Source organism: Micromonospora yasonensis (assembly GCF_026013475.1).
GTDB classification, from domain to species: Bacteria; Actinomycetota; Actinomycetes; order Mycobacteriales; family Micromonosporaceae; genus Micromonospora; species Micromonospora yasonensis.
In genome coordinates this window covers 1-56,609 of the sequence record NZ_JAPDPH010000020.1, presented here as the reverse complement: position 1 = coordinate 56,609, position 56,609 = coordinate 1, and the positions used below count along the sequence as shown (strand labels likewise).

Genomic DNA, 56,609 nt, shown 5'->3' with positions numbered 1-56,609 from the left:
CCGCCGGCGGCTCAACGCCTGCTCGACGCCGACGGCCAGCGGCCAGATCAGAAAGGTCCGCGTGGACGTGGACGACAGCGACATTCTCACGGGGGGCCTCCAGATGGAGAGCGGACGGGGGACCGCACGCGGACGGCGGCGGCGCTGGCGGCGATGAGGCCACCGGCCAACCCCATCGCGACGGTGAGTGGGATGACCGCGACCGCGGCGGCGACGGCCAGCGGCGCGGCGAACAACGCGGCCGCCCGAAACGTTCCGGCCACCGCGATCGCATCACCGCGCTCCTCGGCGTGCACCGAGTCTGCGGCGATGGCAGGGCCGATGGTCTGTAGTACGCCCGCTCCGAGCCCGGACACCGCGAGCAGCGCGCCGGCGGCCCACGGGTTGCCGGCAGCCAGGGCCACCAGCCCGGTGGCGCCTCCGGTGGCGAGCGTGCCGAGCACGAAGGAGCGCGTCACCCGGTCGCCGCTCACCCGCGCGACGAGAATCGAGCCGACGACCGAGGCGCCGTTGGCGACCGATACGAGCACGCCGATGGTGGAGCCGGACTGCCGGGCGAGATCCAGCGCCACCGGCACGTAGCTGGAGAGCAGGGCCCGCCACGCGCCCGCGCTCACCCCGGCCCAGCACCCCACGTCCACACCGGAGCGGCGCCAGATCCGACCCGGGGGGCGGTCGGCCGGCGGGCGGAACGGCGGTAGCCGGTCAAGACCCAGCGCTGGGACGACGGCGACGGCGGCGATGATCGAGCCCACCCCGAGCGCGGTCTGCGGCGAACGCTCCACCAACAGCCCGGCCACGACCGGTCCGGCGAGCAGTCCGAGGCTGGACACAAAGTTGATCATCGCGAGCCCGCCCACGGCAGGTGCGTCACCGCGCACGACGTGCGTCTGACTACCGGTCCAGAAACACGCCCGCGCGATGCCCTGGAGCAGTTCGGCGAGCGCGAACGGAAGGAGTGCGGTCGACCCGACGAGCAGGCCGTTGGAGAGGCAGAGGGTAGCTGCGGCGGCGAGGACGAGGACCCAGTCGCCGACCAGGCGCATCGCGGCGCCCAGCAGGAGCCGGGTCGCCATCTGGGCGACCGCCGAGATGGCCGTGAGCACCCCGACCTCGACCGGCGAGTAGCCGGAGCGCAGCGCCAACAGCGGCAGCGCCACGGTGGCGATGCCGAGTGAGCAGGAGAAGACCGCGGCGCCCCCCGCCGACGCGATGCTGTCGCGCGAGGGGCGCCGGCGCGCGATGCGCCGTGCGGCCGGCACCGACCACACGGGTCGCGGTCAGACCGAGGCGCTGGTCAGTTGGCCGGCGTCCGGCTCCCGCTCGGAGGCCGGCTCGAAGTAGTGCACGGTGTCGTACCCGAGGTGCTTGAAGACCCGGTTCTGCGCGTTGAACAGCCGCATCGGCGTTCCGTCGGCGGCGAAGATCTGGCACACGTGGTTCTGCGGGACGTACAGGGTGTCGCCCTGCTTGATCTCGTGGCGGGTGGGTTCGACCGCGATCCGGGCGTAGTACCGCTCCGCGATCTCCGCCTCGACCTCCCACTGCAGGGCGTAGCCCTCGCCGTCGAGGACGTAGTACACCTCGTCGGCCATCTTCCAGTACTTGCCGCTGTGCCCACCGGCGGGAATGTCGAGTTCGAAGGCGTCCACGCTGAAGATCCGGGCGTCAGTCCGCTCCGGCGACGACATGACCCGGACCCGTCCGAGCGGCGTGTCCTCCCAGTTCGTGTCCGACGGAGAGATCACCTTCTTCCGCTCGAGCACGCCCGGCGTCCAGATCCGCGACCAGTCCTCGCGCGGTCCGAACCGCTCCTCGTTCTCGACCGGACCCGACCGGCCCTGCTGGATGAGCCCCATGAACATCCAGGTGCACTTCGCCTTGACGACGAGCGCCACGGCGCGCTCGGAGTAGGGGTTGAAGTGGCGGTGCACCGAGTCGGTGTGCACGAAGACCAGATCGTCCTTGTTCCAGTCGTAGCGCTGGTCATCGTGGATCTCGTACCCGCGGCCCTCGAGGATGTAGAAGGCGGCCTCGTTCTGGTGGCCGTGCCCGTGGTTCGACGACTCCGCGGGCAGCTCGACGAAGTGCACCTGGATCGTCTGGGTGAGGAAGTCCTCGTCGCCCGGGCCGATCCGCCACCACGTACGGCTTTGCGCGCTGTCGCCGGAGTGGGCGACCTTCGCGTCGTCCACGACGACGCTGTCGTCGCGCACGCGCTCGACCGCCAGCTGCTGGCGCCGGAACTGGCCGAGGCCGTACGTTTCCGATGTCAACCCGCGTACGAAGACGCGGCCCTTCTTGCCCATGGGGTCCTCCGGTTCTCGGTGTAGTTCTCTCCAGCGCCTCCGTGGACGCCCAGACCGCTCCGAGACGTAGCACCGGCGCGGCGCGGGCGGGCTCGCGAGCGCTGGCGTCCCGACGCGGTTACGGGTGCAGGTGTTGCCTTCGAGCTGCGGGCTGGCAGAATGGTATAACCTTTAGCGGTTGAGGGCAACGCGGCAGACCCCGGCCAGGGCGCGACGCGGCGACGGTCCAAAGCGGGGTACGACGCTTCGGTGCCGTGCCGTTCTGGGTTTGACGTCAGGTCCGAGCGGAGAGCCGGTGCGGATCGGCCCGCCGGGGGTATGCGACCAGGCGTGGAGGGTTGCTGCGGGCGACCCGCAGGTGATCAGCGCGGGGAGGGAAAGGGCCGGTGAGGGCTCCACCGCCGCCGAGGGTGAGCCGACCGGTGATGTATCACCGGTGGAGTTGGATAACGTTCATCCATTGGCGCTATCCGCCCTCGGCACTGCAGTCGATGCTGCCGCCTGGGCTCGCGGTGGAGACCTTTGACGGATCAGCCTGGGTCGGGCTGACGCCGTTCCTCATGCAGGGGCTCCGGGCGCCGGCGCTGCCGGCCGTACCGTGGTTGTCGGAGTTTCCCGAAACCAACGTTCGCACGTACGTCCGTGACCGGCGAGGCCGCAGTGGGATCTGGTTCCTGTCGTTGGACGCGGCGCGGCTGCCTGCGGTCCTGGCCGCCCGGTCGGGCTATCGGTTGCCCTACTTCTGGTCGGACATGGCGGTACGGCTCACCGACAAGCAGGTCGCCTATCGCTGTCGGCGCCGCTGGCCCAGCCCGCGACGGCTGCGGTGCGACGCCGATGTCAGGCCGGGCCCGCCCCTCGATGAGGCGGAGCGCGACGACTTGGCCCACTTCCTCACCGCCCGGTACCGCCTGTTCACGGTTATCGCCGGCCAACTCGCCACCGCCGAGGTGGAACACCCGGAGTGGCCGCTGCGCCGGACCGAGCTACTGCGGTTGGAGCAGGACCTGGTTACGGGGGCGGGACTGGTGGCGCCCGTCGGCGATCCCGTCCTGCACGCGTCTCCTGGCGTGCCGGTACGGGTGGGGATGTGGCATCGGCTGGACGGGCTGTGAGTCGGGGGCAACTGAGACTCCGCGCCGGGTGGCCGCATCCGGCCACAATCTTGTGACGCAGGTCACTGACCGTTAGCATCCCCGCTGTAACGTTTCAATAGAGGGGACGCAGATGTTCCTGACGCACGCCTCCCGCCCGCGCCTGGCCACTCGGGCACTGAGCCTCGCGCTGACCGTCGCGCTCGCCGTCGTCAGCGCGGTGCCCATCGCGCAGCGGAGCGACGCCGCGCCCGGCAACGCTTTTCCGTCGGCGCTCACGGTCGAGCAGCGTTCCGAGCCGGCGGACGTCGACGACGTCGATGCGCCGCTCCTCGGCTGGCACGTTCCAGCGGCGCAACAGACCGCCTACCGGGTACAGGTGGCCGAAACCTTCTCCGGCCTGCAGTCCGGCAAAGACCTCGTGTGGGACTCCGGGAAGGTGGCGTCCCCGAAGAGCACGAACGTGGCGTACGCCGGGCCGGTCCTCGACCGCGGCGAGCGCTACCAATGGCGGGTACGGACCTGGGACGGCGCGGGGAAGGTGTCCCCGTGGTCGCAGCCGGCCGGCTTCGGCACGTCCCTCGGCGGTGACTGGGGACAGAGCAGCCCGATCTGGCTCGCCGATCCCGCACCGCTGCGGTGGAGCGACTACACGATCGAGACGACGTTCTCGATCACCACGCAGAACGCGACCATCGTGTTCAACGCGCAGGACCCCAGTAACTACCTCATGTGGCAGCTCAGGGGGGACGGCGTCAACCGACTCGCGCCGCACCAGCGGGTCAACGGCACCTTCCAGGAGCTGAAGACGGTTCCGCTGGGCGTCGCGCTCCAGCGCAACACCGACTACCGGCTCCGGATCGAGGTCGCGGGCTCCACGGTCCGCACCTGGCTCGACGGCCGGCTCATCGACACCACGGAGAACGTGCGGTTCACCCGCGGCAGCATCGGGTTCCGCACTGGCGGCAGCGAGCGCAACAGCTGGGACAACCTGACGGTCACCACGCCCGACGGGCGCCGGCTCTACGCCAACGACTTCGAGTCCGCCAGCTCGGACTTCCCCTGCGGCACGGTGGCCGGCGGGAGGCTGACCGTCGGCACCGGCCAGAACTGCGTCTACGGGCTCGGCAGCACGGACTGGGCTTTCCTCCGCGGCGAGTTCGACACCGCCGACAAGGAGGTCGCCTGGGCGACCGTCTTCGCGACCGGCTCGTCGCCCGAGCCCGGCCGTCAGTACGTCTACAAGCTGTGGCTCAACGGCGAGTTCGTCGGTCTGGGCCCCACGCGGTCCATCGCCGGTGAGACGCGGTACGACGGCTTCGACGTGACCGAGTTGGTCCGGCAGGGTGGCGCCAACGTACTCGGCGCGCTCGCGTGGACCGCCAGCGACCGGCGGTTCCAGGCGCAGCTGGTCGTGGAGTACGTCGACGGCACGCGGCAGGCGTTCGGCACCGGAACGGACTGGACCACGCTCAACGGCTCCGCCGTCTACCCGTCGGCCGGCTCGATCGGCACGGGCTACTACACCGCCCCGAAGGAGAACGTCCAGGTGGCGGCGTACCCGACCGGCTTCGACGAGCCCGGCTTCGACGACTCCGGGTGGCGGCCGGCGGCGGCGAAAGCACCGTACGCACAGCTGGTCGCCACCCCCACGGACAAGGTCCGGCAGCGGCTGGAGTACCCGGTCGAGGTCGTCGAGCAGGAGCCGGGCCACTACTTCGTGGACTACGGCCGGACCTGGCTCGGCGGTGTGAGCCTCGACCTGGACGGCAACGCCGGCAGGGTCCTCGAGCTGCGCTTCGGCGAGGAGCTCTCCGCGCCGCAGGCCGTCCGCTACACCATGCGCACCGGCAACCAGTACCAGGACCGCTGGACGCTCGTCGACGGGCCGCAGCACGTCGAGACCTGGGGCATGCGGGTGTTTCGCTACCTCGAGGTGATCGGCGCGCCGACCGGTCTGGGAGCCAAGGACTTCCCGGCCCTCGCGCAGGTCTACCCGTTCGACGTCGACGCTGCCGTCTTCGACTCCTCCGACGACGCCCTCGACAAGGTCTGGCGCCTGTCGCGGAACACCGTCGAGGCGACCAACCACAACCTGTACGTCGACTCCTGGACCCGGGAGCGCGAGCCGTACGAGGCCGACAGCTACCTGCAGATGATGGCCAACTTCTTCACCTCCTCGGACCCGTCCCTGGGCAACTACTCCATCGACTACCTGCTCACCCGGCGCACCTGGCCCACCGAGTGGCCGATGTACATGATCCTGGCGATGCACGACAGCTATCAACAGACCGGCGATGTCGCGCAACTGGAGCGCGGCTACGACCAGCTGCGGGACAAGCTGCCCGTCCAGTGGATCGAGGACAGCACCGGCCTGATCCGCAAGAACACCGGATCCGATGGCTGCGGCAGCCGGACCGACTGCGACATCGTCGACTGGCCGGCGTCCGAGCGGGACGGCTTCGTCTTCCGGCCCTACAACACCGTCATCAACGCCATCGGCTACCGCAGCTTCATGGACATGGCAGATATCGCGAAGGCGCTGGGCCGCGACGACGACGCTGCTTCCTTCACCGCCACGGGGGAGCGGATCCGCTCCGCGATGAACGAGCTGATGTGGGACGACGAGAAGGGCGCCTACCGGGACGGCCTGAACGCCGACCGCACTCCGGTCGAGCACTGGGCGGTTCACGCCAGCGTCTTCGCCAGCGCGTTCGGCGTCCCCGACACCGACCAGGCGGCCCGCGCCGCCGACTACATCGGATCGCGCGGCATGCAGTGCAGCGTGTACTGCGCCGCCTTCCTCATCGAGTCGCTCTACCACGGCGACCGCTCCGACCTGGCCTACCAGTTGCTCGCCGGCAGCGGCCGGCGCAGCTGGCTCAACATGATCGCCAACGGAGCGGGGGCCACGGCAGAGGCCTGGGACGCCTCCCTGAAGTCGAACATGACCTACTCCCACCCGTGGGCCGCCTCGCCGGCGTACAACATCCCGCAGGGCATGTTCGGCCTCCGGCCGACCACACCCGGCTACGCCACGTTCGATCTGCGTCCCCAGCCGCAGTCGGTCACCTGGGCGAGCGCCACACTGCCGACGCTGAAGGGCCGGATCGGCGCAGCGTTCCACACCCATGACGACCGTACGGACGTCGGCGCGTACGTTCCGGGCAACACAGTCGCGTCGGTCTTCGTCCCGGCCGGGGACGCCACCGCGGACGTCGTGTACGTCGACGGCCGCGCGCGGCCCGCGGTACGCGAGCGCGGGTACCTGCGCGTCGACGGCGTCGCGAGCGGCTGCCACGTCTTCAGCACGGCCCCGGGTGGTGAGCCGAAGGACGACGAGCGCCTCACGTCCGTCTGCCACTGAGCATCCGGCCTCGGGTCAGGTGGCGAGGAACTTCAGCAACTCCGGAACGATGCGCTCGTGGGCGTCCTCCTGGAGGTAGTGGCCAGCGTCCGCCAGCCGCACGACCTTGGCCTGGGGAAAGGTCTTGAGCCACTTGTCGAGCAGATCTGCGGTGAAGGCGGGGTCCTTCATCGCCCAGACGATCTGTACGGGATGGTTCCGGAAGGTGCGTTCGAGTCCGATCTCCACCTGAGTCGTGAAACCGGCCACGTGGCTGTCCGGGCCGACCGGTATCTCCCGTGGAAATACCAGGACGCCCGTCCGGCTGCCCCAGGTGACATGCGGCGCGAGATAGGCGTGCTTGACATTCGGCGTCAGCCGTTCCCGATGGACAACCCCGATGCGGAACAGAAAAAGCCGGTGGAAGAGACCAAGCCCCTTCACCATGAGCTCGCCGACCCCGGGCAGACGAAAGAGTCTGAGGGCAAAAGGAATCTCGAAATGATCGGGGTTGTGCATTGTGGTGTTGAGGATGAACAGCTTGCTCACCCGGTCAGGATTGGCGACGGCCCACGCCAACGCCAGCCCACCCCAGTCCTGCGGCACGAGGACGGAACCATGCAAATCGAGCGAGTCGAGCAGGCCACTCAACCGGCGGACGTGCGCCAGTGTTCGGTAGTTCTCTGGGTCAGTTGGCTTGTCGGACCGCCCGAAGCCGAGAAAATCCGGGGCGATGACGCGGTGGCCGGCCGCGACCAGCGGATCCACAAAATTGCGATACAAGAATCCCCACGTTGGATTCCCGTGCAGTAACACCACCGGCTGGCCGTCCCGAGGGCCTTCGTCGATGTAGTGTATGCGCCCCTCCGGGGTCGAGTGCCACCTCGGCTCATATGGCCACAGGCCGCCGAAACTCCAGTCAACGCTCATTTGCTCTCCCGTCGTGCAGGGAAAGGGTTACCAGTGGATCAACATGGGAGTCCCCGTCGTCGGTGGTGGTGACGGCGACTCGGGCCGGTCGGCCGCGACCGTAGGAGAATGTTGGCCGTCGGCCCCGCCGGCGTGGGAACGACTTCGGCGCTGCGGCGCGACCACCCGTCGAGCCCCCAGCGAACGCACGCGCTGCGTTCGATCCAGGTGTCGGTGGTGGCGCTCTGGCCGTCAGCGCGGGAGGTAGCGGGCCGTTGACTTGGTCGGGCCCCGACAGCGTGAGGCCGCAGATCGGACATCGAGCTCACCTATCGACATGTATCCAATCGACATGCAACAGTATTCAGTGCGTCGCCGTTTGTATAGCCCCTGATGCCGCGAGCTTGCTGTGCCAGCCGCTACCGCATGGAGGATCTGGGATGCGACTGTCTGTCGATGCAGCCGAGCTGATCGACGAGTGTCAACAACGCCTGGGCGGCGTCAAGGGATCCAGGGGGATCACCTACCGCCGGCTGTTGGGCGGACCGCGAGCACCGCGTCTGGCGGTCGCTGGATCGAAGGGACGAGGAGATCGAGATGGACTTCTATGACTTCGTGATCATCGGTGGGGGCAGCGCAGGTTGTGTCCTCGCCGAGCGGCTGTCCGAGTACCCCGAGGTCACCGTGCTGCTGATCGAGGCCGGCGGCGACGAGCAGCGTGCCGAAATCACCGATCCCCGCCGCTGGTTCGAGACCATCGGCAGTGACGTCGACTGGTCGTACCAGACCGTGCCGCAACCACACGCGGGGAACCGGTCGATTCCCTGGCCACGCGGAAGGGTGCTCGGCGGATCGAGTTCGTTGAACCTCATGGTCCACATGCGCGGGCTTCCGAGCGATTACGATGCCTGGGCGTCGTGGGGTTGTGCCGGGTGGGATTACCGCAGTTTGCTGCCGGTGTTCCAGGCGCTGGAGGACCGTCCCGACGGCGACGAGCGGTACCGGGGAGTCGGCGGGCCGCTCAAGATCAGGATTCCCGGTCATCATAATCCGCACTCGGTGGCCACCATGGCGGCGGCACTTGAGCTCGGGTATGCGTTGAACGAAGATTTCAACGGCGCGGACATGAACGGCGTGGGTTGGAACCAGCTCGCGATGTGGGAAGGTCGCCGCCAGAGCGCGAGCGTGGCATTTCTTCGGCCAGCCGTCGGTCGGCCCAACCTCACCGTCAAGACGTTCGCGCAGGTGCATCGCATCGTCCTCGACTCGACGGGTCGTGCCACCGCAGTCGAGTTCGAGCAGAACGGTCAGCTGCACTCGGTCGGCGTGTCGGTCGAGGCCGTGCTCACCGCCGGTGCCGTCGAGTCTCCGAAGCTCCTCATGCTGTCCGGCGTCGGGCCGGCGGATGAGCTTCGCGGCCTGGGCATCGATGTCAGATCCGACCTGCCGGGCGTGGGGCGGAATCTGCACGACCACCCGGGCCTCCCGCTGACGTGGCGTTCCCGTCAGCCGATTCCTCCAGCCCAGAACCAGGGCAGCGAGCTGGGCCTGTTCTGCCGTACCGATTCGGGACTGACGGAGCCTGACCTGCAGTTCGGGGTGCTCAACCTGCCGCTGGTCTTCGACGGGTCGATCGAGCCGCACATGGGCTTTTCGTTCTACCCCGGGCTGCTCAAACCGGAGAGCCGGGGTGAGCTGCGGCTGCGCTCTGTCGACCCGACCGTCCCGCCGTTGATCGACCCCAACTATCTGGCGGAGGACGTGGACGTCCAGCGGTTGGTGTGCGCGGCGGAGATTTCCCGGGAACTGGCGTCGGCGAACGCGCTGAAGGATTGGACCGGGGAAGAAGTCGCCCCCGGGGCATCCGTTTCAAGCCGGAGCGACCTGCGTGAGTACGTCAGACAGAACGTCAATACGTGGTTCCATCCGGTCGGTACCTGTCGGATGGGGGTCGGTCCTGAATCCGTCGTGGATCCGGAACTGCGGGTGCGCGGCACGGAGAACGTCAGAGTGGCGGATGCCTCGGTAATCCCCGAGGTCACCTCAGGAAACACGAACGCCCCAACACTCATGATCGCCTGGCGAGCTGCGGATCTCATCCGCGGCGCGACGTCCCGGTGAGCGGATCGGCTTTGATCCTTTCCCGTCCGTGGTAGATAGGGCCAGGTGTACGGCCAGGCCGGCGAGCGCGCCGAGGACCAGCAGCCAAGCCGCCGTGGTCGGCGGCGTCGACGGCGAGGCGACACTCCAGATTCGAGGTAGCACTGATCCGCGAATAGGGTGGAGCGGCATACGCTGCGGAAATCCGCTATATCTCCCCGGGCCCAAGGAGAAGCGATGCGCTCTCGCACTGTCGTCGGGCTGGTCCTGGCCGGACTGTTCGGTCTCGTCGGCCTCGGTGTGCCTGTCGTGACGTATCGCCAGGCAGCGGGAACGCTTGACGATGAGGAGTACGTTCGGCAGGGGACGGTGCCCTCACCCCGGGATCGGATGACGAGGACCAGTGACAGGTGACTCCGATGAAAGGCGTTGGCGCCAAGACCACCGACACGGGTGGTCCTGACCGGCTTGACGTTCTCGGTCCGGTCGAGGCGGCCGTACACGACGGGCGTTACGACGAGGCCCTGCGCCACCTCGCCGCCGTGCCGGCGGACGCGCCGTTGCCGGCGGCGCTGGCCTGGCGCCTCGGCGTACTGCTGCACCAACGAGGGCGGTTCGACGCGGCCGAAGCCTGCTACCAACGCGCGGCACTGGACGCTGCGGACCACCATCGGCCGTTCGCGCTGGCGGACCGCGCCCAGGTGCTCGCCGGCCTGGCCTCGGCCCGCTGGGCGCGGGGCGACCAGACGCAGACCCGGCAACTCGCCGAGGAGGCCGTCCGCGTCGCGGAGCAGAGCGGGGACGATTCCGCGGTGGCGGCGGCGTACGTGGCGCAGGCGCTGGTCGCGTTCAGCGACGGCAACCGGGCCGACAACGAGTACGCGTACGCCCGGGCGCTCGCGGCGGCCGAACGGGCCGGCGACTTCGGCCAGCAACTCCGGATCCGGTGCAACGTCGGCTCACGGCTGGTGGAGGAGGGCCGCTACCGGTCGGCCGTCGAGGAACTCCGGGAGGCGGTCCGGCTCGGCGAGTTGCTCGGGCACCAGACACTGCTCGCGTTGGCGTTGTACAACCGGGCGGAGGCCTGGTTGGGGCTGGGCGAGTTGCGTCGTGCGCGGAGCGACGCGGACGAGGCCCTGGCCCGGTGGCAGCGGGCCGGGTCGCCGCTGGCGGCCTTCGGGTTGACGCTGACCGCCCGGGTGCACCGGGTCCGTGGCGCTGCCCGCCAGGCGATGGTCGCCTACCAGGCGGCGCTGGCGATGGGCGAGCCGGACGGGAACGCCCAGGTGCTGGTCGAGGCGTGCGCGGGGCTCGCGCGGATCAGCTACGCGGACGATCCGGTGGCGGCCGAGCGGTACGCCGGGCGCGCCCTGACCATGCCCAGCGCCGCCGGGCCCACCATCGCCGAACTGGCCGCGGGCTGGGTCGCCCTCTGCTCCGGCGATCCGCAGACCGCACTCCGTTACGGCGAACAGGTCCGAACAGAGGCCGGCCGCCGTCGTGACGCCGCCGGCCTGGCCGAGGCGATGGAGCTCGCCGCGCTCGCCTCCCACCGGGCCACCCCCGAGGCGGCGTCCGCCCGGGGGGTCCGCCGCCTCCTCGCCAGCCTGGTCGAAGCAGCGGCCATCTGGGCCGAACTCGGCAACGAGTTCGCCCTCGCCACCAACGCCCTACTGCAGGCACGCCTGTCCGGCGACCAACTGGCGGAGGAGATGGCATACGAACGGCTGACGCAGATCGGCGTGCAGGAAGGCGCCTGGCAGGTCGCCGGCCCGTTGGCGTCGATCGGCCCGGCGCCCGTCCCCGAGGTTGAGGTGCAAACCCTGGGTCAGTTCACCGTACGGCTGGCCGGGGTGCCCGTGCCGGCGGGTAGCTGGCAGTCCCGCAAGGCGCGGGACCTGCTCAAGATGGTGGTCGGGCAGTTGGGGAAGCCGATTGCCCGCGAGGCCCTGGCGACCGCGCTGTGGCCGGAGGCCCGGACGGACGTGGCGTTGCGCCGCCTGTCCGTCCTGATCTCGACCGTCCGGGGCGTACTCGATCCGGACCGGCAGCATCCGGCTGACCGCTACCTCGCCACCGACCCTGCCACCGTACGGATCGACCCGGCGCACGTCGCGGTGGACGCGCTGCGCTTCTACGAAGCGGCCCGCGCGGCCATCGCGGCGGACGGCGCGAGCACGACGAAGGCCCGGCCGAGCGGCAGGCCGGATCCGGAAGAGGCCGCGGGCACCGATGGCGATGTGCGGCTGCTGAGCCGCCTCGAGGCGGTGGTGGCCAGGTACACCGGCGATCTCTGCGACGACGGCGAGGTCGTTGGAGACTGGGTGCAGCGGCCCCGTGCCGTCCTGGCCGACCTGCATCGCGAAGTGATCCACAGGCTGGCGAGGCGGTGCCGGCAACTGGACCGCACCGAGGCGGCGATCGGTTGGTACCTGCGGCTCACCGTCGAGGACGGCTACGACGAGCCGGCCCACCTGGGGCTGATCGGCGCGTTGTCGGCCGCTGGGCGGCACGGCGAGGCGAGCCGCCGCTACCAGGAGTACGGCGCGCGGATGCGTGAGATGGACGTCGAGCCGGTGGCTTTTCCCCTCCCGGAGCGAGTGCGTCCGTCCGCCTGAACAATTCCTGAACGACTCCCGAAGCCGGCCGATCAGACTGATCAAGTGGACGGCCGGCGCGTGCCGCAGGCCGTCCAGCGAGGTTGGACGTATGCGAGGCGGTCAGCTCGCTCTCGTCGGAGGGGGATCGATGACACGGATTCGGGGGAGTGTTGCCGCACTGGCGGTCGGGCTCCTGTTGGCGGGCTGCGGGCCCGACGACGCGGCACCGGCGGCGGGCGGTGCCAACGCGGCTGGCACCGCTGGTGCGACCGCTCAGGCCGACGACGGGAAGGCGACAGCCCAGGCCGATGGCGGGGACGCGACAGGCCAGGACAAGCCGGGTGGCGGCAGCCGCTGGTGCGAGGCGGTGAAGGCCCTCACCGCCTCCATCGATCCGCTGTTCGCGCAGGGCGCGATCGACCGGAAGGCCGAGGTGGACCGGGCGCACGCCCGGGTGAAGGATCTGCAGCCAGCGGCACCGGCCGAGATCAAGACCCAGGTCGCGGCGCTCAGCGAGTTCTACGACGCGGTCATCGACACCACGGGCAAGAGCATGGCCCAGGACCCTGCGGCCTACGCACGCCTCAACCCGACCATGGCGAAGGTCAAAACAGCGCTGCCGCCGGTGTCGGACTACACCATGAAGCACTGCCCGGGGCTCGAGAAGTCGCTGGAACAGGTGGGCGCGTCATGACCGGGCCGGCGGGTGTCGGTCGATGGCTGCTCGTGGCGCCGGCCACCGTGCTGCTGCTCACGGTGACCGGGTGCGGACGATCGGAGGAGCCGTCCCGGCCGGCGAGCGCCGACGGCCAACCGTCGGCGACCACGTCCGCGGCTCCCGCGGAGGATGCCGCGTCGTCCGCCCCGGCCGGCAAGCCGGAACCGGAGGCGTGCGACCTGGTGACCGATCAGGAGGCGGCCGCGCTGGCCCGGCTCAAGCTCGACCCGCACCGAGCCGGCCAACAGAGCTGCACCTGGACGGCACCGGTCACCGGCCCGACCGGCCAGGTGGAGGTCTACGTGGGCGACGGCGCGAAGAAGATGCTCGACATCGAGCGCCAATTGGGACACGAACTGGAGACGCTGTCCGGCATCGGCGACGAGGCGTACCTGGACACGCAGGCGAATGAGGTCTTCGTCCAGAAGGCGGACACGTGGGTTGCGATCCGCCTGGTGCTGCTCAACGACCCGAAGGAGAACCACAAGCCCCTGAAGGACCTGATCCAGGTGGTGGCCGGGCGGCTGTGAGCGGAGCGGGAGCGAACATGCGGAGACGCGGACGGATGGCGGCCGGGCTGGTCGTCATCCTCCTGGCCGCCGGTTGCGGCAAGGTCGATCTCGGCGGATCCGATACGACCGACGTCCGGTACGGGTACGGCCCGAAGCCGGACAAGTCCGTGGTCTACCAGCCCGATGTGGTGCTCGTGGCGGGCGGCAGCGGGGTCGTCCGGTCGGTGAGCAGGGACGGGTTCACCTACGTGATCGACGGCAACGCCCGGGGTGTCAAGGACGTGGCGCCCGGTAAGATCATGTTCGCCACGAGCGAGGCGGTCGGCCGGGTGGTGAAGGTCGAGCGGTCCGGCGACGACAAGGCCGTCACCCTGGCCCCGGTGCGGCTGACCGATGTGGTGCGGGACGGCCACTTCACGTTCGATCGACCGCTCGACGCTGAGGCGCAGACCTTCGGCCCGCTTCCTGACCTGCTCGGCGAGGTCGTCGACGGGGGTCCGGCCGGGGTGGTCGTCCCGGACGCCGCACAGGGAACCGGGCTGGGGGTGAACGCGATCGGCGTGGGCGATGTCCGGCTCGCCGTGCCGCCGATCGTCTTCGCCCCGGCGCCCGAGCCGGGCGCGCGTGGGGCCAAGACCATCAAGCGGAACGTCGGCGACTGGGACATCGAGGCGTACAAGGACCAGTCGAAGATGGGGCTGACCGCCTCGCACTCGACCGCCGTGCAGCGGCTCAAGGTCGACTTCGACATCCAACTGCTGATACGGAACCTCAGGGCGTGGGGGGACATCCGGGTGACCAACGGCGTGATCCCCCACCCGCAGTTCCGGATCGACGGAGTCGAGGGGCTCGCCATCACCATCGCCGCCGGCGCCGAGGGTGGGTTGGAGGACAACAAGAAGGTCAAGATCGAGCTGCCCATCGAGGTGAAGCAGCCCATCATCATCGGCGGATTCCCGGCGACCCTCAAGCAGACGTTCAAGTTTCTCGTCAGCACCGGGTTCTCGGCGAAGAACGGCAACATCAAGGCCACCGGCAAGTGGGGCCTCGACGGACCTATCGGTTACGTCCAGTCGAGCGTTCTGACGCCGGCCTTCTCCGTGCAGGAGAGCATCGTGAAATCCATCCGTGGCGTTTCGATCGGTGTCGAGGGCATCGTGGTGGCCGCGGAGTTCCGCTTCGGGTTCATGCTCGGCCTGCCGGTCGCGGGCGCCGGGCCGTTTGTCGGCATCGTGGCCTCGGTCGGGGTGACCAACGGATCGGCGGCCGGCCGGGTCGGCTTGCCGCTACCCGTCGGGCCGGGGGTGAAATGCCGAGGATCCACGCTCGTGCTGACCGTACGGGCCGGCGAGGGCATCAGCCTGTCGGAGCCGCTGGTCAAGGCGATCGAGCAGGTGTTGGGGGTCAGCATTCCCCAGGAGGCCGACTTCATCAAGAAGGACATCGTCAACCGGACCGTCGTGGAGCCGGACGTGCCGCTGTGCCGGGACTGATCGGGCCCGGGGTTCGGCTTCCGGGCCTTGCCGGTCGGCCGCTGTGTCACTCGGTGAAGGCGTTTTGCGCGTGGGTTTCCGTTTCCTGTGAGGCGGCCCAGGAGCCGAGCAGGCGTAGCGCGTCCTCGGACGGGGAGCCGGGCTCGGCGGTGTAGATGGTGAGGGTGAGGCCGGGTTCGGCGACCATTTCCAGCCCTTCGTAGGCGAGGGTCACCTCACCGACGACGTGGTGGCGGAAATGCTTCGCACCGGTGCCGTGGTGCCGGACGTTGTGGGCTCCCCAGCGTTTCCGGAACTCGTCGCTACGGGTGGAGAGCTCACCCACGAGGTCGTGGAGATCCTTGTCGTGGGGATCGCGGCCGGCTTCCGTACGCAGAATGGCGACGCAGATGTCGGCGGTGATGTCCCATTCCGGGTAGAAGCGGTGCGCTGTCTCGTCCAGGAACGTGTGCCGTGCGATGTTGGCGGGGCGCTGCGGCTGGGCGTACACCTCGGCGTAGAACGCGCGGGCGAGCCGGTTCGCGGCGAGCAGGTCCATTCGGCCGTTGCGTACGAACGCGGGACCTTGGGTGACGGCGTCGAGGGCCCATTGCAGGCTGGGGCGCACCGACCACTGCCGCACGGTGCGCCGCCGGGGCCGCATGAGGGCGCTGTTGCCGTCCGCGGCTCGGGCGAGGTCGAACAGGTGGGCCCGCTCCGCGTCGTCGAGCTGGAGCGCCCGCGCGATGGCGTTCAGCACGCCAGGCGATACGCCGGCGAGGGAGCCCCGTTCGAGTTTCGAGTAGTACTCGATGCTCACGCCGGCCAGCGACGCGACTTCGCTGCGGCGCAGCCCCGGGACCCGCCGGTTGGGCCCGGCGGGCAGGCCTGCCTGCTCCGGGCTGATCCTGGCTCGCCGCGAGACGAGGAACTCGCGGACCTCGGTGCGGTTGTCCACGTCTCGACCGTACGTGTCACCGCCGGCCCGTGGGGTGCCCTGTCAGTACACCTTCCAGGAGAAACTCCCTGAGCGGGTGCTGCCGGGGTTTCACTGGGTGGCGATGAACCCAGCCACCGGCCGCTGTGACAAGGGGGACTGTCGTCGCCCCAGGCGGGTAGCACCCCCGGATGGCGCCATCAGCACAGCGGCTCGGGTAGGCCGGGAAGCCAACCGACCGGATCGCGGCCAGTACTTCGGAAAGGGAAGAACCTATGCGTGGTGTTGTCATGCATGCCCCCGGCGACATCCGGGTGGAAAAGCGGGAGGACCCCCGGATCCAGCTCCCGACCGACGCGATCATCCGCCTGTCCGCGAGCTGCATCTGCGGCTCGGACCTGTGGCCGTACCGGGGCGTCGAAGCGGTCAAGGGGCCGTCCCCGATGGGCCACGAGTACGTCGGCGTCGTCCAGGAGGTCGGCAGCGAGGTCAAGAACATCAAGCCGGGCCAGTTCGTGATCGGCTCGTTCTTCGCCTCGGACAACACCTGCGTCATCTGCCGGGCTGGCTACCAGTCTTCGTGCATCCACCGGGAACTCGTCGGCGGGCTCGGCGCCCAGGCCGAGTACCTGCGCGTCCCATTGGCCGACGGCACCCTGGTCACCACGCCCGACACTCCGTCGGACGACCTGATCCCGAGCTTCCTCGCCGCCTCCGACGTGCTGGGCACCGGCTGGTTCGGCGCCGTCGCCGCCGAAGTCGGACCGGGCAAGACCGTCGCGGTCGTCGGTGACGGTGCGGTCGGGCTGCTCGCCGTGCTGGCCGCCAAGCAGCTCGGTGCGGAACGCATCATCGCGATGAGCCGGCATGAGCCCCGCCAGAAACTGGCGGCCCACTACGGCGCGACCCACATCGTCACAGAGCGGGGCGATGAGGGCGTCGCGCGCATCAAGGAGCTCACGGACGGTCTCGGGGCGCATTCGGTCATCGAGGCGGTCGGCACCCAGGAGTCGATGATGCAGTCCATCCGCTCCACCCGTCCCGGCGGCCATGTCGGCTACGTCGGAGTCGCCCACGACGTGCGGCTCCCCGGCGAGGAGCTGTTCTTCTCCCACGTCCACCTGCACGGCGGCCCGGCGCCGGTGCGCCGCTTCCTGCCCGAGCTGATCGCCCTGATCTGGAACCGGCAGATCGATCCCGGCAAGGTCTTCGACCTCACCCTCCCGCTCGACCAGGCCGCCGAGGGGTACCAGGCCATGGACGAGCGCCGGGCCATCAAGGTCCTCCTCAATCCCTGACGACCTGCGCCTCGTGGGGGCTGGCCGCCCTGGCTGCGCTCACGGGGGCTGAATAGGCGGCAACGCGGAGCCTGGTCGTCGACGGGGGCCAGACCACCTGACTGGCGTCGTCGACCCACACAGGAGGACACCTTGGAGATTCTGAGTACGCAGCCGTCGGTCAAGGGACCGGCCGACTGGTTCACCGGCGACGTCTGGTTCGACCAGATCGTTCCCATGGCCGGGCCGTCCATCGGCCGGTGCAACGCGGTGCACTTCGCCCCCGGCGCCCGCACTGCCTGGCACCGGCACGCCAACGGGCAACTGTTGCACGTCACCGAGGGCATCGGGCTGACCCAGTCGCGCGGAGGCGAGGTCGTCGTCATTCGCCCGGGCGACACCGTCTGGTGCCCGCCCGGTGAGTGGCACTGGCACGGCGCCGCCCCCGACCACTTCATGACCCACCTGGCCATCTGGGACGGCCTCGCCCCAGGACAGGACGGGCCGGAAACGCAGTGGGGCGAGCACGTGACCGACGACGAGTACGGCCGGCCGCCCGCGTGACCACGTGCCGTCGGCCGCGTCGTCCCGCGGCCGGCGGCCCGCCAATCGACCAGCAGGAGGAGGACGGGGATGTCCGAAACCGCTCAGCAGAGCGCCGCCCAGAAGATGCTCGGAACCTTCGCGCCCAAGCTCGTCTCCCTCACCGACGACGTGCTCTTCGCCGACGTCTGGGAACGCGCCGACCTCGCGCCGCGCGACCGCAGCCTGATCACCATCGCGGCCCTGGTCGCTGGTAGCAACAGCGAACAGTTGCCGTTCCACCTCAACCTCGGCAAGCAGAACGGCCTCACCCAGGCCGAGATCGTCGAGGCGATCACCCACCTGGCGTTCTACACCGGATGGCCCCGGGCCATGTCCGCCGTAGCGGCGGCCAAGCAGACCTTCGAGGGCTGACCGTGGCACCAGCCGGATCAGGTTGTGGGAGACCCGGCAGCCGATATCCATTGTCGGCAAAGGGCCTGACCCATGGCGAGATCGCCGCGCGGCTGGCCGAGGTGACGGCACCGAGGTGTCCAGGCAGACCACCTCACCGTCGCGGGCCGCGAGCGGGATGGCTGGTGGCAGAGCCGGCCCTCGACCGGGGTCGGGTCACCGACACACAGGCAACTGGCGGCACGCGGCGCACCGCCATAGAGTGACGACGTCGGTCTATGCGTGCCTACGAACACAACGGCGGGGGCGATGGCGGGGCGGAGAGCACTCATGGTCGTGCTGGCGGTACTCGCCACGGTGCCCGTCGTATCGGGGCTGGCGGGGCTCCTCATCGGGCCGGCCTTCATACCCGGCGGCGCGTCGACCCCGGTCAGCGTCGACAACAACTACCGCTTCATCGACGCCTACTGGCTGGCGGCCGGCGTCGGGCTCTGGTGGTCACTGTTCCGGCTCGAGGAGCGGGCGATCGTCACCCGGGCGATCCTCGTGATCGCGGTTGTCGGCGGGTTCGGCCGGCTGATGTCGGTCCTGGCCGTGGGCTGGCCGAATCCAGTGTTCGGGACCGCGTTGGTGTTGGAACTCGTCGCGCTGCCGCTCGTCGTCTGGTGGCACGCCCGGGTCGTCCGCGCCGGCGAGAGGCAGCACGAGCCGGCTAAGGAAGCACAACTGGTGGAGTGAGCGCCAGTCACCGATGCCAGCGAAGAGCCGTGGTGGGATGACCGCTGTCCAACACATGCCTCCAGTTCGGACGAACGAGGGTTCACTCAGCAATCGGTGTGCCTTGACTGTGTATACACACGAGGGCAATATGTCGGCACCGTTCTCGTAGCGGGATTCACAAGCTGAGGCGAAGGGCGAGGCATCTGATGTACGTCGCTCAATCCCTGCACCGCGCGGTCCAGCAGAGCCCGGACCGCCTGCTCACGATCTTCGGTGACCGGACCCGCACCGTGGCCGAGTCCGCCGGCCGCGTGGCGCGCTTCGCCGGCGCGCTGCGGGCGCTGGGGGTGCAGCGCGGAGACCGAGTCGGCATCCTGGCGCTGAACAGCGACCGCTACCACGAGTTCCTGCTCGCCGTGCCGTGGGCGGATGCGGTGGTGAACCTGGTGAACATCCGGTGGAGCCGGAGCGAGGTGGCCTATTCGCTGGTCGACTGCGGGACCAACGTTTTGTTGGTCGACGACATGTTTGCCGCCGCGGTGCCGGCGCTGCGCGAAAAGGCTCCCAACCTGGCGACGGTGATCTTCTGCGGCGACGGCGAGACGCCCGATGGGATGCTGAACTCCGAAGACCTGATCGCCGCCCACGAGCCGGTCGAGGACGCCCGCCGCGGCGGCGACGATCTCTACGGCGTCTTCTACACCGGCGGCACCACCGGCCACCCCAAGGGTGTCATGCTCAGCCACCGCAGCATGCTCACCTCGGCCATGGGAACGCTGGCCACTCTCGATGCGATCTCCCGCGGCGGCAACCTGCTCCACGCGGCCCCGATGTTCCACGTGGCCGACGTCGCCGTCTGGATCATGGGGATGCTGACCGGGTCGACCCATGTCATCGTGCCGGCCTTCACCCCCGCCGGCGTGGTCAACGCGATCCTCCGGCACCGCGTCACCGACGCCCTGCTGGTGCCGACGATGATCCAGTTGCTGGCCGACTCGCCCGAGGCGGCCGAGGCGGACCTGACCACCGTCCGGCGGCTCATCTACGGCGCCTCCCCGATCTCCGAAGCGGTGCTGCAGCGGGCCCGCAGGAAGCTGGCGAACACCGCGTTCACCCAGGCCTACGGGATGACCGAGGTCGCTCCGGTCGCCACTTTGTTGACTCCGGCCGACCACGACGACCCGGTCCTGGCCCGCTCCGGTGGCCGCGCCGCGGCCCACTCGGAGGTGCGCATCGTCGACGCCGAGGACAACGAGGTGCCGCGCGGCGTGGTCGGCGAGATCATCGTGCGCGGTGACCACGTCATGCAGGGCTACTGGAACAGACCCGAGGAGACCGCCGCCGCGCTCCGTGGCGGGTGGATGCACACCGGCGACGGCGGCTACATGGACGAGCGGGGCTATGTGTTCGTCGTCGACCGGATCAAGGACATGATCATCACGGGCGGGGAGAACGTCTACTCCGCCGAGGTCGAGAACGCCCTCGCCAATCATCCGGTGGTCCAGCAGTGCGCCGTGATCGGCGTACCGGATGACAACTGGGGCGAACGCGTCCACGCTGTGGTCGTGCTGATACCGGGCGCCACCGTCAGCCCGGAGGAACTGCGGGACTTCTGCCGCGACCGCATCGCCAACTACAAGCTGCCCCGAAGCGTCAGCTTCGTGGAGGCCCTGCCGGTCTCCGGCGCCGGCAAGATCCTCAAGCGCGAACTGCGCAAGCAGCACTGGGCCGACACCGACCGAGCCGTCCACTGAGCAGGAAGATCAGTGCCCCTACTCGGACAGCGGTAGAGAGAGCGGTCGCGGAGGGTGCCTGCCAGCGTCGAGTCGCGTGACGGGTTCGCCTCGGGCGACGCCTCGCCGCAGGCCTATTCCGGGTGGTTGGCGGTGCCGTGCCCCGTCTGGAACGGCGTGGTGATGCCCGCGTAGCCCAGGTGCAGGATCATGCCGTTGGCGGCGTGTTCGAGGTTGTGACAGTGGTCCATCCAGATCCCCGGGTTGTCCGCCCGGAACGCCACCCGGTAGGTCTCGCCTGGCCCGACGTCGAGGGTGTCGACCCACCACGGGCTCCCGCTCGTGGGCCGGCCGTCCCGGCTCAGCACCAGCATGTGGTGGCCGTGCAGGTGCATGGGGTGGTGCTGGCCGCTTCGGTTGACGTAGGTGACCTCGACCAGGTCACCGGGGGCGACCATGAGCATCGGCACGTCCGGGAACGACCGGTTGTTGAGTGTGTACCGCACTGCCGGGCGGCCGTCGTAGAAGCCCAGCCGCTCGTCGACGCGTAGCGTGAAGCGCCGGTCGACGTGGCTGGCCGCCCCGAACGGGGTGGCGGCGGGGGTGCCGTAGCGGGCGGGGTCCAGCAACGCCGGCGCCGGGCTTTCGCGGCCTGGACCGGCGTTCCCGTCGGGGCTGTAGACGATCGTCGGGCCGTCCGCGCGGAGAACAACCGGCTGGTCGGGCATGGTGAATGCCAGGTCGTAGCGGGACCCACCGCCGACCAGGATCCGCACGCCGTGGAGCACGTTCGGTTCGTGCACGTCGGTGCCGTCGATCGCGACGACCCGCAGCGGGGCGCCGGTCAGGGTGAAGGTGGCGGGGTTTCCGTCGGTGTTGACCAGCCGTAGCCGTACCTGCCGGCCGGCCGGCACCTGTCGCCGCTGCGCGCCGGTCGTCACGCCGAGGGACGCGACGCCGTCCTCGTCGATCCAGGTGTGCCGCAGCACCGTCTCATCGACGGCGTCGCTCTGCTCGGGCGCGTCGGCGGGCAGGACCACGAGCGCCCCGAACAGGCCCCGACGGACCTGGACCGAGGACATCTCGTGGGAGTGGTACCAGTATGTGCCGACCTGCGTGGCCCGAAACCGGTACACGAAACGGCCGCCCGGCGGGACCGCGTCCTGGGTCACCCCGGCCACGCCGTCCATCGCGTTGGGCACGTCCACGCCGTGCCAGTGCAGGGTCACCCCGACGCCGGGCAGCTGGTTGACCAGGGTCACCTCCACCAGGTCCCCTTGCCGGACCCGCAGCTGCGGGCCAGGAGTGACGCCGTTGAACGTCCACGCCTCCACCCGCTGGCCCGAGTCCAGCTCGACCGTGGCGGCCTGCGCGGTCAGGGTGAACCGGCGTGCCGGTACGCCCGCCGTGTCGGTGCCGGTCAACGTGGTCACACTGATACCGCCGTGGTGGGCATGGCCGATCGTGCTGCCGCCGGTGTCGACGGGGCTCCCGGTCATGCTGCTGCGCGCCGGTAACTGGCTGGCCGTGGACCATCCCACCAACACCGCAGCGGCCAGCGCGGCGCCGAGAGCGCCCTTCGCCGCCGTACGCCACCACCGGCCGGCCGACCGCCGACACCACCGGGCCCGCCGCCACACCGATCCCACCGCGGCAATGCCGAGCACACCGACACCGGTCACCGCGGCGCCGCCCGTGCCGACCAACTGCGCCGCGCTGGCCACCAGCACCACACCGGCCGCGACCATCGCCGCCCAGTAGTCGCCCGGCCAGGCGGCTACTCGCCCCTCACCAGCTGGCGATCGCAGCATCGGGCGCACCCACACCCCGTACCCCGCCGCGATCACCACCAGCGCCGGCACGACGAACACCAACCTCGGCCCGGCGAAGTCCCACCCGTCGCGCAGCAGAAGCAGCGCGGCAACCACCCGCAGCGCAGCCCCGCCGAGCAACAGCCCGAACAGCAGACGCCACATCCGCGAAGGCCCTGTGCCTGGCGAGGCCGGGAGACGCATCGCAGCCCAGAGCGCCGCCACGGCGGCGGGCACAGCCAGCAACGCGATCACCATGTCGGTGTAATGCACCCAGAGGAACACCTGTCACCCCTGCTCAACGTCGATGATCTGCCCGCCGCCACCGGACCATACCGTCATCATCGCGGGCGCCGTGAGCGCGCAAGCCGCTGCCAACCGGTGGGAACAGGCACCCTGCGCTGTCCTTCCCGGGAGCCGTCGCTTGGGTTGGGTTGCGGCTACAGGCGCCGGGACAATCGCAGCAGCCGCTCGATCGCGGTTGCGGCGGCGACCGCGAGGACGATCACCACGGCCACGGTGGCAACCTGGGCGCTGGCCAGCGGGGTGAGGTGGACCGGGCGGCCCGCAGCGGTGAGGGTCAGGAGCAGCCCGGCGGTGAGCGCGGCGACCGCCCAGGCCGGGAAGGCCGGGTTGGCCCGCCAGGACAGCCATGGCTGGGTGCGCAGCGTCCAGGCGATCAGGGCGTGTCCGGCCAGCCAGCCGAGTACGGCGCCGGAGCGGGCGGCTTCGGTTCCGACGTGGGTGAGCAGCAGGTAGCAGGGGAGGGTGGCGGCGGTGAGAGTCGCGGCGACGGCGAGGATCGCCGACAGCACCGACCGGTCGAGGAACCGGGCACCAGCCGGCCGGGGTGGCCGGCGCATCGCGTCGGGTGCCGCGGGTTCGGCCACGAACGCCACCGACGCGCCGAGGTCCATGAAGATCTCCAGCAGGACGATGTGGACCGGGGCGAACGGGATCGGCCATCCTCCGGCGAGCGCGGCCAGCAGCACGATCACGAGGGCGAGCTTGGCGCCGAGGTAGAAGGCGACCGCCCGGCGTAGTTGGGCGGAGATGTTGCGGCCCTTGCCGATCGCGGCCACCACGGTGGGGTAGGCGTCGTCGGTGAGCACGAGGTCGGCTGCGGCGCGGGCCAGATCGGCGCCACGTGCGCCCATGGCGATACCGACGTCGGCGGCGGCGAGGGCGGGGGCGTCGTTGGCGCCGTCTCCGGTCACCGCGACCACCTCGCCTCGCCGCTGTAGAACGTCGACGATGCGGTGTTTGGCGGCCGGGGTGGCGCGGGCGATCACCGTGCCGTGCACGAGGTGGGCGTCCAGGTCGGTGTCGGAGAGCTGGTCGAGGGTTTCGCCACTGCCGATCAGGTGCCCGGGCGGGAGCCCGGCCTGCGCGGCGATCGCGGCGGCGGTGGCGGGGTGGTCACCGGTGACCACGATCGTCTTCACCCCGGCGGCGGTCAGATCGGCGGCGGCTTGCGGCACCCCGTCGCGCAGGGGATCGGCGAACCAGGCCACCCCCACATAGGTGAGCCCGCTCGCCGCGCTGTCCTGGTCGGCCGGAACCCCGGTGGTCTCCTGACGGGCGAAGGCGATGACCCGCATGCCCTGCCGGGAAAGCTCACCCACCCGCGTCTCGACGGCGGTCCGCTGCTCGGGCGGCAGGTCGCAGCGGGGGAGAAGCTGCTCCGGCGCGCCGGCCACCGACACCACGACCGCACCGGTGCCGTCGGCGTGCTGGTGGGCGCGGGCGACCAGCTTGCGGACCGGGTCGAACGGGAACGCCGCCACCTCGTCGACCGGTGGCGTGACGCCGGCTTCGACGGCCGCGGTGGCGAGCTGTTCCTCCAGGGGTTCGCGGCCGTGCCCGGCGGGCGGCTGGGTGGCCACCGCCACGGCGAGGACCTGGCTGCGATCACCGTCGATGCCGGCCAGGGTGAGCCGGTTCTCGGTCAGGGTGCCGGTCTTGTCGGTCACCACGGCCGTGACCGCGCCGAGGGTTTCCCCGGCCTTGAGCCGGCGCAGCAGGGCACCCCGACGGGCGAGTTGCCGGCCACCGACGGCCAGCAGGACGACGACGAGGATGGGCAGTTCTTCGGGGACGGTGGCGAACGCGACGGTCAACCCGGACAGGAGCATGTCCCGCCACGGCTGCCCGGCCAGCACGCCTACCAGGGGGACCAGGACGCTGGCGGCGACGGCGAGGACCAGCACGGCGCGGGCCAGCTGGGACAGCGCCTTCTGCAGTCCGGTGGGTGGCTCCTTGGCGTCGGTGACCAGCCTGCCGATACGCCCCAGCTCACTGTCGGCGCCGATGGCGACCACGACCGCGGTGGCTTCCCCGGCAACCACCGGGCTGCCCGCGTAGATCATGCTGGAACGTTCGGCCAGGTCCGTCGTCCCGGCGACCGGCTCACCGGATTTGCCGGCGGGCTGGGCCTCCCCGGTCAGGGTGGACTCGTCGGTCTTCAGCCCGGCGGCGGACAGCACCCGGGCGTCGGCGGGCACGATGTCTCCCGCCTCGATGATGATCACGTCACCGGGCACCAGCTCGGCCGCCGGGACCTGAACCCGACCCTGGGGGGTGATCAGCCGGGCGGCGGGGGCGCTCATCTGACGCAGGGCGTCGATCGCCTTGGCGGCGCGCATCTCGGTAGCCGTCTCCAGCACCGCCACGGTGGCGATCACCGCTGCGATCACCAGCGCGTCGGACAGTTCGCCGAACACGGCCGACAGTGCCGCCACCGCGATCAGGAGCAGCTGCAGCGGCTCGGTCAAGGACTCGGCCAGTTCGGCCGGCCACCGCTTGGGCTTGCGGGTGCGTACGGCGTTGGCCCCGTACCGCGCCCGGCGCGCCACCCGCTCCGGCTCGGCCAGCCCTTCCACCGTGGCGTTCAGTCGCGACAACACCGCCACGGTGTCCAAGGCGTGCCAGGGGGTCTGCTCACCTTCGGCAGCTTGCGACAACGCGGTCATGACCAGTCCCTCTCGCCTCGCCCTTGGGCACTCATGCCGTGCCTCCCTGGCGGGGGCCGCGGGACTTGCGGGCCCGCCCCGCGCGTACACCGGTGCCCGGCGGGTCGCCGGCCACCAACCGCAACCGGCCCGCCCCGGCCGCCTGCTCCGACCCGCCCTCGCCAGCGGGTAGGGCCTCGGCGGACAACGCTGCGTGCTCAAACGCGGCGAGGGCCTGCTCGCACTCGGCGAGCGCAGCGCGGGCGGCCTCACCGCCTGGGGCGCCAAAGTAATCCCGAGCGGAGATCTTTCCCAGCCAGGTCTTGAACCGGTCCAGGTCCGCCTCGGACTCCTCCACCTCGGCGTAGGTGGCCCGGCCCCGCCTGGTCTCCAGCTCGATCTCGGTCAGGAACGCCGGCGTGCGCTCCACCACCTCGGCGTACTCGACATCACGGGCCGCGTTGAACTCCGCGACGAGGTCGTCGTACTCGGCCCGCTCGGGCAACTCCACGGTCAGCATCCGCGCGGTCCCGCCCTCGGCGCGGACCCGAGCCACCAGCCGGCGCAACTCCCTGAGCACCCCGTCCCGAGCCGGCAGCAGACATACCGACTGCTGCACATACACCGCCCCCAACGAGCGCAGCTTCCGCCACACCTGCATCCGCAGGCTCGCCGACCCGCCCGCAGTCGACGCCGCGACCACCACGAACCGCTCCACACCCACCTCCACCTGCTGGCGTTGCAACCGTAACATCGAGTAGTAGCGAAGGTTACACGGGCCTCGCTGGGGGTGCCGACCTGAGGCTCAGGAATGCCCCGTGAGCTGTGAGTTCACCGTCCGCTTGAGCTGTGGTCATCCGGACAGCCGCGGGCGTTTGTTGACCCGGCCTACCTTCCGCATTCGGCGCCGACTGGCGCCTGTCCTGCTGTGAGGGGAAGTTCATGTCCACTCGTATCCGCACGGGTTCGGCTGCGGCGGCGGTCGTGCTGTTGGCTGGTGCTGTTGGCACCGGCGTCGTCAGCAGCACGTCCGCGACCGCCGCGGGCGGCAGCAACGGTCGGGTCAAGAACGTCATCTACCTGCTCGGCGACGGTATGGGGCGTACCCACGTCACCGCCGCGCGCGAGCGCTTCTACGGTGCCGCGGGGCACCTGGCGATGGAGACCATGCCGGTCGTGGGGCAGGTCAGCACCTACGCGGTGGAGAAGAACTCCGGCCAGCCCGGCGCTGCCGATTTCGTCCCGAACTACGTCACCGACTCCGCATCGGCGGCGACGGCGTGGGCATCGGGAGTCAAGACCTACAACGCCGCCCTCGGCATCGACGGCAAGGGGAAGGTCGTTCCTACGGCGATGGAGCTGGCCAAACAGGCCGGCTACCGCACCGGGAACGTGTCCACCGCCGAGATCACCGACGCGACCCCGGCCGGCCAGATGAGTCACGCCCTGGCGCGCGGCTGCCAGGGTCCCAGCTACTCCGACGCGGCCTGCCAGGACACCAAGGTCACCGGTGCCCTGCTGCCCACGTCTGATGTTCGGGTCACCCCGATCGCGGACCAGATCGCCCGTAACGGCACCGCCGATGTCATTCTCGGCGGTGGACTGGCGCGGTTCGACGCCGCGGACGAGAAGGCCCTGCAGGAGCAGGGTTACACCGTGCTGGGTTCGCCGGCCAGCCAGGCCGTGGCCACCCGCGGCAACCTGGCCTCGGCGCAGGGCGACAAGGTGTTCGGGTTGTTCAACAAGGGCAACCTGACCATTGAGAAGTACAAGCGGGAGCACCCGGACTCGCCGCAGGCCGCGGAGCCGTCGCTGCCGGAGATGACCAGCAAGGCCATCGACCTGCTGGCTGGCAACAACGGCGGTGGCAAGGGCTTCTACCTGCAGGTCGAGGGCGCGCTGATCGACAAGCGGTCACACGCCAACGACGCGGCCCAGACGCTGGAGGAGATGAAGGCGTTCGACGACGCGGTGAAGGTGGCGTTGGACTTCGCCAAGCGCGACGGGCACACCCTGGTCATCGTCACCGCCGACCACGAGTGCGCCGGGTTCAACATCATCGAGAAGGGCAGCTTCACCAACGCGGAGGCCGCCGCCCCGCCGGTGAACGTCGACGGCGGCAACACGGCCAACAACTCCACCCCCACCCGACCGGGTGGCAACGTCAAGGACCCGAACCGGTCGACCGGCATCGTCAACGGCGCCGGGGCCTCGGATCCGCGGAACTTCGCCCCGGCCACGTTCCGCACCCCGGATGATCCCGCCGCGGTTCGCGACGGGTCGCCGGAGGCCAGCCTGTGGCTCACCTACCTGTCCGGCAACCACACCGGCGCCGACGTGCCGGTGTTCGCCTACGGCTCGGGTGCTGAGGCGATGGCCGGCAGCATCGACAACACGGACCTGTTCACCGTCGTCGGCCGGGCCCTCGGCCTGGCTGGCTGAGCACCTCCGCCACGGGTGGGTCGGAAGCCAACCCGGCTTCCGACCCACCCGTTCCACCTGAGGAGAACCCCGTGCAGAACAAACGTGTTCTCACCCTGGCTGGTCTTCTGGTCGCCGTGGGGCTCGTCGCCACCACGGCCTGCTCCGACCAGCACGGCGCCGCGCAGGCTCCGGCCCCTGCCGCAGCGGTGAAGACCGCCTTTCCCGGGCTGACGCCTGCGTCCGGTGAGCCGACGCTGGACGGACTGAGCCAGCAGCATCCTGCCCCCGGTACCGTCGCCACCGTTCCCGGCCCCTTCGACGACCGCTTCGACTTCGCCGACCTGACCCTGAACCGCGACGCAGTCAGCGGATCGATCAAGGTCACCAGCGACGTCAGTGAAATCCTGGAGCTGCAAGTCATTGCCGGGCTCTACGACAGCAACGGGCAACTACTGCACACTGGCCGGTTCGTCTACCACCGCACTGAGGACGGGCACGACCACCAGGCACCTGAGGAACTGGAGACGTTCAGCATCGCCCTCCCCAGCCAGCTTCACGGCCGAGTGGCATCCGCAGCGGTGGGTGTCCCCGTCCTGGTGAACGAGTAGCCCAATGTGTTGAGGGCGAGCGTGCGGAAGGCCCCAGCACGACAGCCAGCGACCCGCACGTCCGCCCGAGCCTCCCCGTGCGTCAGCCGGCGGTCAGCTTGGCATCGCCGCGTGCCCGGCAGTACTGCACGTTGTCGATCTTGTTTATCGGGCTGTACTCCACGGAGTGCCGGTCGATACGCTCGTCGGAGAACGTCGGGCCGTCGACGCCGTGCGTGCGCGTGTAGCGCGCCACGCCGTCGTCGCCGGTCGTCGCCTTGCCGACCACTCGCCCGACCGTCTGCTCGCCCGTCCGGCCGACCGCGATGAAGTAGACCAGCTCGGCTCCCTGGAGTGGCCTGCCGCCCGCCGTGCTATGCATCGAGGTCTCTAAATATAGAGGTTCTTGACAGGCTGCGTTCGGAGGGCGCAGTGTGATCGAAAAGAGGGGAGCCCAGAGACATGAGGAAGCAGCTGACTGCCTTGTCTTCGGCTTTGGTCTTAGGCCTCGCCGGCCTCACGGTGAGCCCGATTCCGGCGGCGCCTGCAGCACATGCAGCCACCGGCCCCATCGTGGTCGGGATCCACGACGGCTCGATCAACAACTGCGACAACGGCGAGCATTGGGTGAACGGGACTGCCCCGCCGGTAAACGGCCCAGCCGCTCAGCAGGTAATGCTCAACGCGAGCCCGAACCCCGTGGACGGCCAGGGATGGTGGGCCGGCCTGCACTCCGGCACCGTGCGGGTCAGCGTCCCGTGGGATATCGCGCTGCCGTACTCGGCAAATGCCTCGGTCGTGACCCAGTACGACCCGCCGGGCAGCCAGTGGGCAGCGGTTCATCTGCAGGCGCTCAAGAACGAGCAGGCGTGCCTGGACTGGTGGCTTGACGCGGCCAGGAAGGTCGGGGTCGCCGCACAGATCGCGTTCAAGCCCGACTACAACTACCGCAACCTCAATCCTGGCGCTCTCGATTCCCGCATCCCGTACAACGCGATCCTGGCGCCCTCGATCGACAACTACCGGAAGGCCATCACCGCGTTCACGGACGAGTACAGCCTGTGCCGCTACGGCTCGGACGCGACCGGCAACAGTTGCGTGCTGCTCAGCGGTCCCGTCGGGCCGCCACCTGGCGGCAGCGGCGCGTGTGCCTCGAATCCGTGCGGTGCGCGGGTGCACATCATCGCCCCGTGGGGCGAGCCGGACTTCGCCAGCGACCAGACCGCGGGCAACGCGCTCGGGTCGATCCCGGCCAGCCCGCAGAAGTTCTACCTCCCGTTCGGCGGGAACCTGCTCTCCACCGCCCAATGCACGGCGAACGGGACTGCGAGCACGAACACGAACTGGTGCGGCCCGGTCCTGGCGGCCCAGTACTACATGGCGGTGCTCAACATCTGCGGTACCGGGTGTCAGCTCACCTCCGGCCCAGCCGCCAACCAGCTCAACAGTGGCATCGTGGCCGGCGACTACAGCGGCGGGGTTGGCTCCCAGACCGCACCGGTCACAGGAACCGACGGGGTGACCACCAGCCAGGCGTATTGGCGCACGTACGCCCAGCACCTGAACAACTGTGCCGGCTGCGCCGGGGTCAGGCCCTGGACCTGGGGTGTCCACCCCTACCCGGACGTGTCCGACTTCGAGTACTGCACCGGAAACCCGGGTAACTCGTACCCGCCGCCGAACTATCGCTCGAAGACCGTTCAGATGGCGACCAACCTCGCCAACATCGGCTATGGCTCGAACACCCGCATCTGGCTGAACGAGATCTCCGTCTACCACGCCACCTCGTACAACCCACCGAGCGGCTGCCAAGCCAATCCCAGTTCCACCTTCACCGGGCGCCGGCAGGCTTATGCCTTCCTCTTCCTTGACGGGGTGAACGGCCAGAACCTGCCCGGGCAGGTTCCGGCTGGCTATCCGCAGGTGGACAGGCTCTACTACATGCGCGCCTTCACTGGTTCGGCGCCGGACGCCACCTATATTCACCCTGGCGTTTTCGACTGTCTTTATCAGTCGATACACGCCCAGGCAGTGAGCTCTTCTTGTTGAACGCACAGCGGCCGGCCCTGGGAACCAGCGAGTCCAGGGCCGGTCGGTCAGTGCGTGACCTTGAACCACCGAGGCTCGGCAGGTGATCGGCATGGCTGGACCTGCCAAGACAACTGAGCGCTGCTCATAACCCGCATTCCCTTGTGCTTCCGGGAACCGGCGAGGCGTCCGTGTGCCGGGTGGAATGTTAGGGTCTCGACGTGGCCTTACCCCTTACCAAGGATCTTGCCGCCGGATGCACCGCCCTGATCGTCGTCGACCTGATGCCGCGCATCGTCGAGCAGGACCTGGGCCCTCACAAGGGCGCCGATGTCGTGGCCCGAGCGAGCCGGCTGGTAGCAGCGCGGGGTCAGCCCGTGTGGGCTTGCCGCCAGTCCCGCACCGCGTCTCGCATCCTGTCGAAGATCGCCACAGGTGGCCCGACGAGCATGTTGCCTACCGCGGACTGCCCGGCGGCCGGGTGGGGGCGGGTCGGCGCGATGGCTTCTGCGGCACGGACGGCGCCGGCCATGCGGCGTAGGGTGTTGGCGTCGGTGTTGCGGCGCAGGGCTGGAAACTCTTCCTGCTCTTCATGGGTGGCGTGAGCCAGGACCGCTTTCTCGAACTCGGCGAACTTGGCGTCGAAGCTCGGCGCGTCCACGCCGAGGTCGTACAGGCCGGACAGGACGTGCTTGGCCTCGCCCTCCTCGCGCAGGCGGGCGTCCACCACGGCGTCGCCCGCATCGTCACGGGCGGAAGGGTGGACGACCTCCTCCTCGGCGCTTTCGTGTACGGCAAGAAGCCGGACGAGCTGCTGGAATGCCTGTCGCTTCTGCTCGCTGCCCTGAGCCGCCTTGACCTGGGCGAATAGCGACTTGATCTCGTTGTGCTGGCTGAGCAGCAGGTCGATGACGTCCTGCTTCTGGGCTGCTGCCGTCACGGCGGACCTCCCGGCTGTTGACGTTGGGGATAGTGGCGAGATACCCGGCAACGGAGTACGTATGCAACGGTCACGATTGGGGGAGTGGACCCACCTGGCCGCTGCTTGTACGGCGTACCGTTTCGGCTGCCTCATCGGGGGTTTGACCGGCGATGTCCTGCAACCAGATGAGGGACTCGATGCCGGTCGCGGAGCGGATGGCGACGGCGAGTTGGTGCCGGTCGATGTCGGGATGGCTGTGCTGTAGCGGCGCGAGGGCATCTTCGATCCAGGCGATGGCCCGACCCCGGCGTAGCAGTGGGCATTGCTCGGTCTGGACCTGCTGGTGTCCTGGCTGTTCGAGTGAGAGTCGCAGCGCGGACTGCAGTTACGGCGCCCACTGGGGGTTGTATCGGGTGAATGCGGCCATGAAGGCGTCGAGTCGTGCGCGGGGGTCGCTGGGTCGCGGACGCACGTTCGCAGGGCAAATCCCCCAGGCTGAACCAGAGGTCAGCCGGTCGGGAGAGCGACGCAGGGAATGCCAGACGCTACCAGCTACGCTCAGCCCGGCTGGCACCTGCCGGGGACTCCGTCGGCCCAGGCGTGCAGGGCGTCCCGGTCGGCTGCGCTGTCGAGGTTGAGGGCCGCCGCGCAGGGCGCCACCGTCCATCAGCAGGGGCACGGTGGACCGCACGTGCCGTACGAGTCGATGGGCGGAACGGCGTGCTCACGTCCTCGGGGAGTGCCGGTAGATGCTCGCCCACGCTCCACACCGTAGCGGCCTGTTCGCCGGTCCGTCACCGCCGTGTCGGGCAACACTGACATCCGTCGAGCAGGTGATACTGAGCGGGTGGACCCCAGCCGGCTCCACCCGCAAGCGCGGGCGGCGATGCAAGTCCAGCAGCGTGTCCCGCTCACCCGAGCGAATCTGCCGGCGGCACGCCTCAGCATGATCCAGGCAACCCCGGCCGAGGTGGGCAGCGCACCGGCGATCCGGTCCGTGGTGGCCGTCGATGCCGGCGGCGTGCCCGCTCGCCTCTACCGCGACGCCGATCACGACGCGATGCCGGTCGTCCTCTATGCGCACGGCGGAGGCTGGGTGATGGGCAACGTGGAAACCCACGACGGGCTGTGCCGGCGCCTGGCGGCCGCGTCCGGCTGGGCCGTGCTCTCCGTCGACTACCGGCTCGCACCCGAGCATCCGTACCCGGCAGCCGTGGACGACATGGCGCGCGCGCTCATCTGGCTGCGCGGGCCTGAGGCGGCCCGACACGGCCTCGACCCGAGCCGGATAGCCGTGGCCGGCGACTCCGTGGGAGGACACCTGGCGGCGGTGACCGCTCGGCGTGCCCGGGACGCGGGAATCCGTCTCGCGGGACAGATCCTCATCTGCCCGGTCATCGACCCCGCAGCCGACTATCCAGACCTGGACGAGTACGGCCTGGACCGCGAGGAGATGCGGTTCTTCTGGGACGCGGTCGCCCCACCCGACGTGGACCGTACACAGCCGGATCTGGATCCACTGCGGGCCGACCTCACCGGCCTGCCCCCCGCCGTGGTCATCACCGCCGAGCTCGACCTGTTGTCCGCCGAGGGGGAACGGTATGCGGCCGGGCTGCTGGCGGCCGGCGTTCCCGTCACCGCAGCCCGGTACCAGGGGCTCATCCACAACTTCCCGCGGAAGCTGGCCCTGTTCGACGCCGCCCATGTCGCCCTGGCCCAGATGGCCGCCGCGTTGACCCGTTGGTGAATGGCAGGTGCGTGCCGAAGCCTTGCCGATCCTGGGCGATCTCCTTGAGCATGCGCGACCGCGGGTCCTCCGTAACGGTCGCGATCAGGTAGCCGGAGGGGCTGCGACCTGCAGCCCCTCCGCTGCGTGTCCGTCAGCGGTGGGCCGTCAACCCCGTGCGGCGGCGATGCCGTGCGGGGCGATGAACACCTTGTCGGCCGTGCCGGTCCGCTGTGCTTCGAGGGCCGCCGGTAGCTGGTCCAGGCCGTAGAAGGCGGGCCGCAGCCGGTCCAGGCCCAGGGTTGGCAGCATCTGCACCGCGCGATGGTGCGTGTACGGGTTGATCACCGCACCGACGAGCGTCAGCTCCCGCGCGAAAATCTCGTTGGGGCGTACCCGGGCCTCGTCGTCGGGCCGGGCCACCCCGAAGACGAGGATCCGACCACCGCGCGACGACGCGGTGATCGCCGACTCCAGGATCCGGCCGGAGCCGACCGCGTCGATCACGTGCGGAAAGCCGAGCCCGTCGGTCAGCGCGATCGCCTCGTCCAGCGACGCCGGGTCGAGGGCGGCGTCCGCGCCCATCCGCAGGGCGGCCTCCCGCCGGTCGGCGCGCGGGTCCAGCACCACGACCGGCGCGAGCCCGCGGGCCTTGGCGAGGGCGACCATCATCGCCCCGGCCGGTCCCGCGCCGAAGATGAGGATCGGCAGGCCCGAGCGCGGGTTCAGCTGGTCCATCCCGTGCAGGCAACAGGCGAGCGGCTCGGTCAGCGCCCCGATCCACGGCGGCGTCGCGTCCGGCAGCCGGTACGCGATCCGCGCCGGCACCGTCATCCGCTCGGTCATGCCGCCGTCAAGCTTCACGCCGTACCCCCGCTTGCTGTCGCAGAGGTGTTCCTGCCCGAGGCGGCAGTAGGTACAGCGGGTGCAGTAGTCGTGCGGTTCGACGGTGACCAGGTCGCCGACGGTGAGCCCGTCGACCGCCGCACCCACCTCGGTGATCCGGCCGCACACCTCATGGCCGAGCACGACCTGCGGCGCGGCGGCGAAGCTGCCGGCGACGATGTGGCTGTCGGTGCCGCAGACGCCGACTGCGAGGGGCGCGATCGCCACTTCCGCCGGGCCGAGCGGCGCCGGCTCGGACTTGAGCAGCCGTACGTCGCCGGTGCCGAAGAAGCGGGCCTCAGTCAGCAGCACGGAGCAACTCCTTCAGTCGGTGGATGTGTGCGCGGGCGGCTTCCTCGGCGGCTTCCGGGTCACCGGAGCCGATGGCCTCGAAGATGGCCTGGTGGTCGTGAACGGCCTGGACCATGCCGCCGGTCAGGCTGGTGGAGCGCATCGCCACCAGGACCCGGCTCTGGACGCCGTCGAGCATCCGGGACAGCACTGGGCTCTTCGCCGCCTGCCGGATCTCCCGGTGGAAGGCCGCGTCCAGCTCGATGTGGCGGGCGAAGTCGCCCTGCTCCGCGACCGTGCGGTGCTCGGTGAGCAGCGCGAGCAGGCTACGCCGCAGCGCTGCCTCGTATTTCTCCGTCGCCAGCCGGGCCACCGCTCCTTCCAGGACCTCGCGGGCCTCGTACAGGCTGACCAGCTCCGCGCGGGAGATGCGGGCGACCTCCGCGCCACGGTTCATCGTCTCGGCGGCCAGGTTCTCCTGGACGAGCCGGATCACCGCGTCCCGGACCGGGCTGCGGCTGACCCGGAACTCCTCGGCGAGGGCCGGGACGCTCAGCCGCGTGCCCGGCCGCAGCTCACCGGAGATGATCCGGTCGCGAAGGGTCTTGTAGAGCACTTCACCGACGCGCTGCGGGTCGGCCTGAAGAGAGCTGGTCACTGAAGGAACGTCCCTGCGAAGTGGCGGTAGTTGGCAGCGACCGCCGCGATCGCCTCGGGCCGCGTCAAGTCGCCGGCCAGAAGTCCGCGCAGCGAGTCCCACCAGATGCTACGGCCGATCGCGAAGCCGGTGAACCCGTTGGCGGCGGCGTCGGTGAGCCAACCGTCGACTGTGACCCTCGGTGCGTTCGCGCCCAGCAGGATGCACTCGCCGCCGGTCTGCGCGGCCAGGTCGGCGGCGGTCCGGTAGTGCTCCGGCGCGCTGAGGTGCTCCAGCTTCCAGACGTCGACGGGTACCTCCTCGACGATCTCCGCCATCGCCCGGTGGATGAGCCCGGGCCGCACCTCGGTGTCGAACACCTCGCTCGGGATGGTCCGCTGCTCGGGTGTCGGCGGCACGAGCAGCTCGAAGAGGAACCGGCCCCCGGAGTCCCGGACCGCCTGCGAGACCTTGGCCAGCCGGGACCGCTGCTCGCGGTTGTCCGACGCCGACCCCTCGACGTTGTAGCGGACCAGCACCTTGGGGAACTCGGGTCGGAAGTGGGCGAGGAACGCCGGCAGGTCGACCGGCTCGGTCTCGTACACGTCGCAGCCACCGCGCTCGACCGGCATGCTCAGCCTGACCTGATGGGCCCGGGCCCGCTCGGGTACCCCCGCGCCGAGTTGCTCGTCGACGAGGATGCCGGCGTGCGCGGCCAGGCGCGGCTCGGCTTCGAGGGCGGCGAGCAGTCCTTCGAGGACCATGTGCTTGCCGTCGGTGATCGCCGCGCGCTCCGCCGGCAGCGCGGTGGCGGTGTGGCCGTACAGGGCCTGGGTGAGCCAGGGACGCTGGTCGACGGCGAGGATCAACAGGCTCATCGGGTTACCTCCGACACGAGATGGGCGTCCGCCGACACGATGCAGGGCTTGACGTAGTCGCCGGCCACGAAGCGGGCGAACGCTTCGGGCAGCTCGGGCAGGGTGAGGGGTTTGACGATGAGGTCGCGCAGCGACGCGCCCATGACGCGCAGCAGGTCCCAGTTCGCCTCGACCTCGTTGATCGGGAAGTAGAAGGACCGGACGGTGTAGCAGTCGGTCCGCCGCCAGCGCGGCGTCGCGGGCATCGTGTACGGCTCGTTCGACTCGCCGAGCGCGACGACCGTGCCGCCGGGTCGGACCACCCGCTGTGCCGTCTCCCGGGCCGCGTTCGCGCCGCTGACCTCGACGACCATGTCGTACTGGTTCTCGGCGGTCAGGTCACCGGCGGGCGTGGCGCCGAGTGTCGCCGCGGCCTCGAGGCGAGTGGGATTGGGGTCGAAGGCGTCCACGGCGATCCCCATGGCCTGGGCGACCGCGACGACACCGAGGCCGAGGGGCCCAGCGCCGACGACCAGCGCGCGGTCCACCGTGTCCTGCGTCCGCAGCGCCAGCCGCAGGGCGTGCGCGGCAGTGCCGACCGTGTCGAGCCCGAGGACCGCGACCGACAGCGGGATGTCGTCCGGCACCGGCAGGACGCACCGCGCCGGGACGTCGACGTGTTCGGCGAAACCGCCGTCCCGCTGCCAGCCGATCAGCTGCGACAGGTTCAGGCACTGGTTGGTGCGGCCGGCGGCGCAGCGCAGGCACGTACCGCAGAAGACCGGGATGTAGACGATCCCGCGCGTACCCTCGGGCAGTGCTCCGCCGACGACCGTGCCCCCGATCTCGTGGCCCGGAACGACGGTCGAGCCGCTCTGCAGCAGCCGCTTGTCCGACCCGCAGAGCGCGCAGACGTCGACCCGCAGGCGTACGTCGCCCTCGGCGACGTCGCCGAGCGTGACCTTCTCGAACGTGATCTCGCCGTTGCCCTGGAAGCGGGCTCTCGTGGACGTCACTTGACGGCTCCTCCGGTGATGCCGCGGACCAGCCAGCGCTGCGCGAAGATCGTCAGCAGCAGGGCGGGCGCGGAGATGAGCGTGCTCGCGGCCATCAGGCCGCCGAAGTCGTTGGATCCCTGGCCGATGAAGTTGAACGCGATGACGGTCAGCGGCAGCGTCCGCTCGTTCGCCAGGGCCAGCGCGAAGAGGAAGTAGTTCCAGCTGAAGATGAAGCTCAGCGTCAGCGCGACCGACAGCCCGGGCAGGGCCAGCGGCAGCGCGATCCGGCGGAACCGCTGCCAGGCGTTCGCGCCGTCGATCAGCGTCGACTCCTCGATGCTGATCGGGATCTCCTCGAAGAACGGCACCAGCAGCCAGATGCACAGCGGCAGCGTGATGATCAGGTGCGCGACGATCAGCAGCGCGTAGTTGAGTGCCACGCTGTCCGGGCCACCGATGCGGATCGAGAGCACGAACAGCGGCAGCACGAACAGCACGCCGGGCGCCATGCGGGCCAGCAGCGTGACGAAGCCCAGCGCGGCCAACTTGCGGCGCACGATCACGTACGCGGCCGGCGCGCCGAGCACGAGCCCGAGGATCGTCGACCCGCCGGCCACGATGAAGCTGTTGGCGATGTAGCGGCCGAACTCGAAGCGCTCGAAGAGGTTGGTGAAGTTCTCCAGCGTCAGCGGTGACGCGATGTTGAACAGCGAGCCGGTGATGTCGACGTTGTTGCGCAGCGACGACCAGAGCATGAAGAGCACCGGGCCGAAGAAGATGACCGCGAAGACGAGGTATGCGGCGTACACGCCGCCGAGCCGCTTGGTCATCGCGAGGCCCGCTGCCGGAACCAGGTGAACCCGCCCGCGATCATGATCACCAGGACGAGCAGGGCGACCTGCAGGGCGGCCGCGTAGCTCGGCTCGTGGTCGACGAAGCCGGCGTTGTAGCCGTACACGTTGAGGGTGTTCGTGGAGTTCACCGGACCCCCCTGGGTCATGATGTAGATCGTGTCGAAGAAGCGCACGAGGTCCACCGTGCGCAGCAGCATCGCCACCGTGAGCACCGGGCGCAGGAGCGGGAGGCCGACGTTCCAGGCCGTACGCCAGCCGCTCGCCCCGTCCAGCGCGGCGGCCTCGAACGGCTCCTCGGGCAGCGACCGGATCCCGGCCGAGATGATCAGCGCCATGAACGGCGTCCACTGCCAGATGTCGACCAGGGCGATGGACCAGGGCGCGATGTCCGGGTCGCCGAGCCACACCACCGGGTCGATACCCACCTTGGCGAGGATCTGGTTGGCCGCGCCCAGCGACGGGTCCATGATCAGCAGCCAGACCAGGCCGACCGCGACCGATGCCGTGATCGCCGGGACCAGCATCATGCCCTGGAAGATCCGCCGGCCCGGCACGTCCAGGCTCATCACGTAGCCCAGGGCCAGCCCGAGGACGGTCTCCACCAGCAGGCAGACCACGAAGAGGAACAGCGTGACCTTCAGCGAGTTCCAGAACTGCGGGTTGCCGAACATCTCGGCGTAGTTGGCGAACCCGAGGAACCCCGAGTTCGTCCCGTCGGACTGCCGGTCACTGACGGAGAGCCAGATCGTGTACGCGACCGGCACCAGCACGAGCACGGCCGTGACCAGCACGGCCGGCAGCGCGAACGGCCACACGCCCCGGGCCGTCGGGTCGACCCGGCGGCGACGCGGGGGCGGCGCCCCCGCCCCCGGCCCCGCGTTGGCGGAGCCGGAGGCGGCGGGCGACTTCGTCATCAGGTCGCTCATGAGACTTATCCGGCGTTCTTCGCCAGCAGCGGGGTGAGGCCGTCCTGGATCTCCTTGGCCGCGGCGTTGGCGTCCGCCTGGCCGAGGATCACCTTGCCGACGGCGTCGCCGACGACCTTGCGCATCTCAGGGGCGGCGACACCGACCGGGCCGACCTCGGTGGAGCCGTTCGCCTGTACGTTGGCGAGCGCCTTGCTCCACTCCTTCAGCGTCTCGGTGTTCAGCGTGTCGGTGTACGCCTTGTCCTGCGCGACCGAGGTCCGCGGCGGAGCGATGCCGTCCGCGGTCAGCTTGAGCTGGGTGGCCTTGCCGGTCGCCCACTCGATGAACTTCCAGGCCGCGTCCTTGTGCTTCGAGTACGAGGACATCGCGACGCCCCAGTTCAGCACGGTCGACTTCGAGCCCGCCGAGCCGGCCGGGAAGTCCAGCACGCCGATCTTGCCGACCACCTTCGAGGTCTTCGGGTCGTTGATGCTGCTGATCTCGTTGGTGGACTCCAGCTCCATCGCCGCGTTGCCGGCCGCGAACAGCGCCGAGGACTGGGTGAAGGTGTTGTTGACGACGCCGGGCGGGCCGTATTCCTTGGCGAGGGTCGCGTACCGGTTGATCGCGTCGGCGGCGCCGGGGTTGTCGAAGTTCGGGGTGCCGTCCGGCTTGGTCCACTCCACGCCCTGGGAGTGCAGGAACGGGCCGAAGGTGAACGGCAGGGCGGCGGACTGGCCGCGCAGCGCGATCGGAGTGACCTTGCCCCCGGACTTCTGCTTGATCGCGGCGGCGACGGTGGGCAGCTCGTCGAGGGTCTTCGGCGGTGTGATGCCGTACTGCTTGAACAGGTCCGTCCGGTAGTAGAGGACGACACCCTCGACGTTCACCGGCGCGGCGATCATCTTGTCCTGGATCGTCATGCCGGTCTTGACCGCGGCCGGGAAGTCGGCGGCGTCGTACGTGGCGGACTTGCTCATGTAGTCGTCGAGCGGAGCGTAGTAGCCGGCCTTGCTGAACTGCAGGCCCTCGCGCGACGGCAGCGTCATGAAGACATCCATGGCGGAGCTGTGCGACTGCAGGTTCAGCGAAATCTTGTCGCGCGCCTGCTGCTCGGCGAAGGTCTGCACCTTCACCTTGACGCCCGAGGCCTTCTCGAACTCGGGGATCAGGGGCTCGATGGCCTTCTGCCACGGGTGGTTGGACATGACGACGGAGATCTCGTTGGCGCTGCCGCCCGAGTCGCCGCCGCCGCAGCCGGCGGCGAGCCCGCCGACGAGGGCCAGGGCGAACCCGGCACTCAAGATCTTGTTTCGCATCCTTGTGCCTTTCAGTTCTTACCGAGGAGTGGAGAGAGCCAGTCGTGGAACTCGCCGAGGTCGGCGGGATTGGTGGTGCGCCACCGCGGCGGTACGGGCCGGGTCCGGCCGGCCACCTCCGCGAGCGGCACCGGGTCGTACCCGGTCTCGCCGGCGCTGCGGTGCAGGCCGACCATCAGTCCGGTGGCACGGTCGGCCAGCAGCTTCGCCGCGTGCCGCCCTGCCTCCGCCGCCTCCGCCCGGTCGACGTCGCTGGCGAGCGCCCCGCTGCTGCGCTGGACCATGCCGAGCACCTCGCCGCGGGCGGCGACACCGAGCTCCGCGCTCACCAGCCCGGCCAGCGCCCGGGAGACGCCGCCGAGGATGATCCGGGTGTGGTTGACCGCCTCGAACGGATCGTCGGTCAACTCGCTCGCCGCGCCTTCGCTGACGACCACGAACGCCCGCCCGTGTGCGCGCAGGGCATCCTGCACGGCGGTGAGGAACGCCGCGCGGTCGAAGGCGAGCTCCGGGATCAGGACCAGGTGCGGCGCGTACGCCGGATCGTCGCGGTGCCAGGTCGCGGCGAGGGCCAGCCAGCCCACCGAGCGGCCGAGGGTCTCCACGATGCGGACCGGTTCGATGCCCGACATCGCCGCGTGGTCGCGGGCGAGGTCCGGGACGACCTTGGTGAGGTAGCGCGCGGCGGAGCCGTATCCGGGACAGTGGTCGATACCGACCAGGTCGTTGTCCACGGTCTTCGGGATTCCGACGACGCTCAGCTCGCGCCCGGTCGCGGCGGCCCGGTTCGCGAGGGCGTGCAGCAGCGCCATCGTCCCGTTGCCGCCGATCAGCGCCACGCCTTCGACACCGTTGGCGGTCAGGACGTCGAGTGCGGTGTCGAGGTCCGTTTCGGTGACCGCCCGCCGCCCGGCGCCGAGCCAGGATCCGCCGTGCCGGGTCACGGCGGCCGGTACGTCGGCGGCGGTGACCGGGGTGAGCCGGCCCTCGACCAGGCCGTCCGGGCCGCCCCGCAGCGCCAGCACGTCGTGGTCCGCCGCCGCCTCGAGGAAGCCGCGGAGGCTGGCGTTGACGACGCTGGTCGGTGCGCCGGTCTGTCCGATGAGCAGGCGCATCGTCACACCTGCGCCTTCGAGCCGACGGACAGGAAGGTCTGGAAGGCCTCCAGGCCGGGGCGGCCGCCCTCGTACCCGAGCCCCGAGTCCCGTACGCCGCCGAAGGGGATCCACGGCGTGTTCGGGGTCCCGGTGTTGATGCCGACGATCCCGGCGGAGAGGCGGTCGGCGACCGCGTGGGCACGGTCGAGGTCCGCGCCGCAGACGTAGCCGGCCAGGCCGTACCCGGTGGCGTGATGCAGCGCCAGCGCGTCGTCGAGGTCGTCGTAGACGTGGATCGGCGCGATCGGCCCGAAGATCTCGTCGGTCATCACCCGGCTGTCGGCGGGCGCGTCCAGCAGCACGGTCGCCGGGGCGAAGTGGCCCTTCTCCGGAACGGCGCCGCTCGTGACCTGCCTCGCGCCCTTGCTCACCGCCTCCTCGACGAGCGAGGCCATCCGGGCCGGGTCCGAGGCCGGAGCGAGGGGACCGAGGTCGGTGGCCGGATCGGTGGGGAGGCCGACGACCAGCTTCTCGGTCGCCGCGACGAACGCCTCGGTGAACTCGGCCGCCACCTCGCGGGCCACGAGGATCTGGTTCGCGGCGATGCAGGACTGGCCGTTGTTGCGGTACTTCGCCACCAGCAGCGTCTGCGCGGCTGCCTGCGGATCCGCATCCGGCAGCACGAGGAAGGGCGCGCAACCGCCGAGCTCCATCACCGTACGCACGAAGCGCGGCGCCGTGGCCGCGGCGACCAGCCGCCCCACCCGGGTCGACCCGGTGAAGGACACGACGCCGACGCTCCTGTCGGCGAGCCACGGGTCGACGACCTCGGCGGGTGTGCCGAGCACGGTCGACAGGACCCCCGCGGGCACGTGCCGGTCGACAACGGCGGCCAGCACCATCGACGACAGCGGCGTCAGTTCGGAGGGCTTGAACAGCACCGGGCAGCCGGCCGCCAGCGCCGGCGCGATCTTGCGAGCCGGGATGGAGACCGGGAAGTTCCAGGGAGTCAGGACGGCGGCGACACCGACGGGCCGCGTGGTCACCCGGTGCGTGATCCCGGGTACGACGGACAGCTGCTCGGTCTCCTGCCGGTCCAGCAGGTCGGCCATGATCCGGAAGTAGGCGACGGTCAGCCCCAGCTCGGCGACCGACTCGGCGAGCCGCTTGCCGCTCTCCCGGGTGATCAGCGCGGGCCACTCCGGCTCGGCGGCGAGCGCCTCGACGTCCGCGGCGATGGCCCGCAGTGCCGCCGACCGGGCAGCCCGGGGCGTACCCGCCCACCCCGGCAGGGCCTGCTGCGCGAGACCGAGTGCCGCCGCCGCGTCAGCACCGTTACCCGTGCTGACCTCGGTGAACGGCTCGCCGGTGGCCGGGTCGAGCACCGCGAGCCGCGGTCCGCCCGCCGTCCGGCCGGTCACGCGCACGGCAGTGGCGGCCGAGAGGATGTCGTTGACGATGGGGTCGGTCACGGTAGCTGCTCCTCGTACGCGTCGAGCTGGTCCTGGTCGAGATCGATGCCGAATCCGGGCCCGTCCGGCACGCGGACCGTGCCGTGGGCGGTGAGCAGGCCGTCGGCGGCCCGCCGCAGGGGGTTGGAGCGGATGTCCCACTCGATGAGCCGGGTCGCCGACGAGATCGCGCCGGCCTGGACGGTCGCGGCGGTGGCGACCGCGCCGTTGTAGAGGTGCGGGTTGACCGTCCGCCCGGCCGCCGCCGCGGCCGACAACACGTCCAGGTACTCGGTGACGCCGCCGACCTTGCCGAGGTCGGGCTGCAGGATCTCGACGGCCTCCAGGTACGGCGTGAACGCCGCGGCGCCGTAGAGGTTCTCCCCGGTCGCCAGCGGCATCCCGGTGCGGCGGCTCAGCTCGGCCAGCTCCGAGGGACGGTCGCCGGCCAGCGGCTCCTCGACCCACGCGACGCCGAGATCGGCCAGCGCGCGGACCATCTCCAGCGCATCGGTCAGCCGCCACGCCTGGTTGGCGTCGGCGAAGATCTGCACCTGGTCGCCGAGGATCCGCCGGGCGGTCCCGACGTTGGTGAGGTCGGTGTCCGCACCGAAGCCGACCTTGACCTTGACGGCGGTGAGCCCGAGCGCGGCGCAGCGATGGGCGACCTCGGCGACCTCGGTGGGTCCGAGGCTGGAGCCGTACACCGGCAGCTCCGTGCGGGGGCTGGCGCTGAGCAGCCGGGCCAGGCTGGTGCCGGCGTGCCGGGCGGCGAGGTCCCACAGCGCCATGTCGACGCCGCTGATCGCCTGGTGAACCGGGCCGGGCGCACCCCACTGGCGGCCCAGCGGCGCCAGTTGCGCGAGCAGCGCGCGCTGAGCGGTGGCCGGGTCGGGAAAGCCGCGGCCCTTCATGAGCGGCGCGACGCCGTCGTGAATCGTGACGATCCGCTCGCGCCACGCCCAGGACGGGTAGTTCGCCCAGCTCTCGCCGACCCCGACCGAACCGTCGGCCAGCTCGACCTCGATCAGGACCATCACGCGGTGGTTCAGCGGCGCGAACGACATGGCGATCGGCTCGGTGGGGCGCGCCCGGAAGACCCGACAGCGCACGTCCACCACCGCGGCATCAGGCAACGTGACCACGCGGGTCTCCGTGGCTGAGGGTGCGGCCTTGAGGTCCATGTGCCTTCTCTCACGTCGACGCTATCTGCATGCAGTGTTGAACGCATGTCACCGAGACGTCAAGAGCACAAAACAAAGAAAAGGCGGCGAGTTGGTATCCGGCGAAAGGTGCTGATGCCTCACCGAGGCACTTCGTGCCGCCTGTCTTCGGGCGCGGTTCCCCGGGCTCAGGCGGTCAGGACGCGGGTGCCGGTGCGGCGTGCGGCCGCGGCTACCGCGGCGGGCAGCGGACCGTCCACGACCAGGGTGTCGATGCGGTCGAAGCCGCACACCTGAACCGGGGCGCTGGCCGTCAGCTTGCTCCCGTCGGCGAGCAGCACGACCTCGTCCGCGATATCCATGAGGGCGTGCTTGGCGCTCAGCTCGACCTCCGAGCGCACGTACGCACCCCGCTCGTCGACTGCGCTGGCGCCGAGGAACAGCAGGCGCACCCGCATCCGCCGGACGAGATCCAGCGCGGCGAAGCCCACCATCGCCTGGTTGTCGTGCAGCAGTTCGCCGCCGATCCCGATGACCCTTGACCTGGGCCGGGACAGCATGTGGGCCAGCACGGGGACGGAGTGGGTGATCACGCACCCGTCGAAATCCTCGGGCAGCGCGTGCGCCACCTCGGCGGCGGTCGTGCCGCTGTCGATGCCGATCGTGTCGCCGGGCTGGACCAGGCGGACCGAGGCGGCACCGATCGCCCGCTTGGCGCCGGCCTGGCTGAGCGCGCGGGACGCGTACCCGGGGGCCCCGACGCCGCCCGGAGGCAGACTGACGCCACCATGGACCAGCTGGACCTCGCCACTTTCGGCGAGTCGCCGCAGGTCACGGCGGATCGTCATCTGAGAGACGCCGAGCTGGGCGCTGATGTCGGCGACCGAGAGGAAGCCGGCCCGGCGCAACGCGGCCATGATGTGCGTCCGCCGCTGCGGGGCGCCGTCATAGCGCATGGCTTCCACTGACACGTCGGTAGTCTAGCCCCTGTTCTTCCGGCACCAACGGATGTTATTTTTCGAACATCCTTTGATCTCAGTGCCTCGACGTCGCCGACCTCGACGACGCCTCGGCCGCTCCCTCGCTGGAGGAACAGTGACCGTCGACCCCTCGATCCTCGCCCGCCCCTCGGGCGGCTACGCCATGCTCGCCGTCGACCAGCGCGAGGCGCTGCGGGCCATGTTCGCCGCACGCCAGCCGGAGCCGGTGACCGACGCGCAGCTGACCGCCTTCAAGGTGGACGCCGCACGGGCCCTCAGCCCGTACGCGTCAGCGATCCTCGTAGACAAGCAGTTCGGCTGGGACGCCGTGATCGCGGACAACGCCGTCGACCCGTCCTGCGCGCTGATCGCCGCGGCTGACGCGTTCACCCCGAGCGCCACCGAGTTCGTCGCAGACGTCGCGATCGACCCCGAGGTCGACCCCGCGACCGTACGTAAGCAGGGCGCAAAGGCCCTCAAGCTGCTCGTGCTCTACCGGCCGGACGAGTCGCCGGAGCCGCGGATCGCCATGGTCACCGACTTCGTCGCCCGCTGCCGCGAGGCCGGGCTGATCAGCATCATCGAACCGGTCTCCCGTGGCCCGCGCGACGGCGGCGCGTACGACCACGAAGCGGGAATCCACGCGGCAGCCCGCGAGCTGGGTGCCCTCGGCGCCGACCTCTACAAGTCGGAGGTGCCGACCCACGGCAAGGGCACGCCGGACGAGATCACCGCCGGGTGCGCCTCGCTGTCGTCAGTCATCGCCAGCCCGTGGGTGGTGCTGTCCTCCGGCGTACCCGCGGAGGTCTTCCCCGAAGCCGTGCGACTCGCCTGCCGGGCCGGAGCCTCGGGCTTCCTCGCCGGCCGCGCGGTCTGGGCCTCGGTGGTCGGCAGCCCGACCATGGCCGATGACCTGCGCACGATCTCGGTCGACCGGCTGCGACGCCTCGCCGACGTGGTCGACGACGCCGTGTCGAACTGAGATGGCGCCCGTCGGCGACGCGCTCGCGGTCAGCGCGGTGGCGCTCGGCGCCACCATGCAGAGAGCAACCGGCCTGGGCTTCGCCCTGGTGGCCGCCCCGTTCCTGGTCGTGATCCTCGGCCCTTTCTCGGGCGTGACCCTGGCCAACCTGCTCTCCGCGATGATCAACCTCATCGTGCTGTCCATGACCGCCCGGGCGCTGCGCCGCCGCGTCGCCGTCCAGATGATCGCCGGAGTGATCCTGGCCCTGCCCCTGGGAGTCTGGGTGGTCCGGCAGTTGCCGGGCCCGGTCCTGCTCGTCGGCATTGGCCTGATCACGGCGGGATCAGTGACCTGGGTGGCGGTGGGCCAGAGCATGCCGTTCCTCAGCCAGCAGGGTGGGGCGGTGGCCTCCGGGTTCGCGTCAGGCTTCTTCAACACGACGGCGGGGACGGGCGGACCGCCGCTCGCGGTCTACGCCGCCAGTACCGACTGGGAGCACCGAAGCTTCGTCCCGACCGTGCAGCTCGTCGGCCTGGTGACGAACGTGCTGTCGCTCGCGGCGAAGGGCCCCCCGGTCCTGTCGTGGAGACTGCTGCTGGCCTGCGGGGCGGCGATGCTGGCAGGGATCGGTGGCGGGCAGTGCCTGCAACGGTGGCTGCCGGAGACCGCTGCCCGGCGTTGGGTGCTGGCGCTCGCCCTCGCCGGAAGCGTCATCGCGATCGGCAAGGGGCTGACGGCGTGGTGAAACGTGGTTCCTCAGCCCCGCACCCGGACGGGCCGACGTCTCCGGGCGCGTCGACGCGGTGGCCTCGCCGCGTCTTCAGCCAGGGCAGCGACCCGGATCCGCGGTTCAGCCTCGCCAACGAGCGCACGTTCCTGGCGTGGATCCGTACCTCCCTGGCGCTCTTCGCCGCAGGCGTGGCGTTGGAGGCGGTGAACCTGCCGATCGTGCCCGGATTGCGTCGAGCGGCGGCGATCGTGCTGATCCTGCTGGGTGCCGCCGCCCCGGCCCAGGCCTGGTTCGGTTGGGTCCGTACCGAGCTTGCCCTGAGACGGGGAAGAGGCCTCCCGCCACCGCTGATGGCCGTGCCGCTCGGTGGGGGTCTCATGCTCGTCGGCATCCTGGTACTCCTGGGACTCATCCTGTGATCGACCGCGGCTCACCGCCGTCCTCAGGCCCCTCCCCGGGGCAGGTCTCGTCAGCTGATCCCGGATTGCAGGTGGAACGGACGGTGCTGGCGTGGCGACGTACCGCGGCCGCCTTCGTCGTCGCGGCGGCTGGGGCCGGCCGTTTCCTCCTGCCACACCTCGGCGGATGGATCTTTCTGGCCGCTGTCGTCAACGCAACGGCGGTCGTCATCGTCGCCGCAGCGGCGCTGCGACGACGCCTTCCGCCCGCTGCCGCCCCGGCCGTGCTGAACTCGGCCCGTCCGCCCGGCCCCTGGCTGGCGGCGGTCGCGCTCGCCACCGCCGTCGGCGGTCTCAGCGTGGCGCTCGCCGCACTAGCCGGGTCACACCCGTGACGTACGAGGGAACACCCGGTCGGCGGCGATGCGGGTGAGCCAACCGAGAGCGGCGGTGAAGAGCGGCGGCCACACGATCGGCCCGAAGGTGTAGGCCACCAGCACCACGAGCGGAATCCACACGCGGTGTACGGCGTGATAGAGCAGCCCCGGCGCACGAAGGCCGGCGAGCCGCACCAGGTCGGGCAGTGCGAAGAAGGCCAGTGCAGCGGCGGTTGTCGCCAGGCCGTACTTGACGCTCTCGAAGATCGCGAACGCGGCGAGGAACAGTGCGAGCACCGACCACCCGATCCGTCTCGGTCCGCGGCGGACCCGGGGGATGGGCGGCGATGGGTGGCTGTGCGCTTCCTCAGTCGTCACGTGTGCAGGGTAGCTGCGGAATGGGATCGCGCCCGCTGGTCGAGGAGCAGCCGGACCGCGACGCGGGCGCACTCCTCGAGCGGCTGACGCAGGGTGGTCAGGGGAGGAGTCATCACGGCTGCGGTCGGCGTGTCGTCGAAACCGACGATGGCAACATCGCGGCCGTCGGGCGCGGACACAACCCGGTGTTTCGTTCCTCGTCCCGGCGGATCTTGCGTTGGCGGGCAGGAACTCGCAGGGTCATCGAGGCCGGTCGAGCCACCGGTTGCCGCGGCGGCGTACCGCGTCAGCTGAGTGCTGAGGGATCCTGAAGTCCGCCAAGTGCAATGATGGCCCTATGCAACCGTCCGTCGCGCCCGGTGAGGACGCGGTGCAGGCGCTGATGCTTGCCAGCCGTGCCTTCGTCGGATTGACCGCCCGGTCCCTCGCCGACCTCGACGCGGACGTCACCCTGCCGCAGTTCCGCGCGCTCGCCGTGTTGGCGGTCGCCGGGCCCCAACGCAGCATCGACATCGCCGCGGAACTGAAGGTCAACCCCTCGACCTGCACCCGCATGTGTGACCGACTGGTCCGTAAAGGCCTGGTACGGCGGACCCGCTCATCCAACGACCGCCGAGTCGTGCGCCTCCGGCTCACCCGCACCGGCCACGACATCGTCGAACAGGTGATAACGCGCCGCCGCGACGAACTGACCCGACTCGTCGCCGCCACCGCCGAACTCTGGCAACCCGTGGTCACCGATGCGCTACGGGCCTTCGCATACGCCGCAGGCGAACCGAACGAACACGACTGGTGGCTCGGCTGGGCCGCGCACGCCTCCGACGTCACGGACTCCGACCAGCCAGCGACCGAGTGACTCCCAGTGCGAGGGAATCCCCGCCCCATCAGGGCGGCAAGACTCAGGACAGGAGTCGTTGCCGTCCAGGCCGACAGGCCACGATGCGGCGCGTGCAGGTCCATGGTTGTTCTTTCGTCAGGGCCTCGCCGCCCGCCCGGATGCGCCCTGAGCGCCGCCTAGCGCGGTGCGCGCGGCCCGTCGCGCGATGGTGAAGGCCTCGCGGCAACTCGCAGGGTCGCGGTAGACAGCGGGGGACTGGGCACTGATCATCTCGTCCGGCCCGAGGAGCGTCCACCGGAAGTGGTTGTCGCTCGTGTGATCGGTGCGTAACCTTCCGGCGCTGTCGCGCAGCCGTGCGACAGCGCCTTGCCAGGATGTCGCGCGGCCACGGCGGCCTTCGTCGGGGGATTCGACCGGCCCCGTGGCCAGGACATCGGCGCCAGCACCGGTACGGCCCACGAGCCGCCAATGGGCCTCGACACCGTCGCGCGCGGGCAGAAGCCTGATCACGGCCTATCCGCGACTGATTGTGACGATCCGCGCCGGGCCAACACCAAGTTGAGCCCCCGATGGTGCGAGCTTTCACTCGTCGGAGCTGCCGGCGCGGCGGATGGGCACCGTTGCGAAAAGGCCCGAGCATCTCAGGCCGCCGCCGCCGCTGCGCCCGCCGCCGCCATCCAGATGCCGGCCTGCCCATATCATGAGCGGCATGCCCATACGTCGATGGCGTTGCGTGCTTCTCATTGCCACCGCTCTGGGCTTAGCGCTCCCAGTGTGCGGCTGCGCGCATACAGCCAGGACCGAGCCGCCTCGTCGGGGGCCAAGCACCTCTCCGACCGTGCCCACGCCGTCGTCACCGGTGTCCACGGCAACCCCGATCGCGGCTCTTACACCGACAGCTCCGTCGCCCAGCGAGCCACCCGCCGCCAAGCCGTCGGCGAGCGCGGTCGCGGCCCGGGTGACCGTGCAGCGCTCCGGCGGCCTGGCAGGAGTGACGCAGAAGATCGTCGTGGAGAGCGATGGGCGCTGGCGCTTCAGCGCTTCCCGGGGTCAGGATGCCGGGGCGGTGAAGACCGGCCGGCTGAGCGTCGCGCAGTTGAAGCGCCTGCACCTGCTGCTCGGTGACCCGTCGTTCGGCTCGGCCTTCTACCCAGGGTCGTGCGCCGATGGCTTCCACTACTCACTACTCACTGGCGGGCGCAGGGTCGAGTGGGACGATTGCGGCCGCACCAACCCGGCTGAGGTGGCACGGGCGATCGTCGCCCTGCTAACCGACGCAACTCCGTTTTAGGCAGTGTCTTCAGGGGATTCTTGGTGGGGGTTCACCTCAATGTCCATGCGCGGCGGTCAGATCTGGACCTGCCCGGCTGGCAGAGGCTCAGCGATGTGGCACGGCACGGGTTCGCGTTCCCCGGGCACTCCGTTCGCCGCCCACTCCATCCCGATGCGCTGCGGCTGAGCGTCGCTTGGCCGGGCCAGCCACCGGTAATGTCGGCGAAGGCCAGGGCTGCCGACAGCCAGCGACCCGACGGGCCGACGCTCGTGGGCTACTGGCTTGGCGCCACTGTCATGAGCGACCACGTGGTCGCCGACCACCGGGCGTGGCTGTGGCCGCGACCACCCGCGCACTCGCTGCAGCTCACGGTGGAGTGGCCAGCCCTGGGCGTACCACCGACAACGGTCACACTCGACGGTGGTCGAATCGCCGCCGCTAAGTGAGCGGCGGATACCGACGCGGGTCTATTGCGGATAGTGTTCTCGGTTACGCTGTTCGCTTTACCTGAAGGGTTCTGCTATGGCCTTTGGTTGTCGGTGGCTGTCGCGAACACTCGCCGCCGTCGCCGCCGTGCTGCTCCTCCTTGCCGGGTTGGTCGCTCCCACCGGCGCCGCCTCGGCGGCGGATACGGATGCGCAGTTCACATTCGATCTGCCCGGCACAACGATTCCGCTGGGGACCACGAAGAAGAGAGTCCACCTCAGGTTCACCAACCTGAGTGACGAGACCCCGAGGGAAGTTCTCTTCTATGTCCGCCCCTTGGAGATGGAATGGGAAAAAGCCGAACTCGTGTGGCCGGAGGGGGGTGGCTCGGGCGAGTGCGACGGTGACACCTATGGCTGGTACTGCCGCGTCGAGTCGGACGTGGTTCCGGAGCTACTGCCGGCACCCGGTGGGACCGCGGATTATCCCATCGATATCCACATCCGCGAAACCAAGGAACCTTACGAAGGCAGGTTCCAGATCGCGGCTTACATGACCGGGAGCAAGGGCGTAAAGCCGGTCACTGTCAGCAAATGGTTCACCCTGAAGGTGGTCGACGACCCCGAAGCCGACCTGTCGGTGGTAGCGCCGGACGTGAAGCAGTCGGTGCGGGTCGAGGCCGACGGCAGGCTCGAACCCAGCGGGACGTTGAAACCGGGTGAGACGGGTGCGGTGCGGTACCGCGTCGTCAACCAGGGCAGGAAGGCGGTCAGCGGCGTGAAGGCCACGCTGCGCCTGCCCGACGGTGCGATCTTCACCCGACCGCCGGCGGAGTGCGTCGTCGGCGACGACCAGCGCTCGGCGGTCTGCACCTACAGCACGCTCGCGCTCGTGCCGGCCGACCAGGACACCGACCCGAACGACAACGTCTACGCCGCTGTCGAGTTGCACAATCTGGTGACGGTCGCGGCCTCCACCGAGGCGCCCGTTACCTTGACCGGCGGCACCGTGCAGGTCGAGGGCCTGACCGACGAGCGAACGGATGCCCGGTCCGGCCTGGCGCGCACCGAACTGCCGGCGAACGCCGTCGCCGTACCCGCAGCCGACGTGGACGACAGTGACAACCAGGACGGGTTCGCCGTCGTGGTGGCCGCGAACGGCGGCGGCGCAGACGGAGGCGCCGGCGGTGGCGGTGGCGGTGGGGGCGAACTGCCGATTACCGGGCCACAGGCCGGGCTGGTCGGCGGAACCGGCCTTGCCGTGCTGGTGGTCGGGGGCGCGATGTTCCTGGTTGCCCGGCGTCGCCGGGTGATCGTGGTGGCCCCCGAGGACGAGAAGCTCACGAGCTGATTTGTCTGTCGCTGGCCCGTGCGGGCCGTTCACGCCGCGGGCGGGATGGGAAGCCGTCCCGCCCGCCGTCTTTGCGCCGGCAGCGGTGCTCGGGCGGCGCCGTCGACGTGAACCTTGACTGCTGATTCGCCCAGAGGATGCCGGGCGTTCGTCCGCGATTTCCGGGTCGGTCCCCGGGTGTCCAGATCGATGACGGGCTTCGTATGCTCAAAGCCGTACGCGGACCGGTGACGGTCTGCGCGGGATGAGGTGAGTCATGCATCGACCGGCTTGGGCCCCTGGCGACGTCGACATGGACACGGCGAGTCCGGCCCGGATGTACGACGCGCTACTCGGCGGTTCGCACAACTTCGAAGTGGATCGGCGGGCCGCCGCCCAGGCGGTGGCCATGGTGCCGGACCTGCCGCTGGTCGCGTTGAGCAACCGTGCGTTCCTCCGTCGGGCGGTACGGCATCTCGCGGCGGCCGGGATCCGCCAGTTCATCGACATCGGTTCCGGTATCCCGACCGTGGGCAGCACCCACGAGCTCGCCCAGGCGGTCGCGCCGGACAGCCGGGTGGTGTACGTCGACATCGACCCGGTCGCGGTCAGCCAGTCCCGTGCCATCCTCGGGGACGACCCGCACACCACCGTCATCGAGGGTGACCTGCGGGCAGCCGATCGGATCCTGGCCGACAACCGGCTGCGTGCGCTGATCGATCTGGATCAGCCGGTCGGGGTCCTCCTGGTCGCCGTACTCCACCTGCTGACCGACGCGGACGATCCGGGTGGCGCGGTGGCCAGCCTGCGGGACGCGATAGCACCGGGCAGTTACCTCGCGATCTCCCACCTGACCAGCACGCTGCGCCCCGACGATGCGGCCCAGCTCGCCACGCACGCCGCGGAGCGCAGCCGGGTACCGATCATTTTCCGGTCCCGGCCCGAGATCACCGCGTTCTTCACCGGGTTGACGGTGGTGGAGCCAGGCGTGGTGGAGTTGCCGGCGTGGCGGCCGGAGACACCGGATGACCTGCACGAGGAACAGGGGCGATCGCTGGGACTGGCCGGCGTCGGACGCAGGGATTGAGCCGACCTGGTGACCACACGAGCGCCGTCCGAGCAGCTCCCGGACGCCGTGCCCGGCGTCGCGCGGTTCGCCCGACGCTGGGCACGGGCCCTGCGCCGTACCAGCCACGTGTCGATGACCGCAGCCGAGGCCGAGGCGTATCTGCTTCGCCATGCCGGTGACCTGCTCGACACCGTACGGGCCACGCCGTTCAGCCCGGAGCCGGCCAAGGCGATCGGGACGGCCCTCGTCGAGGTGAACTTCCGTTCCGCTGCGGCGCTGCGGCGCACGCTGGCCGTACTCGGCTCCGGGTTTGCCGATGATGTGGCGTCGGAGTTGGCCGGAGAACTGCGGCCGGCGGCGCTTCAGGCCCGGCTGGCCGCAGTCTGCGGTGCGGTGGCTGAGGGTTTCACGTTGGCGCTGCAGGCACGCACGCTCGCCGAGCAGGAACAGATGCAACGCGCGGCGCTGACCGCCGTACGCACCGCCGAGGAACGGCGACACATGACCGAGGCGCGGTTCCGGGCGGTGTTCGCCGAGGCGGCGGTCGGCATCGGACTGGTGGATCCGCAGGGCCGGGTCATCGATGTGAACCCGACCATGGCCCGGATGCTCGACTTGCCCATCACGGGCATGCTCGGCAGGACCGTGGCGGAACTCGTCCAGCCGGGCGGTACCCCGCAGACCCTCGCCAAGTTCATGGAGCTGATCAGCGGCACCCGTGACCACTTCCGTACCGAGACCATCCGGACCCTGGCCAACGGGCGGGAAGTCTGCCTGGACCTGTCGATGTCGATGGTGCGCGACCAGGACGGCAAGCCACAGTTCGCGATCGGGGTCGCGGTGGACATCACCGAACGCCGCCGGTTGGCCGAGCGGCTGTGGCACGAGGCGCGGCATGACGCCCTGACCGGGCTACCGAACCGTACGCTGTTCTTCGAGCGGCTCACCGAACTCCTCGTCGACGGAGGACCGGTGGGCCTGTGCTACCTGGACCTCGATGGGTTCAAAGCGGTCAACGACAGCCTCGGGCACGCGGTGGGCGACGAGTTGCTCGTCGCGGTTGCGCGACGGCTGAACGAGACGGTCGCCGGCGCCGGCCGGCTGGTCGCCCGGCTCGGCGGCGACGAGTTCGTCATACTCACCAGCCAATCCGGCGAGTCCGCGCCACCCGAGCCCGCCGAGGCGGTGCTCTCGGCCCTCGCTCGGCCGTTCGACATCGGTGGCAAGCAGTTCACGGTGTCGGCCAGTATCGGGGTGGTCGACACGAGGTCGGGCGGCACCGATCCCCAACAGCTCATGCGGGCTGCCGACATCACGCTCTACCGGGCGAAGGCCGAGGGTAAGGGGCGGTGGGAACGCCACGACCCGCAACGTAGCGCCCGCCAGGTCACCCTGCACATCCTCGCCACCGATCTGCCACAGGCGCTGCTGCGGAACGAGTTCTACGTGCAGTACCAGCCGCTGGTGTCACTCGGCGATGGCCGCATGCGCGGGGTCGAGGCCTTGGTCCGCTGGCGGCATCCGGAACTGGGGCTGCTGCTGCCCGACAAGTTCATCCCGGTCGCCGAGGAGACCGGGATGATCGCCGCGTTGGGCCGCTGGGTCCTGGCCGACTCCTGCAAACAGGCGCGGCACTGGCGGGAGGCCTTTCCCGACCAGCCGATCTATGTCAGCGTCAACATCGCGGTCAGCCAGTTGCACGAACCCACGTTGGCCGACGACGTCTTCACCGTCCTCAAGGCCGAGGACCTACCGCCGGAGTTGCTGCAACTCGAACTGACCGAAAGCGCTGTTCTCGGCGATGCCAGCGGTCCACTCGACGCGCTGCGGGTGCTCGCCGACGGTGGCGTACAGGTAGCCATCGACGATTTCGGCACGGGTTACTCCAACCTGGCCCACCTCACGCGGCTCCCGGCGCACCAGCTCAAGCTCGCCGGACAGTTTCTGCATCCGTTACGCGCGGGCGCGTCCGTGGACCCCGCCCACTACCGGATCATTTCGGCGATCATCTCGCTCGCCCACGAGCTGGGGCTCGGGGTGATCGCCGAAGGGGTCGAGGACCCCGTCCAGGCCGACCGACTACGCGCGCTGGACTGCGACACCGGGCAGGGCTGGCTGTTCGGCCGGCCGTGCCCGGCCGATGAGATCGCTCGTATGCTCACCGCCGGCTGAAAGGCGGGCTGCCGGTTTCGCCGGTTGACGGAGGGGCAACAGACCCATAGGCTGCCGTCGATTTGCGGCCAGCAACCCCCGGCGTCGGCAGGACAGCGCCGCTCCGGGCGGCGCTGTCGCGCAGCCACCCGTTGCCTGCGGAAGGGCAGTTCATGTTGCGTAAACGCGTTTCCTGGCAAGGTCTCCGCCCCGCTGCCCGACGGGGGGCCACGCTCGCCACGCTCGTCGCCCTGCTCGCCACGATGGTCGTCGTCGAGGTGGCTGCGGTCAGCAGCCCGGCGTATGCCGGCACGAATCAGTTCAAGGGGGTCAACTGGGCCGACCCCAGGGACAACTACGCCGAGGACCCGATCGTCCTCTCGGGAGTGTCGGCGACGGACGACTATGCCACCACGTACACCAAGGCCACCTCGATCATCGGCGCGTTCGAGACCAACCTCGGCGCGAACACCGTGCGGCTGCCGGTCAACCCGTACACCGTCAACGGGTCCCGCTGGGATCCGTACACCGGCGCCATCGATGCCGCAGTCGCCAAGGGCTTCAAGGTCATCCTCAGCTACTGGGAGGGTTCCGCCCACAAGGACGGGCTGATCGACAACACCACCGCCTTCTGGAACATGTGGACCACGGTCGTCAACAAGTACGCCGGCAACAGCCTGGTCTACTTCGAGCCGATGAACGAGCCCCACGGGTACAGCAAGACCGCCTGGGCGGACGTCGCCGCCCAGTGGATCGGCAGGTACCCGTCGGTGCCGAAGAGCCGGATCTTCGTCAGCGGCACCGGGTACAACGACGACGTCACCAGCGTGTGCGCCGACAGCCGGTTGGCCGGGACCTTCCTTTCGCTGCACTTCTACGGGTTCTGGAACCCGACCGAGACCAGCTACTGGTCGTGGGCCAGCGACTTCCGGAACAGGATCGGTTCGTGCGCTTCCCGTACCGTCCTGGACGAGTGGGGTGCGCCGATGACGACCGGGCTGAACTACAACGGCCCGATCAACGGCAACGCCTACATCGCCTACATCCAGGCCGTCAGCGACAACCTTCGCCTGCTGGGCATGGGCTCGGTCTACTGGCCGGGTCTGCGCGCCAACGACGGCTACAGCATGACGAGGCTCGGCCCCAATTACACCCTCATCAACAACAACGCCTCCGGAGTCAGCCGGCTGCAGTGGTCGTGGGGCGGCGGCGGAACCTTCAACGCCCCGATCCGCGGCGTCGCCTCCAACCGGTGCCTCGACGTGCCCAACTCCTCGACCACCTGGGGCACGAAGCTGTTCATCTACGACTGCAAGAGCAGCGCCAACCAGTTGTGGCTGCAGACTCCGTCGAAGACCCTGGTGGTGTACGGGAAGCTGTGCCTCGACGTCACCGGCGCCAGCACCACCGCCGGCACGCAGGTGCAGGTCTGGGACTGCAACGGCAACGCGAACCAGCAGTGGAACGTCAACAGCAACGGCACGATCAACAACGTGCAGACCGGCTACTGCCTCGACGTGAACGGCGGCGGCACGGCCAACGGCACGCCTGTCATCGTGTGGTACTGCAACGGTGGCGCGAACCAGCAGTGGAAACGCTCGTGAGCCGCCCGCCGCGAACCCGCGGATGCCGTCAGCGGGCGGCCAGGGCCTGCCGGATGGCCGTCACCGTCCGCTCGGCGAGCGTCCGCCTCTGGGTACGGGAGGGGACCGAGCGGACAAGCTCCAGTTCGAGCTGCGTCGGGCCGCCGTCCCGCAGCGGCCGGTGCAGCCGTAGCACCGGCGCCCACGTGGGCCACACCAACCGCTCCCCGGCCTGCTGGTAGCTCACGTCGGCGATCGTGTCCCAGGGGATGCGCAGTGTCCGCCCGAGGTCGTGCAGCGCGATCCCGTCGGGGCCGACGACCACGCGCCGCCCGAGCACCCGGACGGTCAGCACCGCGAAGCCGACGGCGAGCAGTGCGTACACCGCCTTGGCCACGGGGGCTGCCTCGACGACGACGATGCCCGCCAGCACGGCCGTGAACATCGCGGTGATCGCGGCGAGGAGCAGGTTCCACAACCACGGTCGGAACGTGCGACGGTTGCCCATGCCACCTCCAGGGCCGGCTGGCGCGCGCGGGGG

General features: G+C 70.0%; 50 protein-coding genes. 26 read left to right on the top strand and 24 right to left on the bottom strand.

Going from position 1 to position 56,609, the window contains the following annotated elements; translation table 11 throughout:
- Positions 1–86 precede the first annotated feature (86 nt).
- Together ONA70_RS07155 and ONA70_RS07150 are read right to left on the bottom strand one after the other, a co-directional pair.
- Entirely contained in the window at positions 87–1,262 is a 1,176-nt protein-coding gene (locus ONA70_RS07155) for an MFS transporter (protein WP_265005537.1), read from the bottom strand.
- A gap of 18 nt (positions 1,263–1,280) precedes the next feature.
- Positions 1,281–2,309 (bottom strand): cupin domain-containing protein, encoded by a 1,029-nt coding sequence (locus ONA70_RS07150; RefSeq protein WP_265005536.1) that lies wholly within the window; start codon positions 2,307–2,309, stop codon positions 1,281–1,283.
- A 410-nt stretch (positions 2,310–2,719) separates the two neighbouring features.
- Here ONA70_RS07150 and ONA70_RS07145 point away from each other — a divergent pair, with 410 nt between their 5' ends.
- Together ONA70_RS07145 and ONA70_RS07140 are read left to right on the top strand one after the other, a co-directional pair.
- Positions 2,720–3,424, top strand: coding sequence for a YqjF family protein (locus tag ONA70_RS07145; protein ID WP_265005535.1), 705 nt, complete (start codon positions 2,720–2,722; stop codon positions 3,422–3,424).
- Positions 3,425–3,536: 112 nt separating this feature from the next.
- Positions 3,537–6,770, top strand: a complete 3,234-nt coding sequence (locus tag ONA70_RS07140; protein WP_265005534.1) for a glycoside hydrolase family 78 protein — start codon at positions 3,537–3,539, stop codon at positions 6,768–6,770.
- 15 nt (positions 6,771–6,785) lie between these two features.
- On the opposite strand, the gene ONA70_RS07135 is transcribed toward ONA70_RS07140, so the two are convergent.
- Positions 6,786–7,679: an alpha/beta fold hydrolase gene (locus ONA70_RS07135; protein ID WP_265005533.1), complete on the bottom strand. Its 894-nt coding sequence runs from the start codon at positions 7,677–7,679 to the stop codon at positions 6,786–6,788.
- A 576-nt stretch (positions 7,680–8,255) separates the two neighbouring features.
- On the opposite strand from ONA70_RS07135, the gene ONA70_RS07130 reads away from it, so the two are divergent.
- The 5 genes from ONA70_RS07130 to ONA70_RS07110 all read left to right on the top strand — a co-directional run bounded on the left by ONA70_RS07130 (position 8,256) and on the right by ONA70_RS07110 (position 15,081).
- Positions 8,256–9,779, top strand: a complete 1,524-nt coding sequence (locus ONA70_RS07130; RefSeq protein WP_265005532.1) for a GMC family oxidoreductase — start codon at positions 8,256–8,258, stop codon at positions 9,777–9,779.
- 398 nt (positions 9,780–10,177) lie between these two features.
- A complete protein-coding gene (locus ONA70_RS07125) occupies positions 10,178–12,376 on the top strand; it encodes a BTAD domain-containing putative transcriptional regulator (RefSeq protein ID WP_265005531.1) in 2,199 nt (732 codons plus the stop codon).
- 130 nt (positions 12,377–12,506) lie between these two features.
- Entirely contained in the window at positions 12,507–13,052 is a 546-nt protein-coding gene (locus tag ONA70_RS07120; RefSeq protein ID WP_265005530.1) for a hypothetical protein, read from the top strand.
- Entirely contained in the window at positions 13,049–13,606 is a 558-nt protein-coding gene (locus ONA70_RS07115) for a DUF3558 domain-containing protein (RefSeq protein WP_265005529.1), read from the top strand. The genes ONA70_RS07120 and ONA70_RS07115 overlap by 4 nt, the downstream gene beginning before the upstream one ends.
- 17 nt (positions 13,607–13,623) lie before the next feature.
- Positions 13,624–15,081, top strand: a complete 1,458-nt coding sequence (locus tag ONA70_RS07110) for a hypothetical protein (RefSeq protein WP_265005528.1) — start codon at positions 13,624–13,626, stop codon at positions 15,079–15,081.
- A 46-nt stretch (positions 15,082–15,127) separates the two neighbouring features.
- Here the strand turns inward: ONA70_RS07110 and ONA70_RS07105 are convergent, their stop codons facing one another.
- Entirely contained in the window at positions 15,128–16,018 is an 891-nt protein-coding gene (locus tag ONA70_RS07105) for a helix-turn-helix transcriptional regulator (protein ID WP_265005527.1), read from the bottom strand.
- 269 nt (positions 16,019–16,287) lie between these two features.
- On the opposite strand from ONA70_RS07105, the gene ONA70_RS07100 reads away from it, so the two are divergent.
- The 5 genes from ONA70_RS07100 to ONA70_RS07080 all read left to right on the top strand — a co-directional run bounded on the left by ONA70_RS07100 (position 16,288) and on the right by ONA70_RS07080 (position 20,684).
- Positions 16,288–17,295 carry a zinc-dependent alcohol dehydrogenase family protein gene (locus ONA70_RS07100; protein ID WP_265005526.1) on the top strand — a complete coding sequence of 336 codons (1,008 nt, stop codon included), beginning with the start codon at positions 16,288–16,290 and terminating at the stop codon, positions 17,293–17,295.
- Positions 17,296–17,427: 132 nt separating this feature from the next.
- On the top strand, positions 17,428–17,838 hold the full coding sequence (locus ONA70_RS07095) for a (R)-mandelonitrile lyase (protein ID WP_265005525.1): 411 nt from the start codon (positions 17,428–17,430) through the stop codon (positions 17,836–17,838).
- Positions 17,839–17,907: 69 nt separating this feature from the next.
- Positions 17,908–18,231, top strand: a complete 324-nt coding sequence (locus ONA70_RS07090; RefSeq protein ID WP_265005524.1) for a carboxymuconolactone decarboxylase family protein — start codon at positions 17,908–17,910, stop codon at positions 18,229–18,231.
- Positions 18,232–18,540: 309 nt separating this feature from the next.
- On the top strand, positions 18,541–18,948 hold the full coding sequence (locus ONA70_RS07085; protein ID WP_265005523.1) for a DUF4345 domain-containing protein: 408 nt from the start codon (positions 18,541–18,543) through the stop codon (positions 18,946–18,948).
- Between the two features lie 188 nt (positions 18,949–19,136).
- A complete protein-coding gene (locus ONA70_RS07080; protein ID WP_265005522.1) occupies positions 19,137–20,684 on the top strand; it encodes an acyl-CoA synthetase in 1,548 nt (515 codons plus the stop codon).
- A gap of 113 nt (positions 20,685–20,797) precedes the next feature.
- On the opposite strand, the gene ONA70_RS07075 is transcribed toward ONA70_RS07080, so the two are convergent.
- The 3 genes from ONA70_RS07075 to ONA70_RS07065 all read right to left on the bottom strand — a co-directional run bounded on the left by ONA70_RS07075 (position 20,798) and on the right by ONA70_RS07065 (position 26,179).
- Positions 20,798–22,639, bottom strand: coding sequence for a multicopper oxidase family protein (locus ONA70_RS07075; protein ID WP_265005521.1), 1,842 nt, complete (start codon positions 22,637–22,639; stop codon positions 20,798–20,800).
- 275 nt (positions 22,640–22,914) lie between these two features.
- Positions 22,915–25,446 (bottom strand): cation-translocating P-type ATPase, encoded by a 2,532-nt coding sequence (locus ONA70_RS07070; protein WP_265005520.1) that lies wholly within the window; start codon positions 25,444–25,446, stop codon positions 22,915–22,917.
- Positions 25,447–25,477: 31 nt separating this feature from the next.
- Complete coding sequence (locus ONA70_RS07065) at positions 25,478–26,179, bottom strand: Chromate resistance protein ChrB (protein ID WP_265005519.1); 702 nt, start codon at positions 26,177–26,179, stop codon at positions 25,478–25,480.
- A gap of 188 nt (positions 26,180–26,367) precedes the next feature.
- On the opposite strand from ONA70_RS07065, the gene ONA70_RS07060 reads away from it, so the two are divergent.
- Both ONA70_RS07060 and ONA70_RS07055 read left to right on the top strand, forming a co-directional pair.
- A complete protein-coding gene (locus tag ONA70_RS07060; RefSeq protein ID WP_265005518.1) occupies positions 26,368–27,867 on the top strand; it encodes an alkaline phosphatase in 1,500 nt (499 codons plus the stop codon).
- Between the two features lie 71 nt (positions 27,868–27,938).
- Positions 27,939–28,457, top strand: a complete 519-nt coding sequence (locus ONA70_RS07055) for a hypothetical protein (RefSeq protein ID WP_265005517.1) — start codon at positions 27,939–27,941, stop codon at positions 28,455–28,457.
- A gap of 82 nt (positions 28,458–28,539) precedes the next feature.
- Here the strand turns inward: ONA70_RS07055 and ONA70_RS07050 are convergent, their stop codons facing one another.
- Entirely contained in the window at positions 28,540–28,818 is a 279-nt protein-coding gene (locus tag ONA70_RS07050) for a hypothetical protein (protein ID WP_265005516.1), read from the bottom strand.
- Positions 28,819–28,898: 80 nt separating this feature from the next.
- On the opposite strand from ONA70_RS07050, the gene ONA70_RS07045 reads away from it, so the two are divergent.
- The gene (locus ONA70_RS07045; protein ID WP_265005515.1) at positions 28,899–30,485 is read left to right on the top strand and encodes a hypothetical protein; all 1,587 of its coding nucleotides are present in this window, start codon (positions 28,899–28,901) and stop codon (positions 30,483–30,485) included.
- A 349-nt stretch (positions 30,486–30,834) separates the two neighbouring features.
- On the opposite strand, the gene ONA70_RS07040 is transcribed toward ONA70_RS07045, so the two are convergent.
- Positions 30,835–31,404: a hemerythrin domain-containing protein gene (locus tag ONA70_RS07040; protein ID WP_265005514.1), complete on the bottom strand. Its 570-nt coding sequence runs from the start codon at positions 31,402–31,404 to the stop codon at positions 30,835–30,837.
- A gap of 928 nt (positions 31,405–32,332) precedes the next feature.
- Here ONA70_RS07040 and ONA70_RS07035 point away from each other — a divergent pair.
- Positions 32,333–33,133, top strand: a complete 801-nt coding sequence (locus ONA70_RS07035) for an alpha/beta hydrolase (RefSeq protein WP_265005513.1) — start codon at positions 32,333–32,335, stop codon at positions 33,131–33,133.
- A 147-nt stretch (positions 33,134–33,280) separates the two neighbouring features.
- Here ONA70_RS07035 and ONA70_RS07030 read toward each other — a convergent pair whose 3' ends face one another.
- The 11 genes from ONA70_RS07030 to ONA70_RS06980 all read right to left on the bottom strand — a co-directional run bounded on the left by ONA70_RS07030 (position 33,281) and on the right by ONA70_RS06980 (position 44,543).
- The gene (locus ONA70_RS07030) at positions 33,281–34,309 is read right to left on the bottom strand and encodes an alcohol dehydrogenase catalytic domain-containing protein (protein WP_265005512.1); all 1,029 of its coding nucleotides are present in this window, start codon (positions 34,307–34,309) and stop codon (positions 33,281–33,283) included.
- Positions 34,296–34,946, bottom strand: a complete 651-nt coding sequence (locus ONA70_RS07025; protein WP_265005511.1) for a GntR family transcriptional regulator — start codon at positions 34,944–34,946, stop codon at positions 34,296–34,298. Before ONA70_RS07025 ends, ONA70_RS07030 begins: the two co-directional genes overlap by 14 nt.
- Positions 34,943–35,848 carry a 2-deoxy-5-keto-D-gluconate 6-phosphate aldolase domain-containing protein gene (locus ONA70_RS07020; RefSeq protein WP_265005539.1) on the bottom strand — a complete coding sequence of 302 codons (906 nt, stop codon included), beginning with the start codon at positions 35,846–35,848 and terminating at the stop codon, positions 34,943–34,945. Before ONA70_RS07020 ends, ONA70_RS07025 begins: the two co-directional genes overlap by 4 nt.
- Entirely contained in the window at positions 35,800–36,798 is a 999-nt protein-coding gene (locus tag ONA70_RS07015) for an alcohol dehydrogenase catalytic domain-containing protein (RefSeq protein ID WP_265005510.1), read from the bottom strand. Before ONA70_RS07015 ends, ONA70_RS07020 begins: the two co-directional genes overlap by 49 nt.
- On the bottom strand, positions 36,795–37,610 hold the full coding sequence (locus ONA70_RS07010) for a carbohydrate ABC transporter permease (protein ID WP_265005509.1): 816 nt from the start codon (positions 37,608–37,610) through the stop codon (positions 36,795–36,797). Before ONA70_RS07010 ends, ONA70_RS07015 begins: the two co-directional genes overlap by 4 nt.
- Positions 37,607–38,560 carry a carbohydrate ABC transporter permease gene (locus tag ONA70_RS07005; RefSeq protein ID WP_265005508.1) on the bottom strand — a complete coding sequence of 318 codons (954 nt, stop codon included), beginning with the start codon at positions 38,558–38,560 and terminating at the stop codon, positions 37,607–37,609. Before ONA70_RS07005 ends, ONA70_RS07010 begins: the two co-directional genes overlap by 4 nt.
- Positions 38,561–38,565: 5 nt before the next feature.
- Entirely contained in the window at positions 38,566–39,861 is a 1,296-nt protein-coding gene (locus ONA70_RS07000; RefSeq protein ID WP_265005507.1) for an ABC transporter substrate-binding protein, read from the bottom strand.
- Positions 39,862–39,872: 11 nt separating this feature from the next.
- Positions 39,873–40,976 (bottom strand): 6-phosphofructokinase, encoded by a 1,104-nt coding sequence (locus ONA70_RS06995; RefSeq protein ID WP_265005506.1) that lies wholly within the window; start codon positions 40,974–40,976, stop codon positions 39,873–39,875.
- A gap of 2 nt (positions 40,977–40,978) precedes the next feature.
- On the bottom strand, positions 40,979–42,430 hold the full coding sequence (locus ONA70_RS06990; protein WP_265005505.1) for an aldehyde dehydrogenase family protein: 1,452 nt from the start codon (positions 42,428–42,430) through the stop codon (positions 40,979–40,981).
- A complete protein-coding gene (locus ONA70_RS06985) occupies positions 42,427–43,554 on the bottom strand; it encodes a mandelate racemase/muconate lactonizing enzyme family protein (protein WP_265005504.1) in 1,128 nt (375 codons plus the stop codon). Before ONA70_RS06985 ends, ONA70_RS06990 begins: the two co-directional genes overlap by 4 nt.
- A 206-nt stretch (positions 43,555–43,760) precedes the next feature.
- Positions 43,761–44,543 (bottom strand): DeoR/GlpR family DNA-binding transcription regulator, encoded by a 783-nt coding sequence (locus ONA70_RS06980; RefSeq protein WP_265005503.1) that lies wholly within the window; start codon positions 44,541–44,543, stop codon positions 43,761–43,763.
- 124 nt (positions 44,544–44,667) lie between these two features.
- Here ONA70_RS06980 and ONA70_RS06975 point away from each other — a divergent pair, with 124 nt between their 5' ends.
- From ONA70_RS06975 to ONA70_RS06960, 4 genes are read left to right on the top strand one after another with little or no spacing between them, the layout of a single operon-like run.
- Positions 44,668–45,534: a hypothetical protein gene (locus ONA70_RS06975; RefSeq protein WP_319956300.1), complete on the top strand. Its 867-nt coding sequence runs from the start codon at positions 44,668–44,670 to the stop codon at positions 45,532–45,534.
- A 1-nt stretch (position 45,535) separates the two neighbouring features.
- Positions 45,536–46,261: a sulfite exporter TauE/SafE family protein gene (locus tag ONA70_RS06970; RefSeq protein WP_265005502.1), complete on the top strand. Its 726-nt coding sequence runs from the start codon at positions 45,536–45,538 to the stop codon at positions 46,259–46,261.
- Complete coding sequence (locus ONA70_RS06965) at positions 46,255–46,665, top strand: YidH family protein (protein WP_265005501.1); 411 nt, start codon at positions 46,255–46,257, stop codon at positions 46,663–46,665. The genes ONA70_RS06970 and ONA70_RS06965 overlap by 7 nt, the downstream gene beginning before the upstream one ends.
- Positions 46,662–47,039, top strand: coding sequence for a DUF202 domain-containing protein (locus tag ONA70_RS06960; RefSeq protein WP_265005500.1), 378 nt, complete (start codon positions 46,662–46,664; stop codon positions 47,037–47,039). Before ONA70_RS06965 ends, ONA70_RS06960 begins: the two co-directional genes overlap by 4 nt.
- Here the strand turns inward: ONA70_RS06960 and ONA70_RS06955 are convergent.
- Complete coding sequence (locus ONA70_RS06955) at positions 47,028–47,399, bottom strand: hypothetical protein (RefSeq protein ID WP_265005499.1); 372 nt, start codon at positions 47,397–47,399, stop codon at positions 47,028–47,030. The two genes, ONA70_RS06960 and ONA70_RS06955, sit on opposite strands and share 12 nt — an antisense overlap.
- Positions 47,396–47,578, bottom strand: coding sequence for a substrate-binding domain-containing protein (locus ONA70_RS06950; protein WP_265005498.1), 183 nt, complete (start codon positions 47,576–47,578; stop codon positions 47,396–47,398). Before ONA70_RS06950 ends, ONA70_RS06955 begins: the two co-directional genes overlap by 4 nt.
- Before the next feature lie 158 nt (positions 47,579–47,736).
- Here ONA70_RS06950 and ONA70_RS06945 point away from each other — a divergent pair, with 158 nt between their 5' ends.
- Positions 47,737–48,255 (top strand): MarR family winged helix-turn-helix transcriptional regulator, encoded by a 519-nt coding sequence (locus tag ONA70_RS06945; RefSeq protein ID WP_265005497.1) that lies wholly within the window; start codon positions 47,737–47,739, stop codon positions 48,253–48,255.
- A 117-nt stretch (positions 48,256–48,372) separates the two neighbouring features.
- Here ONA70_RS06945 and ONA70_RS06940 read toward each other — a convergent pair whose 3' ends face one another.
- A complete protein-coding gene (locus ONA70_RS06940) occupies positions 48,373–48,747 on the bottom strand; it encodes a hypothetical protein (RefSeq protein ID WP_265005496.1) in 375 nt (124 codons plus the stop codon).
- 481 nt (positions 48,748–49,228) lie between these two features.
- Between ONA70_RS06940 and ONA70_RS06935 the strand changes: the two genes are divergently transcribed.
- From ONA70_RS06935 to ONA70_RS06915, 5 genes are all read left to right on the top strand, one after another.
- A complete protein-coding gene (locus ONA70_RS06935; protein WP_265005495.1) occupies positions 49,229–49,528 on the top strand; it encodes a hypothetical protein in 300 nt (99 codons plus the stop codon).
- Between the two features lie 504 nt (positions 49,529–50,032).
- Complete coding sequence (locus ONA70_RS06930) at positions 50,033–51,286, top strand: hypothetical protein (RefSeq protein WP_265005494.1); 1,254 nt, start codon at positions 50,033–50,035, stop codon at positions 51,284–51,286.
- Positions 51,287–51,542: 256 nt separating this feature from the next.
- Positions 51,543–52,352 (top strand): SAM-dependent methyltransferase, encoded by an 810-nt coding sequence (locus ONA70_RS06925; protein ID WP_265005493.1) that lies wholly within the window; start codon positions 51,543–51,545, stop codon positions 52,350–52,352.
- Positions 52,353–52,361: 9 nt separating this feature from the next.
- A complete protein-coding gene (locus ONA70_RS06920) occupies positions 52,362–54,506 on the top strand; it encodes a putative bifunctional diguanylate cyclase/phosphodiesterase (protein WP_265005492.1) in 2,145 nt (714 codons plus the stop codon).
- A 152-nt stretch (positions 54,507–54,658) separates the two neighbouring features.
- On the top strand, positions 54,659–56,089 hold the full coding sequence (locus ONA70_RS06915) for a ricin-type beta-trefoil lectin domain protein (RefSeq protein ID WP_265005491.1): 1,431 nt from the start codon (positions 54,659–54,661) through the stop codon (positions 56,087–56,089).
- A 28-nt stretch (positions 56,090–56,117) separates the two neighbouring features.
- On the opposite strand, the gene ONA70_RS06910 is transcribed toward ONA70_RS06915, so the two are convergent.
- The gene (locus tag ONA70_RS06910; protein ID WP_265005490.1) at positions 56,118–56,576 is read right to left on the bottom strand and encodes a PH domain-containing protein; all 459 of its coding nucleotides are present in this window, start codon (positions 56,574–56,576) and stop codon (positions 56,118–56,120) included.
- Positions 56,577–56,609: the final 33 nt, after the last annotated feature.

Coding starts and splice junctions, on each gene's coding strand:
- ONA70_RS07150 (WP_265005536.1), bottom strand. CDS start 2,309: ATGGGCAAGAAGGGCCGCGTCTTCGTACGCGGGTTGACATCGGAAACG.
- ONA70_RS07140 (WP_265005534.1), top strand. CDS start 3,537: ATGTTCCTGACGCACGCCTCCCGCCCGCGCCTGGCCACTCGGGCACTG.
- ONA70_RS07135 (WP_265005533.1), bottom strand. CDS start 7,679: ATGAGCGTTGACTGGAGTTTCGGCGGCCTGTGGCCATATGAGCCGAGG.
- ONA70_RS07130 (WP_265005532.1), top strand. CDS start 8,256: ATGGACTTCTATGACTTCGTGATCATCGGTGGGGGCAGCGCAGGTTGT.
- ONA70_RS07125 (WP_265005531.1), top strand. CDS start 10,178: ATGAAAGGCGTTGGCGCCAAGACCACCGACACGGGTGGTCCTGACCGG.
- ONA70_RS07120 (WP_265005530.1), top strand. CDS start 12,507: ATGACACGGATTCGGGGGAGTGTTGCCGCACTGGCGGTCGGGCTCCTG.
- ONA70_RS07115 (WP_265005529.1), top strand. CDS start 13,049: ATGACCGGGCCGGCGGGTGTCGGTCGATGGCTGCTCGTGGCGCCGGCC.
- ONA70_RS07110 (WP_265005528.1), top strand. CDS start 13,624: ATGCGGAGACGCGGACGGATGGCGGCCGGGCTGGTCGTCATCCTCCTG.
- ONA70_RS07100 (WP_265005526.1), top strand. CDS start 16,288: ATGCATGCCCCCGGCGACATCCGGGTGGAAAAGCGGGAGGACCCCCGG.
- ONA70_RS07090 (WP_265005524.1), top strand. CDS start 17,908: ATGTCCGAAACCGCTCAGCAGAGCGCCGCCCAGAAGATGCTCGGAACC.
- ONA70_RS07085 (WP_265005523.1), top strand. CDS start 18,541: ATGGTCGTGCTGGCGGTACTCGCCACGGTGCCCGTCGTATCGGGGCTG.
- ONA70_RS07080 (WP_265005522.1), top strand. CDS start 19,137: ATGTACGTCGCTCAATCCCTGCACCGCGCGGTCCAGCAGAGCCCGGAC.
- ONA70_RS07075 (WP_265005521.1), bottom strand. CDS start 22,639: ATGTGGCGTCTGCTGTTCGGGCTGTTGCTCGGCGGGGCTGCGCTGCGG.
- ONA70_RS07070 (WP_265005520.1), bottom strand. CDS start 25,446: ATGACCGCGTTGTCGCAAGCTGCCGAAGGTGAGCAGACCCCCTGGCAC.
- ONA70_RS07065 (WP_265005519.1), bottom strand. CDS start 26,179: ATGTTACGGTTGCAACGCCAGCAGGTGGAGGTGGGTGTGGAGCGGTTC.
- ONA70_RS07060 (WP_265005518.1), top strand. CDS start 26,368: ATGTCCACTCGTATCCGCACGGGTTCGGCTGCGGCGGCGGTCGTGCTG.
- ONA70_RS07050 (WP_265005516.1), bottom strand. CDS start 28,818: ATGCATAGCACGGCGGGCGGCAGGCCACTCCAGGGAGCCGAGCTGGTC.
- ONA70_RS07045 (WP_265005515.1), top strand. CDS start 28,899: ATGAGGAAGCAGCTGACTGCCTTGTCTTCGGCTTTGGTCTTAGGCCTC.
- ONA70_RS07035 (WP_265005513.1), top strand. CDS start 32,333: ATGATCCAGGCAACCCCGGCCGAGGTGGGCAGCGCACCGGCGATCCGG.
- ONA70_RS07010 (WP_265005509.1), bottom strand. CDS start 37,610: ATGACCAAGCGGCTCGGCGGCGTGTACGCCGCATACCTCGTCTTCGCG.
- ONA70_RS07005 (WP_265005508.1), bottom strand. CDS start 38,560: ATGAGCGACCTGATGACGAAGTCGCCCGCCGCCTCCGGCTCCGCCAAC.
- ONA70_RS07000 (WP_265005507.1), bottom strand. CDS start 39,861: ATGCGAAACAAGATCTTGAGTGCCGGGTTCGCCCTGGCCCTCGTCGGC.
- ONA70_RS06995 (WP_265005506.1), bottom strand. CDS start 40,976: ATGCGCCTGCTCATCGGACAGACCGGCGCACCGACCAGCGTCGTCAAC.
- ONA70_RS06970 (WP_265005502.1), top strand. CDS start 45,536: ATGGCGCCCGTCGGCGACGCGCTCGCGGTCAGCGCGGTGGCGCTCGGC.
- ONA70_RS06945 (WP_265005497.1), top strand. CDS start 47,737: ATGCAACCGTCCGTCGCGCCCGGTGAGGACGCGGTGCAGGCGCTGATG.
- ONA70_RS06930 (WP_265005494.1), top strand. CDS start 50,033: ATGGCCTTTGGTTGTCGGTGGCTGTCGCGAACACTCGCCGCCGTCGCC.
- ONA70_RS06925 (WP_265005493.1), top strand. CDS start 51,543: ATGCATCGACCGGCTTGGGCCCCTGGCGACGTCGACATGGACACGGCG.
- ONA70_RS06915 (WP_265005491.1), top strand. CDS start 54,659: ATGTTGCGTAAACGCGTTTCCTGGCAAGGTCTCCGCCCCGCTGCCCGA.
- ONA70_RS06910 (WP_265005490.1), bottom strand. CDS start 56,576: ATGGGCAACCGTCGCACGTTCCGACCGTGGTTGTGGAACCTGCTCCTC.